The 41759-nt window shown below is 68.8% G+C and carries 45 protein-coding genes, 1 tRNA gene and 1 pseudogene; 34 read left to right on the forward strand and 13 right to left on the reverse strand.

All coding sequences use genetic code 11. From position 1 onward, the window contains the following. Positions 1-113: 113 nt before the first annotated feature. Entirely contained in the window at positions 114-587 is a 474-nt protein-coding gene (gene bcp, locus FNM00_RS09870; protein WP_143913283.1) for a thioredoxin-dependent thiol peroxidase, read from the reverse strand. Between the two features lie 47 nt (positions 588-634). On the opposite strand from bcp, the gene FNM00_RS09875 reads away from it, so the two are divergent. The 11 genes from FNM00_RS09875 to FNM00_RS09925 all read left to right on the forward strand — a co-directional run bounded on the left by FNM00_RS09875 (position 635) and on the right by FNM00_RS09925 (position 9179). Then, entirely contained in the window at positions 635-883 is a 249-nt protein-coding gene (locus FNM00_RS09875) for a DUF3618 domain-containing protein (protein ID WP_221933671.1), read from the forward strand. Positions 884-885: 2 nt separating this feature from the next. Then, positions 886-1209 (forward strand): GroES family chaperonin, encoded by a 324-nt coding sequence (locus tag FNM00_RS09880; RefSeq protein WP_143913285.1) that lies wholly within the window; start codon positions 886-888, stop codon positions 1207-1209. Continuing rightward, on the forward strand, positions 1206-2315 hold the full coding sequence (locus FNM00_RS09885; RefSeq protein ID WP_143913286.1) for an FUSC family protein: 1110 nt from the start codon (positions 1206-1208) through the stop codon (positions 2313-2315). The genes FNM00_RS09880 and FNM00_RS09885 overlap by 4 nt, the downstream gene beginning before the upstream one ends. A gap of 45 nt (positions 2316-2360) precedes the next feature. Next, entirely contained in the window at positions 2361-2849 is a 489-nt protein-coding gene (locus tag FNM00_RS09890) for an ArsR/SmtB family transcription factor (protein ID WP_143913287.1), read from the forward strand. Then, the gene (locus FNM00_RS09895) at positions 2846-3916 is read left to right on the forward strand and encodes a serine hydrolase domain-containing protein (RefSeq protein WP_143913288.1); all 1071 of its coding nucleotides are present in this window, start codon (positions 2846-2848) and stop codon (positions 3914-3916) included. Before FNM00_RS09890 ends, FNM00_RS09895 begins: the two co-directional genes overlap by 4 nt. Then, complete coding sequence (locus FNM00_RS09900; protein WP_143913289.1) at positions 3913-4272, forward strand: hypothetical protein; 360 nt, start codon at positions 3913-3915, stop codon at positions 4270-4272. Before FNM00_RS09895 ends, FNM00_RS09900 begins: the two co-directional genes overlap by 4 nt. A 279-nt stretch (positions 4273-4551) precedes the next feature. Continuing rightward, positions 4552-4827: a hypothetical protein gene (locus FNM00_RS09905; RefSeq protein ID WP_143913290.1), complete on the forward strand. Its 276-nt coding sequence runs from the start codon at positions 4552-4554 to the stop codon at positions 4825-4827. Positions 4828-4901: 74 nt separating this feature from the next. After that, positions 4902-6314, forward strand: a complete 1413-nt coding sequence (locus tag FNM00_RS09910; protein WP_143913291.1) for an ethanolamine ammonia-lyase subunit EutB — start codon at positions 4902-4904, stop codon at positions 6312-6314. Next, the gene (gene eutC, locus FNM00_RS09915; protein WP_246065144.1) at positions 6311-7036 is read left to right on the forward strand and encodes an ethanolamine ammonia-lyase subunit EutC; all 726 of its coding nucleotides are present in this window, start codon (positions 6311-6313) and stop codon (positions 7034-7036) included. The genes FNM00_RS09910 and eutC overlap by 4 nt, the downstream gene beginning before the upstream one ends. Positions 7037-7065: 29 nt before the next feature. Beyond that, complete coding sequence (locus FNM00_RS09920) at positions 7066-7986, forward strand: ABC transporter ATP-binding protein (RefSeq protein ID WP_143913292.1); 921 nt, start codon at positions 7066-7068, stop codon at positions 7984-7986. Further along, entirely contained in the window at positions 7983-9179 is a 1197-nt protein-coding gene (locus FNM00_RS09925) for an ABC transporter permease (RefSeq protein WP_143913293.1), read from the forward strand. Before FNM00_RS09920 ends, FNM00_RS09925 begins: the two co-directional genes overlap by 4 nt. Positions 9180-9275: 96 nt before the next feature. Here the strand turns inward: FNM00_RS09925 and FNM00_RS09930 are convergent. The 6 genes and pseudogenes from FNM00_RS09930 to FNM00_RS09955 form a co-directional block, all read right to left on the reverse strand. Further along, positions 9276-10061, reverse strand: a pseudogene (locus FNM00_RS09930) (HpcH/HpaI aldolase/citrate lyase family protein); the annotation flags it as partial. A 10-nt stretch (positions 10062-10071) separates the two neighbouring features. Then, the gene (locus FNM00_RS09935; protein ID WP_143913294.1) at positions 10072-11136 is read right to left on the reverse strand and encodes an HpcH/HpaI aldolase/citrate lyase family protein; all 1065 of its coding nucleotides are present in this window, start codon (positions 11134-11136) and stop codon (positions 10072-10074) included. 82 nt (positions 11137-11218) lie between these two features. Next, positions 11219-12784 carry an SLC13 family permease gene (locus FNM00_RS09940; RefSeq protein WP_143913295.1) on the reverse strand — a complete coding sequence of 522 codons (1566 nt, stop codon included), beginning with the start codon at positions 12782-12784 and terminating at the stop codon, positions 11219-11221. 60 nt (positions 12785-12844) lie between these two features. Beyond that, on the reverse strand, positions 12845-13165 hold the full coding sequence (locus FNM00_RS09945; protein WP_143913296.1) for a DUF503 domain-containing protein: 321 nt from the start codon (positions 13163-13165) through the stop codon (positions 12845-12847). A gap of 22 nt (positions 13166-13187) precedes the next feature. After that, positions 13188-14504 (reverse strand): alkyl sulfatase dimerization domain-containing protein, encoded by a 1317-nt coding sequence (locus FNM00_RS09950; protein ID WP_143913297.1) that lies wholly within the window; start codon positions 14502-14504, stop codon positions 13188-13190. A gap of 53 nt (positions 14505-14557) precedes the next feature. After that, positions 14558-15805: a PucR family transcriptional regulator gene (locus FNM00_RS09955; RefSeq protein ID WP_143913298.1), complete on the reverse strand. Its 1248-nt coding sequence runs from the start codon at positions 15803-15805 to the stop codon at positions 14558-14560. Between the two features lie 142 nt (positions 15806-15947). On the opposite strand from FNM00_RS09955, the gene FNM00_RS09960 reads away from it, so the two are divergent. The 8 genes from FNM00_RS09960 (at position 15948) to FNM00_RS09995 (ending at position 25019) form a co-directional block, all read left to right on the forward strand. Beyond that, on the forward strand, positions 15948-17132 hold the full coding sequence (locus FNM00_RS09960) for a CaiB/BaiF CoA transferase family protein (RefSeq protein WP_143913299.1): 1185 nt from the start codon (positions 15948-15950) through the stop codon (positions 17130-17132). A gap of 40 nt (positions 17133-17172) precedes the next feature. Continuing rightward, positions 17173-17787, forward strand: coding sequence for a TetR/AcrR family transcriptional regulator (locus FNM00_RS09965; protein WP_185973084.1), 615 nt, complete (start codon positions 17173-17175; stop codon positions 17785-17787). A 123-nt stretch (positions 17788-17910) separates the two neighbouring features. Next, positions 17911-18855: an ABC transporter permease gene (locus FNM00_RS09970; protein ID WP_221933672.1), complete on the forward strand. Its 945-nt coding sequence runs from the start codon at positions 17911-17913 to the stop codon at positions 18853-18855. After that, positions 18836-19729, forward strand: coding sequence for an ABC transporter permease (locus FNM00_RS09975; protein WP_143913302.1), 894 nt, complete (start codon positions 18836-18838; stop codon positions 19727-19729). The genes FNM00_RS09970 and FNM00_RS09975 overlap by 20 nt, the downstream gene beginning before the upstream one ends. Next, complete coding sequence (locus FNM00_RS09980) at positions 19726-20718, forward strand: ABC transporter ATP-binding protein (protein ID WP_143913303.1); 993 nt, start codon at positions 19726-19728, stop codon at positions 20716-20718. Before FNM00_RS09975 ends, FNM00_RS09980 begins: the two co-directional genes overlap by 4 nt. After that, on the forward strand, positions 20715-21743 hold the full coding sequence (locus tag FNM00_RS09985) for an ABC transporter ATP-binding protein (protein ID WP_143913304.1): 1029 nt from the start codon (positions 20715-20717) through the stop codon (positions 21741-21743). Before FNM00_RS09980 ends, FNM00_RS09985 begins: the two co-directional genes overlap by 4 nt. After that, on the forward strand, positions 21740-23464 hold the full coding sequence (locus FNM00_RS09990; protein ID WP_143913305.1) for an alkyl sulfatase dimerization domain-containing protein: 1725 nt from the start codon (positions 21740-21742) through the stop codon (positions 23462-23464). The genes FNM00_RS09985 and FNM00_RS09990 overlap by 4 nt, the downstream gene beginning before the upstream one ends. Further along, complete coding sequence (locus FNM00_RS09995) at positions 23457-25019, forward strand: ABC transporter substrate-binding protein (RefSeq protein ID WP_185973085.1); 1563 nt, start codon at positions 23457-23459, stop codon at positions 25017-25019. The genes FNM00_RS09990 and FNM00_RS09995 overlap by 8 nt, the downstream gene beginning before the upstream one ends. A gap of 6 nt (positions 25020-25025) precedes the next feature. Here the strand turns inward: FNM00_RS09995 and FNM00_RS10000 are convergent, their stop codons facing one another. After that, entirely contained in the window at positions 25026-25880 is an 855-nt protein-coding gene (locus FNM00_RS10000; RefSeq protein ID WP_143913307.1) for an NAD-dependent epimerase/dehydratase family protein, read from the reverse strand. A 29-nt stretch (positions 25881-25909) separates the two neighbouring features. Further along, positions 25910-26440, reverse strand: coding sequence for a TetR/AcrR family transcriptional regulator (locus tag FNM00_RS10005; protein WP_143913308.1), 531 nt, complete (start codon positions 26438-26440; stop codon positions 25910-25912). A gap of 59 nt (positions 26441-26499) precedes the next feature. On the opposite strand from FNM00_RS10005, the gene FNM00_RS10010 reads away from it, so the two are divergent. Beyond that, positions 26500-26949, forward strand: coding sequence for a PaaI family thioesterase (locus FNM00_RS10010; RefSeq protein WP_143913309.1), 450 nt, complete (start codon positions 26500-26502; stop codon positions 26947-26949). A gap of 4 nt (positions 26950-26953) precedes the next feature. On the opposite strand, the gene FNM00_RS19005 is transcribed toward FNM00_RS10010, so the two are convergent. Then, a complete protein-coding gene (locus FNM00_RS19005) occupies positions 26954-28078 on the reverse strand; it encodes an N-acetylmuramoyl-L-alanine amidase (protein WP_221933673.1) in 1125 nt (374 codons plus the stop codon). A 137-nt stretch (positions 28079-28215) separates the two neighbouring features. Between FNM00_RS19005 and FNM00_RS10020 the strand changes: the two genes are divergently transcribed. From FNM00_RS10020 to FNM00_RS10030, 3 genes are all read left to right on the forward strand, one after another. Continuing rightward, positions 28216-28809 carry a cupin domain-containing protein gene (locus tag FNM00_RS10020; RefSeq protein ID WP_143913528.1) on the forward strand — a complete coding sequence of 198 codons (594 nt, stop codon included), beginning with the start codon at positions 28216-28218 and terminating at the stop codon, positions 28807-28809. Between the two features lie 26 nt (positions 28810-28835). After that, positions 28836-29666 (forward strand): EamA family transporter, encoded by an 831-nt coding sequence (locus FNM00_RS10025; protein WP_185973086.1) that lies wholly within the window; start codon positions 28836-28838, stop codon positions 29664-29666. 137 nt (positions 29667-29803) lie between these two features. Next, a complete protein-coding gene (locus FNM00_RS10030) occupies positions 29804-29956 on the forward strand; it encodes an NAD(P)(+) transhydrogenase (Re/Si-specific) subunit beta (RefSeq protein ID WP_143913310.1) in 153 nt (50 codons plus the stop codon). A gap of 6 nt (positions 29957-29962) precedes the next feature. Here FNM00_RS10030 and FNM00_RS10035 read toward each other — a convergent pair whose 3' ends face one another. After that, the gene (locus FNM00_RS10035) at positions 29963-30736 is read right to left on the reverse strand and encodes a DeoR/GlpR family DNA-binding transcription regulator (protein ID WP_143913311.1); all 774 of its coding nucleotides are present in this window, start codon (positions 30734-30736) and stop codon (positions 29963-29965) included. Between the two features lie 143 nt (positions 30737-30879). Between FNM00_RS10035 and FNM00_RS10040 the strand changes: the two genes are divergently transcribed. From FNM00_RS10040 to FNM00_RS10075, 8 genes are read left to right on the forward strand one after another with little or no spacing between them, the layout of a single operon-like run. After that, complete coding sequence (locus FNM00_RS10040) at positions 30880-31905, forward strand: alcohol dehydrogenase catalytic domain-containing protein (RefSeq protein ID WP_143913312.1); 1026 nt, start codon at positions 30880-30882, stop codon at positions 31903-31905. Then, positions 31902-32366 carry a PTS sugar transporter subunit IIA gene (locus tag FNM00_RS10045; RefSeq protein ID WP_143913313.1) on the forward strand — a complete coding sequence of 155 codons (465 nt, stop codon included), beginning with the start codon at positions 31902-31904 and terminating at the stop codon, positions 32364-32366. Before FNM00_RS10040 ends, FNM00_RS10045 begins: the two co-directional genes overlap by 4 nt. Positions 32367-32405: 39 nt before the next feature. Beyond that, positions 32406-32696, forward strand: coding sequence for a PTS sugar transporter subunit IIB (locus FNM00_RS10050; RefSeq protein ID WP_143913314.1), 291 nt, complete (start codon positions 32406-32408; stop codon positions 32694-32696). A gap of 11 nt (positions 32697-32707) precedes the next feature. Further along, positions 32708-34081 carry a PTS galactitol transporter subunit IIC gene (locus tag FNM00_RS10055; protein ID WP_143913315.1) on the forward strand — a complete coding sequence of 458 codons (1374 nt, stop codon included), beginning with the start codon at positions 32708-32710 and terminating at the stop codon, positions 34079-34081. Beyond that, a complete protein-coding gene (locus tag FNM00_RS10060; RefSeq protein ID WP_143913316.1) occupies positions 34062-34262 on the forward strand; it encodes a hypothetical protein in 201 nt (66 codons plus the stop codon). The genes FNM00_RS10055 and FNM00_RS10060 overlap by 20 nt, the downstream gene beginning before the upstream one ends. Beyond that, positions 34259-35071, forward strand: coding sequence for a rhamnulose-1-phosphate aldolase (rhaD, locus tag FNM00_RS10065; RefSeq protein ID WP_143913317.1), 813 nt, complete (start codon positions 34259-34261; stop codon positions 35069-35071). Before FNM00_RS10060 ends, rhaD begins: the two co-directional genes overlap by 4 nt. Before the next feature lie 9 nt (positions 35072-35080). Continuing rightward, positions 35081-36724 carry a dihydroxyacetone kinase subunit DhaK gene (locus tag FNM00_RS10070; RefSeq protein WP_143913318.1) on the forward strand — a complete coding sequence of 548 codons (1644 nt, stop codon included), beginning with the start codon at positions 35081-35083 and terminating at the stop codon, positions 36722-36724. 47 nt (positions 36725-36771) lie between these two features. Further along, a complete protein-coding gene (locus tag FNM00_RS10075; RefSeq protein ID WP_143913319.1) occupies positions 36772-37350 on the forward strand; it encodes a DUF4232 domain-containing protein in 579 nt (192 codons plus the stop codon). Between the two features lie 234 nt (positions 37351-37584). Here FNM00_RS10075 and FNM00_RS10080 read toward each other — a convergent pair. Together FNM00_RS10080 and FNM00_RS10085 are read right to left on the reverse strand one after the other, a co-directional pair. Beyond that, positions 37585-37660 (reverse strand) — tRNA-Lys (locus FNM00_RS10080). 58 nt (positions 37661-37718) lie between these two features. Beyond that, a complete protein-coding gene (locus FNM00_RS10085) occupies positions 37719-38585 on the reverse strand; it encodes an alpha/beta fold hydrolase (RefSeq protein ID WP_246065145.1) in 867 nt (288 codons plus the stop codon). A gap of 37 nt (positions 38586-38622) precedes the next feature. Between FNM00_RS10085 and FNM00_RS10090 the strand changes: the two genes are divergently transcribed. The 3 genes from FNM00_RS10090 to FNM00_RS10100 are packed head-to-tail and all read left to right on the forward strand — an operon-like array spanning position 38623 to position 41636. Then, entirely contained in the window at positions 38623-40350 is a 1728-nt protein-coding gene (locus FNM00_RS10090) for a glycerol-3-phosphate dehydrogenase/oxidase (RefSeq protein ID WP_143913321.1), read from the forward strand. 18 nt (positions 40351-40368) lie between these two features. Further along, complete coding sequence (locus FNM00_RS10095) at positions 40369-41070, forward strand: YwaF family protein (RefSeq protein ID WP_143913322.1); 702 nt, start codon at positions 40369-40371, stop codon at positions 41068-41070. A 29-nt stretch (positions 41071-41099) separates the two neighbouring features. Further along, on the forward strand, positions 41100-41636 hold the full coding sequence (locus tag FNM00_RS10100; protein ID WP_143913323.1) for a nucleosidase: 537 nt from the start codon (positions 41100-41102) through the stop codon (positions 41634-41636). The last annotated feature ends 123 nt before the right edge of the window (positions 41637-41759 follow it).

Raw genomic sequence — 41759 nt, forward strand, 5'->3', positions numbered from 1 at the left:
ACCGCGCGTGGTCCCTCTGCGCCCCTTCTCGCGCGATTCGAGGGCGAATATGCACCACTCGGCGGGATGGGAGACCGGGGAGCGAGGCGGGGGACCGGGGTCGGCGAGCGAGGTCAGTCGGTGAGGCCGAGGTCGCGGCGCAGCTTGGCGACGTGACCGGTCGCCTTGACGTTGTACTGGGCGAGCTCGATCGTTCCATCGGCGTCGATGACGAAGGTCGAGCGGATGACGCCCTCGACGACCTTGCCGTACAGCTTCTTCTCGCCGAACGCACCGTACTCGGTGAGCACCGTCTTGTCCGGGTCCGAGAGGAGCGTGATCGTCAGGCCGTCGCGCTCACGGAACTTCGCCAGCTTCTCGGGCTTGTCCGGGGAGATGCCGAGCACCTCGAAGCCCTCGGAGCGCAGCCGGTCGATGGAGTCGCTGAAGTCACACGCCTGCTTGGTGCATCCCGGAGTCATCGCGGCGGGGTAGAAGTACACGATCACGCGACGACCACGCAGCGACGAGAGTGTGACCTCCTCGCCGGTGTCGGACGGGAGGGTGAAGTCGGGTGCGGTGTCACCGGGCTGCAGACGGGTACTCATGGGCACTATCCTGACTCATGACTGATGGACCGAACGAGAGGCATGACGTGTCCGAGGCCAGCCCCGACCAGCTCGTCGACGAGATCGAGGACATCCGGATCCGACTCGCCGGCACGATCGACGAACTCATCGACCGGTCCAATCCGAAGAACGTCGCGCGCCGCCAGCTCGACAAGGTGAAGGCCCGTTTCGTGACGCCGGACGGGTCGGTGCGCGTCGAGAACGTGGTGCCGGTCGTGGCGATCACCGTGGCGGTCGTCGGCGGCATCGTCGTGGTCCGTCGACTGCTGAGCTGACGATGCCCGACGCCAAGCTTCCCATCCGGATGCTGCACGATCGGCTGCTCGTGGCCCTCGACAACGAGGCCGGCGACAGGCATTCCTCGGGCGGCATCGTCATCCCGGCCACCGCGGCGATGGGTCGCCGGCTGGCGTGGGCTCGTGTCGAGGCCGCCGGATCCCAGGTGCGGGCCGTCGAGGTCGGCGATCGGGTGCTCTTCGATCCGGAGGACCGCGGCGAGGTCGAACTGCGTGGGGAGAGCTTCGTGCTCTTGCGCGAGCGGGACCTGCACGCTGTCGCGGCCGAGCGGCTCGATGAGGGGCAGACTGGACTTTACTTGTGAGAGAGGTGCCGTTCCGGCGCCTGCGGATGCCCCGCCCGCAGACGACCTTCGCCGATCGGGTCCGGTCGTTGCGGCATCAGTGGCGGTTCATCCTGCAGGTCAGCGTGGCCACCGGCGGGGCGTTCGCCTTCGCCACACATGTGCTCGGACACCAGCAGGCCTTCTTCGCGCCGATCGCGGCGGTCCTGGCCATCATGGCCGGACCCGGCCTGCGCGCGCGAGTCACTTTCGAGATCGTCATGGGCGTCGCCGTCGGCGTGCTCGTCGGGGAGCTCCTGATCCTCGGCATCGGGCGAGGGCCGTGGCAGATCACCCTGGTCGCGGCGCTGATGGTCGTCATCTCGACCTTGGTCGGCATCAAGGGCATGGCGATGACCCAGGCCATCAACTCCGGAGTCCTGCTGGCGGCGGTGGTTCCCCTGCCGGGGGCGACCGATCCCGCCCTGACCCGATTCCTGGACTCGCTGGTGGGCGGACTCCTCGGGTTCGCGATGGTGCTGCTCGTGCCGCGCAACCCGGTGCGCGATATCGACGGCGATGTCCAGAAGCTGCTGCGGCGTCTCGGCGGCGTGCTCAGCCGGATCGCCCAGGCGCTGCGCACGGATGACCCGTCGCTGGCCGATCTCGCGCTGGAGGAGGCCCGGGCGACACAGGGCCTGATCGACTCGGTGTCGGAGACCGCGTCGAATGTCGCGGAGATCGCCCGGATGTCGCCGATGCGCTGGCGTCAACGCGGCGATGTCGCCCGCTACGCCGCCTCGGTCACCGATCTCGACAATGCGATGCGCGATGCACGGGTCCTGGCGCGACGGGTCGCGGCGATGCTGCGTCACCACGAGACCGCCCCGCCGGGCCTCGACGATGCCGTCGACCGGCTCGTGGTGGCTGTCGGGACCTTCTCCGATGACCTCGCCCAGGACGCGGACTTCGAGAACGCCCGCGAGGACCTGGTCGAGGCCACCCGCATCGCGATGGCCTCGCTGCCGGAGATCATCACGGTCAATACCGCCTCGATCGTGGCGCAGATCCGGTCGCTGTCGGCCGATCTGATGCTGGCGAGCGGTGCCAACCGGTCCGATCTCGACCGGCGCCTCGATGTCGACTGACGTGTCGGATTTGTGGGAATTACGAAATTACGTCATTCTTGAAGAATGACCTATGAGGAACGCCTGGCCGCGGTCGAACGGCGGCTGGACGAGCTGGAGGCGGGACACGCGGCCTCCCCGGCGCCGTCGAGCGGTGACTTCTGGGTGCTCGACGGATTGCGGCCGGCGGCCGAGGGCAATGAGGGCGTCGTGCTCTGGGCCGGCACCGTGCGGACCGCCGACGGGCCCGTCGACTGGCAGATGGGCCGGATGGCCGATGAGCTGCTGCACGCCGACGACCTCGACGCCGTGGCCGATCGGCTCGCGGCGCTCGGCCACCCGGTGCGCCTGGCGCTCCTGCTGGCGGTCATCCAGGGCACCACCAAGGTCACGGACCTCGCCGAGCATCTCCAGCTCGCCTCGACCGGGCAGGTCTACCACCACATCAAGGCGCTCAGTGCCGGAGGCTGGTTGCGTCAGGCGACGCGCGGCCATGTCGCGGTACCGCCCGAGCGTGTCGTTCCCGTTCTCGTCGCCATGGGAGTCACGACATGAGACGAAGCGTCGTCGTCACGATCGTCACCGCCGCTGCCGTGGGCCTGGTCCTCGGAGCCTGGCTGCGTCCGGGCACAGGGTCCATCGGGACCGGCAGCCCCACGCACGGGGATGAGGGTCTGGCGCGGGACGTCGCCGAGAGGCTGCCGTCGACGGGGGTCCACGCCCTGTCGGTCGCCGTCGTCACGCCGGAGGGCGAACGCACGGCGACGATCGGCGCGCCGTTGGACGGCACCTTCGAGATCGGGTCGATCACCAAGGCGATCACCGGCATGGTCTATGCGGACATGGTCGAGCGCGGGGAGGTCGGGCCCGACACCACGCTCGGCGAGCTGCTCGACATCGGCGACGTCCCCGCAGCCGATATCACCCTCGAGGAGCTCGCGCAGCAGCGCTCGGGACTCCCGCGCCTCGCCGGCGGCGCCGGCATGTTCGTGCGCGCGGCGGTCTCGTCCCTGCTCGCGCGCAATCCCTACCACGACACCGCGGAGGAGACGATCGCCGCGCTCGCCGAGGTCGAGGTCGGTGAGAAGGAGCCTCTGTACTCCAACTTCGGCTTCGCGGTGCTCGGCCACGCGCTGGCCGCAGCGGCGGAGACCACCTATCCCGAGCTGGTGCGCGAGCGCATCGCCGAGCCGCTGGACCTGGGGTCGCTCGCGGTGCCGCCCTCCTCGGACGAGCTGGGCCCCGATGCCGTCCAGGGCCGCGACGCCGCGGGACGAGCGCAGGAGGCATGGGCGGACTCCGGGTCGGCGCCCGCCGGCGGGCTGCGCGCGAGTGCCGCGGACATGGCCCGCTTGGCGACCGCGATCCTCGACGGACAGGCCCCGGGCATGGCGGCCCTCGACCCGGTCGCCGACTTCGGCGGCGGGCAGCGCATCGGCGCCGCCTGGATCACCGAGGAGATCGGAGGACGGACCGTCACCTGGCACAACGGGGCGACGGGCGGCTTCCGCAGTTGGGTCGGTGTCGACCGCGACCGAGGAACGGCCGCCTATATCTCCGGTGCCACCACCGCCGATCTCGATGCGATCGGTCTCGCGCTGCTACGGGAGGCGGACCGGTGACCACCGTCATCGTCGTGGCCCTGAGCCTGTGGTTGATCATCGAGGTGGTGTCGGTGATCAGTGCGGGCCTCGGTGCGCCGCACGCTCCGTCGCGGATGCGGCTCGCCGTCGTCGCCGCGGAGGCCGTCATGGTGGTCGTGGTGACGCGGGCACTCGTCCCCTGGAACCACCTCACCCAGTGGATCTGGGTCGTCGCCGTCGCCGGTGCGACCGTGGGCGTGGCGCTGGCGGTCGTCCGCTGGTCTCAGCTCCCGGCGGTCCAGCCCGGTGTCAGCACCACCAGGACGGCGGCGTCGGCAATCCAGCTGGTGGTGCTCGCCGGTATCGGGTTGCTGGTGGCTTCGACATTCCGGTGATCCTGCTCGACATCGTCGTGCGACATCCGATAGTGTTCGGGAGTTCGCACGGCGCGGACGTACGGATCGAATCGACGGAGGTGAACCCCATGGCGACGTTCTTCACGAACACCGCGGCCCGTAGCCGCCGCTTCGTCACGGCTCACCGCGCCGAGAGGTCCGCCTGTCAACGCCCCTGATCAGCCCTCGCTGATCGAGCGTCATCACAGCCTCTCCGGCCTGGCCGGGGAGGCTTTTTTCATTGTCATCCACCCATTTACGCAGAAAGGAGGCGCGCACATGATCACCCTGAACGACACCGACCAGATGCCCGCAACGAACGATTCTCCCTTACTCGACTCCCTCTCGACTCCGGCGACGCCGGCCACCTCGGCCGCTCGCCACGAGATCCGAGGGGAGGTGAATGCGATGAAGTTCCGGGAACGTCGACGCCGTGAGCGCGACCTCGCCGAGCGTGAGCTGGATCGAGAGATCGTCATGGAGGCGGTGCGCCGCAGCCGGACCGTCCAGCGGTCGGTGTACGAGCAGATCTACCGTGCGCGGTTGATGCGCTGAGGTGAACGACCTCATATCGGCCGGGGGCCGGCGTTTTACCTGACCGTAAAGCGCCGGCCCTAGGCTGGTGCGCCATGTCTCGATATCGGCAGACCCTCGCAGATCACACCTACGAGTTCGATGGACTGGCGGAGGTGATGGCTAAGGCCACTCCGCTGCGCTCGGGTGACGTGCTCGCGGGGTGCGCCGCGCACACCGATGCGGAGCGCGTCGCGGCACAGTGGATCCTGGCCGATATCCCGCTGCGCACCTTCCTGACCGAGCACCTCATCGATCCCGAGGTCGACGAGGTCTCGCGGCTGATCCTCGACGCGCACGATGCGACCGCCTTCGCCGAGATCAGCACTCTCACGGTCGGCGGACTGCGGGACTGGCTGCTGGAATGCGTGACGAGGTCCGACGCCGCCGCGCGGCTGCGGACGGTCGGACCGGGCCTGTCGGCCGAGATGGTCGCGGCGGTCAGCAAACTCATGCGCAACCAGGATCTGATCGCGGTGGCCCGCGCCTGCGAGGTCACCAGCCGCTTCCGCACGACCATCGGGCAGCCGGGCCGGCTGGCGACGCGGCTGCAGCCCAATCATCCGACCGATGACCCGCGAGGGGTCAGCGCCGCGATCCTCGATGGCCTGCTGCTCGGTGCCGGTGACGCGGTCATCGGGATCAATCCGGCCTCGGACTCGGCCCGGGCGACCGGGGATCTGCTGCGCCTCGTCGACGAGATCCGCACACGCTATGAGATCCCCACCCAGTCCTGCGTGCTCAGCCATGTGACGACGACGATCGAGCTGTGCGAGGCGGGCGCGCCGGTCGACCTCGTCTTCCAGTCCATCGCCGGAAGTCAGGCCGCCAACGAGGGATTCGGGGTGAACCTGGCAGTCCTCCAGGAGGGTATGGAGGCTGGCCGCTCGCTCGGCCGGGGCACCATCGGCGATCAGGTGATGTACTTCGAGACCGGGCAGGGGTCCGCCCTCAGCGCCGACGCCCATCGCGGCATCGGTGGCGTGCCGATCGATCAGCAGACCTTGGAGGTCCGTGCCTATGCCGTGGCTCGTGCCTTCGATCCGTTCCTGGTCAACACCGTGGTCGGATTCATCGGACCGGAGTACCTCTATGACGGGAAGCAGATCATGCGCGCCGGCCTGGAGGATCACTTCTGCGCCAAGCTCATGGGGCTGCCCATGGGCATCGATGTCTGCTACACCAATCACGCCGAGGCCGACCAAGACGACATGGATTCGCTGCTGACCCTGCTGGGCGTCGCCGGAGCGGCCTTCGTCATCGCGGTTCCGGGAGCCGATGACGTCATGCTGGGCTATCAGAGCCTGTCCTTCCACGACGTCCTCTACGCGCGGCGGACACTCGGGTTGCGGCCCGCTCCGGAGTTCGAACAGTGGCTGGTCCGGCAGGGGATGTCCGATGCCGACGGCAGGGTCCAGCCGCTGGACATCGACCGCTCGGCGCTGCGAGGGCTGGGGGCGAGCGCGTGAGCACCTGGGACCGGATGAGGGCGGTCACCCCATCACGTATCGGACAGCCACGGGTCGGCGAGACCGTCAGGATCGACGAGGTGCTGCGCTTCCGCGCCGCGCACGCCGCCGCTCGTGACGCCATCCACCTGCCCCTGGACGCTGACACCCTCGCCGAGCAGATCGGTGCCCTGGGCCAGGGCGTCGCCGGCGTGGTGGAGAGCCGGGTGACCGACCGCGCCGAGTTCCTTCGACGCCCGGACCTGGGACGAGAGCCGCGTACGGTGGTCGATATTCCCGCCGACACCGGGGCCGATATCGGCATCGTGGTCGCGGACGGACTGTCGACCACGGCTGTGGCAGCGCACGCGGCACCCATGATCGGTGCGCTCAAGGAGGTGTTCGACGGCCGGCTCGTCATCGCGCCCGTGGTGATCGCGCGCAACGCGCGGATCGCGATCGGCGATGCGATCGGCGACCACCTCGGTGTGACGACGGTGCTCGTGCTCGTCGGGGAGCGGCCAGGTCTGTCGGTCGACGACAGCCTGGGTGTCTACCTGACCCACCGTCCGCGTCCCGGCCGGCGTGACAGCGACCGCAACTGCGTCTCCAACATCCACCCGCCCGGGGGACTCGAGTACCGCGCCGCCGCTCGGACCCTGGCGGCGCTCGTGGACGGTGCTCGCACGCTCGGCGCATCCGGTGTGCGGCTCAAAGACGGCTCGACGTCCCTGTCCTGCTGAAGGCCAGCGTGAGCGATAGCCTGTCAGGCATGCCCAGACTCGACGTCGATTCGCTGTCCAAGTCCTATGGCACGGTGCAGGCCCTGACCGACACCACCTTCTCGGTCGACCCGGGGGAGGTCTTCGGTTTCGTCGGCTCCAATGGATCGGGCAAGACCACCACCATGCGCATCATCCTGGGCGTCCTGACCGCCGATGGTGGCGAGGTGCGCTGGGACGGACAGCCGGTCGACCCCGCGGTGCGCCGCCGGATCGGGTACATGCCCGAGGAGCGCGGCCTGTACCCGAAGATGAAGGTCGGCGACCAGCTCACCTATCTCGCCCGGCTCTACGGACTCAGCAGCGCGGACGCCAAGGACGCGATGACCCGGTGGACCGAACGACTCGGGGTCGCCGAACGGACGGGGGACGAGGTCCAGAAGCTCTCCCTCGGCAATCAGCAGCGCGTGCAGCTCGCCGCGGCGCTGACCCACTCCCCGGACCTCCTCGTCCTCGATGAGCCCTTCTCAGGGCTCGACCCGGTGGCGGTCGAGGTCATGAGCGAGGTCCTGAACGAGGAGTCGGCACGTGGAGCGCCGGTGCTGTTCTCCTCGCACCAGCTCGATCTCGTGGAACGCCTGTGTGACCGGGTCGGCATCATCAAGAACGGTCGCATGGTGGCCGTCGGGACCCTCGATGAGCTGCGGCGCACCGACAAGCCGCAGTGGATCGTCGACGGACCGCCCGATGACGGCTGGCTCTCAGGTGTCGAGCGGGCACGGCTGGTGTCACGCGAGGACACCCGCTCCGTCGTGGAAGTCGACGCTGAGGGAGACGAGCAGGCGGTGCTGGAGGCGGCGCTGCGCGTGGGGCACGTGCGCGAGTTCAGTCCCTCGCGCCCGTCACTGGCAGATCTGTACCGTCACGTCGTCAGCACCGAGGACTCCGAGGACGAGGGAGGGGACCGATGAAGCAGTCGGCCTGGTCGATGATCGCGCTGGTCGCGAGCCGCGAGATCCGCACCCGTATCTACTCCAAGGTGTTCGTGCTGACCTCGGGGCTGTTCGTCCTCGCGATCGTCGGCGGTGGCGCCTTCTTCCACTTCTTCGCACCGGACGGTCAGAACGAGCAGACCGTCGGAGTGACGAGCGAGGTCGCGGCGATCGCCCCCACGCTGGAGACGGTCGGCGACGGCATGGATGCCAGCATCACCACCCGGGAGGTGAGCCGCGACGACGGTGAGTCGCAGGTGGCCGATGGCGACCTCGACGCGCTCATCGACGGCCCGCTCCCGAATGTGGAGGTGGTCGTCGACGACGAGCTTGATTCGACGTTGCGCACCGTCATCACCACCGTCGTGCAGCAGGAGGCGCTGGGCGAGCAGATCAGCGCGCTCGGCGGGGATCCCGCCGAGGTCGCCCAGCAGGTGGCGGGAGCCGAACCCGACGTGATCTCCCTCGACGGCGGCGAGGACCGCGATCCGGCGCAGATCATCGCCGGTTTCGTCTCGGGCATCCTCATCTTCATCGCCCTGATGGGCGGCGGCCAGCGGGTCGCGCAGGGGGTCGTGGAGGAGAAGGCCAGCCGTGTGGTCGAGTTGCTGCTGGCGACGATGCGTCCCTGGCAGCTGATGGCCGGCAAGGTGCTCGGCAATATCGTCGTCGGAGTGCTGGAAGTGGGCATCATCGCCGCGGCGGCGGTGGGCACCGCGTGGGGCTTCGACCTGCTCGACACTAGCTCGCTCGCCGTGGGCACGGTCGCCCTCTGGGTGCTGGTGTGGTTCCTCGTGGGCTTCGTGATGTACGCGCTGGTGCTGGCGAGCCTCGCGGCCCTGGTGTCGCGCCAGGAGGATGTCGGCTCGGTGATCTCGCCGGTCATCGGCATCATGATGGTGCCGTACGTCATCGGCGTCTCGATCGCCCCCTGGGATCCGGAGAGCACGCTGGTGGAGGTGCTGTCCTATATCCCGTTCTGCTCGCCGTTCATCATGCCGATCCGCATCGCGCTCGGCACGGCCTCGACACCCGAGGTGTTGGTCTCGATCGGTTTCTCGGTGGTGCTGATCCCGTTGCTGATCTGGCTGGCCGGGCGGATCTACTCCGGTGCCATCCTGCGCACCGGCGCGCGGGTCTCCCTCCGTCAGGCCCTCAAGTCCGACACCTGACGCGGCCCGCTGGGCGGTGAGGGCCTCGTGGAAGGCGAGGATGCGGCGCGCGTCGCGGATGTGCAGCTCCTCGACCATCTTGCCGTTGTAGGTGACGACACCCTTGCCCGCCGCCTTGGCCTCATCGAAGGTCTCGATCATCTCGCTGGCGCGGGTGACATCCTCCTCCGAGGGCGAGAAGGCCAGGTTGGCCGGCTCGACCTGGCTCGGGTGGATCAGCGTCTTACCGTCGAAGCCCATCTCGCGGCCCTGACGCGCCTCGGCGTCGAAGCCCTCGGCGTCCTTGACGTCGTTGTAGACGCCGTCGACGATCATCTTGCCCGCCGCGCGGACCGCCAGCAGCGTCCACGAGAGAGCCGTGAGCACGAGCGGGTTGCGGCCGGGGACGTGCAGGCCGAAGGTCTCGTTGACGATGTCATTGGTGCCCATGACGATGACGGTCAGGCGCTCGTGGGCCGCGGCGATCTCCTCGGCGTGCAGTAGCGCGACGGGGGTCTCGATCATCGCCCACAGCTGAGTCGACGCGGGCGCGCCCGCGGCATCCATCGCCGCCACGAGCGAGCGGACCTGCTCGGCGGACTCGACCTTGGGCACGAGGATCGCGTCCGGTCCCGCCGCGGCCGCGGCACGGATGTCGTCGTCGTGCCACTGGGTGCCGATCGAGTTGACGCGGATCGCCAGCTCACGGTGCCCGTACTCGCCGGAGCGGACGGCCGCGCACACGTTCTCGCGGCCCTGTTCCTTAGCATCGGGGGAGACGGAGTCCTCCAGGTCGAGGATCAGCGCATCGGCGTCGATCGTCTTGGCCTTCTCCAGGGCGCGCTCGTTGGCGCCGGGCATGTAGAGGACGGAGCGGCGCGGGCGCAGGGTGGTGTCGGTCATCTCAGTCTCCTCAGAGGTCGTAGGCCGCGGCCAGTTCGGGATCTCCGGCGGCCAACTCGCGGGCGAGGTCCAGCATCACGATGCACTGCTTGCAGGAGGCGTCGTCCTCCATCTTGCCGTCGATCATGACTGCTCCGGAGCCGTCGCCCATCGCCTCGACGACCCGCTTGGCGTGCGCGACGTCCTCGGGGCTGGGGGAGAAGACCTTCTTGGCGATGTCGATCTGCACGGGGTGCAGGCTCCACGCGCCGACGCAGCCGAGCAGGAAGGCGTTGCGGAACTGGTCCTCGCAGGCCACGACGTCCTTGATGTCGCCGAAGGGGCCGTAGAAGGGGAGGATGTCGTTCATCGCGCAGGCGTCGACCATGCGCGCGATGGTGTAGTGCCAGAGGTCCTGCTGGTAGGTGGTGCGGCCCTCGGTGAGGTCGTCGCCGGTGGGGTCCTCGCGCACGAGGTAGCCGGGGTGGCCGCCGCCGACGCGGGTGGTCTTCATGCGGCGGCTCGCGGCGAGGTCAGCGGGGCCGAGGCTGATGCCCTGCATGCGCGGGCTGGCAGCCGCGATCTCCTCGACATTGGCGACGCCCTCGGCGGTCTCCAGGATCGCGTGGACGAGGATCTGGCGGTCCAGGCCGGCGCGGGCCTCGAGCTGGGCGAGCAGCCGGTCGACATAGTGGATGTCCTGCGGTCCCTCGACCTTGGGCACCATGATGACGTCGAGCTTATCGCCGACCTCGGTGACCAGGGTGATGAGGTCGTCGAGCACCCAGGGGGAGTCGAGGCTGTTGACGCGGGTCCACAGCTGGGTGTCGCGGCCAGGCCCGAACAGGTCGGCATTCGCCTTCGCGATCTCGACGAGCCCCTGGCGCGCGGCCTCCTTCTTCTCGGTCTTGACCGCATCCTCGAGATTGCCCAGCAGGATGTCGACCTTGGCGGCGATGTCGGGTACCTTGGCCGCCATCTTCTCGTTGCTCGGGTCGAAGAAGTGGATCATCCGGCTCGGCCGGAACGGGACATCGGTGGTGGGAGTCGGGGCACCGACGGCAAGAGGACGGAAGAACGCTCGGGGACTACGCACGTTGGACCCTTCTGGAGACGTCTGATTACCGCTCAGTATGCCCAAGCGACTCCGCGGGCGTGGCCGGTGCCCCTCGAGAGGCTCATCCGATGCCGAGGAGGGTGGCCATTCCCGTCACGCCGGCGACGATGATGACGATCCCGACGAGGTCGAACACCACGCCCGATCGCACCATCTTGGTGATCGGGACCATGCCGGTGCCGTAGACGATGGCATTGGGAGGTGTGGACACCGGCAGCATGAAGCCGAAGGAGGCACCGAATATCGCCGCCAGGACCGGGATCGCGGGGTTGACATCGGTGGCGAGGGCGAGCTGCGCGGCGATCGGCGCGACCACCACCACGCTCGCGGTGTTGCTGGTGGTCTCGCTGATGAGGACGGCGATGACCGTCGCCAGGATGGTGATGCCCAGCAGCTCGCTGGTGCCGAGGAGATCGGACAGCGACGTGCCCATGGTCTCGGCGAGGCCGGTGGAGGAGAGCAGCCCGCCGAGGGTGATCCCGCTGCCGAACAGGATGATGGTGCCCCAGTCGATCTTGGTGGCGTCGTTCCAGGTCAGCGTGAACGAGCGTTCCGACCAGTTCGTGGGAAGCAGGAACAGCAGCGAGGCGGCCACGATGGCGACCGCACCCTCGTCGAGTCGGCTCAGCGTGGCGTCGTAGAAGGAGGACTCGCCTCCGGTCACGAGTCCCACCGCGCCGGGGAAGATCCAGAGGGTGACGGCGACGCCGAAGGCGATGAGGGTGTTCCGTCCTCCCGCGCCCATTCGCCCGAGCTTGTCGCGTTCCTCCTTGATGTAGCCGTCGACGCCCTCGACCCTCTTCACCTCGGGGCGGTTGAGCCGCACCAGCAGCAGGCACAGGACCGCGAACATCACGAGCACCAGCGGGAAGGCGAGCACCATCCACTGGAAGAAGGGCACGACGATGTCGAGCTCCTCCTCCAGGTACGCCCGTCCGATGAGGTTCGGGGGGCTGCCGACGGGAGTGAGCAGACCGCCGATGCTCGCACCGTAGGCGACCATCAGCATGAGAGCAGTGGCGAAGTGGAGCCGCTGGGGATCGACCTCCTCCTCGGCATCGTGGCTGAGCACCGAGGCGAGGAATCCGACGATGCCGGCGGCGATCGGCATCATCATCGCCGCGGTGGCGGTGTTCGACACGAACCCGCTCAGCAGAGCCGTGATGGCACCGAAGGCGATGATGATGCGCGTCGTCGACTGGGCGACGCCGGGCAGGCTGAGGATGCCGAAGGCGAAGCGACGGTCGAGGCCGTGCTTGCGCATCGCCTCGGCGATGATGAACCCGCCGATGAACACGAAGATCGTGCTGTTGCCGAAGGCGCCGAAGACCTCCTCCGCGGCGGCGATGTTCAGCACGATGGTCGCCGCCATGGCCGCCATCGCGGTGACCGGGATGGGAATGGCCTCGCTGATCCAGTAGACGACCACCCAGGCCAGCAGCCCGGCGAGCCGCTGCGCGGGCTCGTCGAGGGGTGCGCACAGCAGATAGGTCACGATGCCGACGACCGGCCCGGCGAACAGGCCGATCGTGCGACGGCCGCGCTCGAAGCGCTGCTCTGCCGGGCTCAAGGTCTCTTTGACCTCGTCGAAGGTGCGGTAGGTCGCTGGACGTTTCGGTTCGGACATGGGGTCCCCCTTGTGGCGTGACGTACATCACACACTAAGGGGTCGGCTGGCCGAGATCGCTCAGCTGAAGGGCAGCTCGTCCTGCTCGTCGTCGTCGCTGGAGGAGAGGTGCCGGTGGGCTGAGAGGAGCTCGATCTCGGGCCGCGCGGCCATGAAGCGCTCGACCGAGTCGAGGACCTCGACCACGTGGCGCCGGTCGATCGAGACGAGGCTGCCGCCGATCCCGGCGCGTCGATAGAGGTCGACGCTGTCGGTCTCGGCGGCAGCCAGCGCGAAACGGCGCTGCAGCTCGGCGACGATCGGCCGGACGATGCTGCGCTTCTCCTTCAGCGAATGGACATCGCCGAGGCGGATGTCGAACTCGATCCAGCCGATCCACATGCCCGGTAGTCTGCCACGTGCGTCAGACCGACCAGCGCATCGTGTCGGCAACCTTGGACTCCAGCTCCGAGATCGTGTCGGTGCCGGCGAGGGCGGCACGAGACTCGACCGTCGCCCAGGCATACACGCCCTTGGCCATGGTCGATGTCGCCGCCTGCTCGAGCTGGGAGAACACGCGGACCCGCGCCTCGTGGACGGCCGGATCGCTCGAGCTGTCCGCCGCGAACTGGGCGAGATGGCCCGCGAGGCGGTGCTCGCCGTTCTCGACGAGCTCGACGGCGCGCCGGGCGAGGACATCGGCCCCGCCGGCGAGCTCGGCGAGCTCCTGGGCCAGCGAGGCACGTGAGGCCGGCTTCAGCTCTGCCGGGTTGCCGTCGTACCAGCCGCCGTACAGCCTCCAGATATTGCGCACGACGAACTCGGGCTCGTCATAGGAGGGCCGCAGGTAGGGCTTCTCCAGCAGGTGCGTGGGAGTGCTGACGTTCTGCAGGATCTGATCGAGGGTCGCCCCGGAGTTCATCAGCTCGAGCGTGCGCCCGTAGATCGCATCGAGCAGCTCGGCCGCCTCCAGCAGGGTGGTCCGCACGCGGTCGACGCCGAGGACCGGCAGCCCGTGCCCGGGCAGCAGGATCTCGGCGCCGAGGGCGGCCATGTGCTTGAGCGCCTGGGACCACTCGTGGGCGTAGCGCTGCACCTTCTGGGGATTGCCGGCATTCGGGCTGGACCAGATGAAGAAGTCGCCGCAGAACAGCGCCTTGCGCTCGGGGATCCACGCGATGGTGGCGTCATCGGTCTCGCCGCGGGCGTGGAAGAGCTCGATCCGCTCGCCGCCGATCGTCAACGTCAGCTGCTCGCCGTAGGTGATATCGGGGTAGCGGTAGCTGGCGGGCCAGGTGAAGCCGGGGGACTGGAACTGCCGGCGGTTGATGGCCTGGTTGTATCCGGCGGTCAGCCGGTAGCGGTCGAAGCGCGGGACGAGGGCTTCCTGCGCGACCACCGTGGGCCGGGTCGGGCCGTCGGCATCGGCCTCGTCGTCGAAGCGGCCCATGCCGAAGATGTGATCGATATGGCCGTGGGAGTACACGGCGGTGTGGATCGGAGCCGAGCTGAGCGCGCGGACGGCCTGATACAGGTCGTCCGCGGTGCGCCGGTCTCCGGTGTCGTAGACGAAGAGACCGTCCTCAGTCGGCAGCACGTACACATTGCCGAACGCGGGCCACATGTAGATGCCGTCGGCGACGGCGTGGAGTCCGCTCTCGCGGAGCGCTCCGCTGTGGTATTCGCGCAGGCTGCGGTCACCGGACCACGCCTGGTCGGCGTATTCGAGGATGTCGGTCATGGCTCTCCTTGGGCGATGGGTGCGTCTCACGCTAAGAGCCGCACCGACGGCCCTCAAGCGTCGGGGAGCACAGGAGACCCTGCTGGAGATTGTGACCAGATCACAGCGTCCTGTCCGTCGCTGTCATCGGAGAGGGCGGCGATGACGAGGGTGACCAGATCGCGGGTGGAGTGCACGTCGAGGCCGGTCAGCGTCTTGATGCGGGCGAGTCGGTTGTCGACCGTGTTGGGGTGGACGAAGAGATCCCGGGCCGTGGCGCGCCGGTCGAGGTCGTGGGCGACGAAGCTGCGCAGGGTCGAGAGCAGCTCCTCGCGTTCGAGCATCCCGCGGCAGCGTTCGAGCAGCAGCGGACGGCTGACACTGTCGTGGGAGAGGTGGTGCTCCACGGCGACATCGGCCATCGTGACCCACTGCCCGCCGCCGCCGTGATGCACCGCGGCGGCCAGCGCTTCGGCGGCGAGAGCCGAGGCTCGCGGCAGGTCGTCGACTCCCGTCGCCGGTTCGGCCGCGATCGTGACCGGTGCGCCGCCGATGCGAGCCATGTCGGCGAGCAGCCGCTCGGGATCGGATGGTGGGGTACGCAGCAGGAGGCGCCCGGACGTGTCGTCGAGATCGATGAGCCACAGGTCGGCGAGCTCACGCACGAGGTGCGCGCGGAGCAGCCGCACCTTGCGCAGGCGCGCGGTCGACCGGGTGAGCGGCGAGGGAGCGTCCTCGCCGGGGGCCGCCCCCACGTGCACGAGCACGACGAGCGGCCGCTCGGGGACCGCGCCGGGATCCTCGAAGGTCCAGCCGGCGCCGGAGAACAGCGCGCGGATGATCTCGGCATCGTGTCCCGAGCTCGCCGCGGCGAGGTCACGGCCGGCGAGATCGTAGGCATCGGCGACGGCGCGGAGCATCGCATCGAAGATGGTGCGGGTCCGCTCGACCACGGGCCAGGCGCGGGTGTCGTCGTCGATCTCGGCGCGGACCACGGCGGCGAAGTGCTCGAAGGCGATGTGCCAGCACCTCAGGTACTCGCCGAGGGGGAGTCCTTCGGCGACGCGGTCCGCGCTGCGCTCGATCACCTCGCGGACGGCGGTCTGCCGTGGTGGATCGGGGTCGGTCATCGCGGCCACGCCGACGCGCAGGATGGTCCGGACGGTGTGTGTGCTCTCCCGGCTGAGGTGCTCGGGCATGCCTGCCTCGGCGAAGCGCGGTGCTCCCGCGGCGTAGTCGTCGATGACCTCGCGGGCCAGCCGGGGGATGGCGTCGCCGACCCGTCGTGCGGCGCGGGCGAGGTCGTCCTCGGCGTGGGTCACGCGGCCCTCCTCTGTGACTCGTCACAAGGCAGCGCCGGCTGCGGTGTGACATCACTCGATGGTATCGCCCGCGGTGCTGGATCACGCTGAGTGAGAGCCGTGGAGGTCCGCGGCTTCAGCGACCATAGGAAGGGGCGGGCACATGCAGGGACACGGCGGGGAACACGCGGGGATGCCGTTGAGCGGCATCACGGTCGTCGACTTCGGTCAGTACATCGCGGCCCCGGGCGCCACCCAGACCCTCGCCGATCTCGGTGCCGAGGTCATCAAAGTCGAGAATCCGGGCGGGGACCAGGCTCGCGCTGTCGGCACCTACGGCCATGCGATCATGCGCGCCTACAACCGCCGCAAGAAGTCGGTGGTCCTGAACCTGCGCTACGAGGAGGGGCTGGCGGCCGCCCGGCGGCTGATCGAGCGCGCCGATGTGGTGGTGCAGAATCTGCGTCCCGGGGCCATGGCCCGCCTCGGCCTCTCCAATGAGGTGATCCGGGGCCTCAATCCCTCGGTGATCACCGCCGCGGTGACCGGCTTTGGCACCGAGGGACCGTCGCGGGATCGCCCGGGACTCGACATTGCCGCCCAGGCGGAGTCCGGACTGATGTCGATCACGGGAGAGCGGGAAGGCCAGCCGCAGCGGGTCGGCGTGCCGATCGTCGACCATGTCGCCTCGATCGTCCTCTCCCAGGCGATCATCACCGCCCTCTTCCACCGTGAGCGCACCGGTCAGGGCGACGATCTCTCGGTATCGCTGCTCGATGTCGGGGTCGACCTGCAGCGCGTCAACTGGGGTGAGTACGCGCTCACCGGTCAGATGCCGATCCGCTGCGGCAACGGACAGCCCGGGGCTGCCCCGGGGGCCGACATCTTCGCGACCGCCGATGGCGACGTGGTCGTCTCGGCGTACACCGACGACAAGTTCGCGACTATCAGCCGGCTGGCGGGGCGTCCCGATCTGCCGGGTGACCCGCGATTCGCCGACAATCCTTCCAGGGTGGCGCACCGACCCGAGCTGCTCGACGCCCTCGCCCCCTATTTCCTCGCACGCTCCACCGACACGGTGATCCAGGAACTCAGCGATGCCGGGATCGTCGTGGGCGATGTGCGCACCTATGATCGTGTGCTCAGCGCGGACGATGTCGTGGCAGGCGGGGTCTTCTCCGACTGCACCGATGCCGATGGCACGCCCTATCGGATGCCGACGCTGCCCTTCGTCTCGCGTCACGTCTCACGCTCTCGCGACGGTGGAACGGTGCCCTCGGCCGGCGAGCACACCCGGCAGGTGCTGGACTCGATGGGGTCGGCGGCCAGCTCGGCGGCCCCTGCATGAGGACGGCGGAGCACCGCGAGAGCGATGGTACTTTCACCGCATGTCACGAGAGGAACGCGGCGCGTCCGCCGCCGGCGCCAACGAGACGGCCCTCAAACTCGAGCGTGCGGCACTGCGCCTGCTCAAGAAGGACGGTGTGCTCGCGGGGCTCAACCTGCGCGAGGTCGCGGACCTCGCCGGGATCAACCGCGGTCTGGTGTACCACTACTTCGGCTCTCGTGGCGAGCTGCTGCGCTCGGCCCTGCGTCGTGGCAGCGACCGGCGGCACGATGCCTACTGGGCCTCCGACGAGAGCGTGGGCTTCGTCGAGCGGATCGGCCGGATGTTCGCGCAGTCGATCAAGAACGCAGAACAGGGACGGCTGGCCGCGATCCTGCTGATCGACGGGCAGACCAAGATCCGCATGATGCCGCGCCGGGAGCAGACCCAGCGTGATCTGAAGGTGGACCAGGAAGCGGGACGGATCTCCTCGGAGATCGACCTCGTCGCCCTGCATGCCTTCATCCAGTCGCTCTCCATGGGCTACGTGGTGGCGCGCAAGCAGCTCGCCGCGGAGTTCGGGATCGGCGTGCGCGATCTGGACGGCCGGATGGCCGACCTGTTGCAGCAGCTGCTCGCCGAGGACCGGAAAGACAGAGCAGAACCGTCAGATTGACGAAACGATAATTCGTGTTGACGTTCTGCTAATTGATGGATAACGTGACGTGGGCCACTGTTTCCAGTGGTCACTTCATGCCGCTCGTTCGTCGAATTGGGACGTACACGAATGCTTCGACTGTTGGGCAGACGCCTACTTCATCTCATCCCGGTCACCATCGGGGTCAGCTTCCTGACCTTCATGCTGCTGAACCTGCTGCCGGGCGACCCCGCGCTGACGGTCCTCGGCGAGGGCGCGACACCCGAGGCCGTGGAGGCGATCACCGAGCAGATGGGCCTCAACGACCCGGTGCTCCTGCGCTACTGGCACTGGTTCGTCGGTGCGCTCGGCGGTGACCTCGGCACGTCGCTGAACTCCGGTGAGTCGGTCACCACGCTGCTGCTGCAACGGGTGCCCACCTCGCTGGAGATCATGCTCCTCGCCCAGATCATCGCGCTCGTGGTCGCCCTGCCCGTCGCGATCGTGTCGGTACGTCGACCCGGTTCGCTCTTCGACCGGTTCGCCGGCCTGACCGCCTTCGCCGGTGTCGCCACGCCGCCGTTCCTGGTGGGCATGCTCCTGGTTCTCGTGGTCGCCATCCCCTTCGGCCTGCCGGCGACCGGCTGGATCCCCTTCACCGAGAATCCGGTGATGAACCTGCGATCGGCCTTCCTGCCGGCGCTGACCCTCGCCGCCGCGCTCTACGCGGTCTACATGCGGGTGCTGCGGGCCGACCTGGTCACGCAGCTGACACAGGAGGAGTACGTGACCACCGCACGGGCCAAGGGGGTCGCGCAGGGCACGATCATCCGGCGTCACGTCCTGCGGAACTCGGTCTTCCCGCTCATCACCGTCATCGGCATCAACATGGGCGCGCTGCTCGGCGGCGCCGTGATCGTCGAGACGCTCTTCGCGGTGCCGGGTCTCGGCAAGCTGATGATCGACGCGATCTACCAGCGCGATGTCGTGGTCGTCCAGGGCGCCGTCGTCGTGATCGCGGTGGCCTTCGTTCTCATCAACTTCGCGGTGGACCTGCTCTACGCCGCACTGGACCCGAGGATCCGTCATGACCGAGCCTCTCACTGACCCCGTCGCGGCGGCACCCGTCGCGAAATCCCGTAGCCGTCGCCGGCGGCCGTCCTTCGAGATCGTCATCCCCGGCACGCTGCTGGCCCTCATCGCGGCCGCCTGCCTGCTGGCGCCGATCCTGCCCGGCCTGCCCGATCCGAACCTGGGCGTCCTCAACGGAGGCGAGGGCGAGTCCCGGATGGGACTGTTCTCGCCCGGTCACCTGCTCGGCACCGATGCTCTCGGCCGCGACCTGCTCTCGCGCTCCCTGCACGGCGGGCAGCTGTCGATCATCGTCGGCCTGGGATCGGTGGCCGTCGGGCTCCTGATCGGCGGAACCCTGGGCATCGTCGCGGGCTATGCCGGCGGTGCCGTGGACACGGTCGTCATGCGGGTGCTCGACGTCTTCCTCGCCTTCCCCTCGCTGGTGCTGGCCCTCGTGGTCGCCACCTACCTCGGCCCCAGCATCCCGAATCTCATCATCGCGATCGCCTTCTTCGCGATCCCGTCCTATGCCCGTATCGCGCGAGCGGGGGCGCTGAGCGTGCGCGAGCGGGACTTCGTGCTGAGCGCCCGGCTGACCGGCGCACGCGCCGGGCACATCCTCATCCGGCACGTCACCCCACGGGTCGTCGGCTCGCTGCTCACCTACGGCCTGCTCATCTGCGGTATCGCCATCATCACCGAGGCCTCGCTGAGCTTCCTGGGCCTCGGCATCTCCCCGCCGACCCCGAGCTGGGGCAGCATGATGGCCGACGGCAAGACCGATCTCAGCACCGCTCCGCAGATCGTCCTGGTCCCGGGCCTCCTGCTGTTCCTCACCGTCGTCTCGCTCAACCTCCTCGCCGACGGCATCCGTCATCGCCTCGACAGCGAAGGGAGCTCACGATGACCACTACTCCTCCTCTGCTCGAGGTCGAGAACCTCCGGGTCGTCTTCGACGGCGTGCTGGGCAGCGTCACGGCCGTCAACGACGTGTCCCTCTCGGTCGATCGCGGCCAGACGATCGCGGTGGTCGGCGAGTCCGGATCGGGCAAGTCCGTCACGGCGCGCACGATCATGGGCCTGTCGACACCCCCGGGCCGGATCGCCGAGGGGTCGATCCGCCTCGCCGGCCGCGAGCTCGTCGGGCTCACCGACCGGCAGTGGCGCGGCGTGCGCGGATCGCAGATCGCGATGGTCTTCCAGGACCCGATGCGATCGCTGAACCCGACGATGAAGGTCGGCACGCAGATCGAAGAGGCGATCCGCCTGCACACCGACCTGTCGAAGAAGCAAGCCCGCGCGCGGGCGGTCGAGCTGCTGGACGCCGTCCGGATCGCCGCTCCCCGCCGCCGCGTCGACGAGTACCCGCATCAGCTGTCCGGGGGCATGCGCCAGCGGGTCATGATCGCGTTGGCGCTGAGCTGCGGTCCCGAGCTGCTGATCGCCGACGAGCCGACGACCGCGCTCGACGTGACGACCCAGCAGCAGATCCTCGATCTCATGGGCGAGCTGCAGGCCGATATGGGGATGGCCGTCATGCTCATCACCCACGACATCGGGATCGCCGCGAGCTATACCGACACCGTCTTCGTGATGTACGCCGGCCAGGTGGTGGAGTCCGCGCCCACGCGGCGGCTCTTCACCGACCCGCGGATGCCGTACACCCGGGCGCTGCTCGACTCGATTCCCTCGCTGGACTCGCCGGCCCATGAACCACTGCCGGCGATCGAGGGATCGCCGCCCGACCTGGCCGAGCTGTCGGCCGGGTGCAGCTTCAGCGCGCGGTGTCCCCGCGCGACGCAGACCTGTCTGACCCAACGACCGGCGCTGATCGAGCACGAGGCCGGACGCGCGTGGGCGTGCTGGCATCCGGTCGAGTCCAAGGAGGCATCATGACGACCGTCCCCCGAGAGCGCGCGACCAGTCGCGAGGTCATCCTCGACGTCCGGGACCTCACGCAGCAGTTCACGGTGCCGGGCAAGGACGGCGGCACCGTGCACGCCGTGGACGGGGTCTCCTTTCGGATCCACGCCGGTGAGACCCTCGGCCTGGTGGGCGAGAGCGGCTGCGGCAAGTCGACGACGGCCCGCGCGATCCTGCAGGCCCCGGCACCGACCTCGGGGAGCGTCGTCTTCCAGGGGAACGATCTCACCGAGCGATCGGGCCGGTCCCTCCGCGAGGCGCGCTCGCAGATGCAGATGGTGTTCCAGGACCCCTTCTCCTCGCTCAACCCGGGCTGGAAGGTCCGCGACATCGTGGCGGAGCCGCTGGCGGTGCACCGCGTCGGCACCGCGAAGGAGCGGGCCGCGCGGGTGAACGAGCTGCTGGACCTGGTTGGCCTGGACCCGCAGCGCTTCGCCGACCGCACCCCGCGACAGATGTCGGGCGGGCAGGCGCAGCGCGTGGGCATCGCTCGCGCACTGGCCCTCGATCCGGCACTGGTGATCTGCGACGAGTCGGTGTCCAGCCTGGATGTCTCCATCCAGGCCCAGATCCTCAACCTCTTCGAACGGCTCGGACGTGAACTGGGGCTGACCTATCTGTTCATCGCCCACGACCTCGCCGTGGTCAAGCACGTGAGCGACCGGGTCGGCGTCATGTACCTGGGGCGCATCGTCGAGCTGGGCTCCTCGGAGAGCCTCTACGCCGCACCCGCTCATCCCTATACGGCGGCCCTACTCGACGCGGTCCCGCGCGTGGACATCGAGAACCGGTCCACCAGCGCACCGCTCAAGGGTGAGATCCCGTCCCCGCTCGACCCGCCCTCGGGGTGTAGCTTCCGCACCCGCTGCCCGCTGGCCACCGATCGCTGTGCGGCGGAGACCCCCGAGCTCCGCGATATCGGTGACGGTCGCCAGGTCGCCTGTCACTACCCGCTCACCGCCCCCGCGGCGGCCGGCACGGAGGGGATCGCCCGATGAACCCGACCGAACGCTATTGCGGAGCCATCGTCGAGACCGCGACCGCCGTCAACGGTGCCATCGCGGCGGCCGAACTGGTCAGCGGCGGCGGCCAACGCCGCGAGCCGCGGGTCCTTACCGTGGCCGACGGCATCCACACCTATGTCGCCGGATCGATCGTCAACCGCACCTTCATCGAGGGCGAGGACGGGGTGATCGTCTACGACACCGGCGACGACCTCGCCGACGGCGAGCAGGCCTATGCCGCGCTTCGCACGATCACGGACAAGCCCATCGCCGCGATCGTCTACAGCCACAACCACTACGCCCACGGCTCGCGGGCCTTCACGACCGGGGACGAGGGCGTGCCCGTCATCGGCCACCCTCATGTCAACCGCAACCTGGCGCGCGGTGCCGATGTGATCGACTTCCCTGAGGCGGCCCCGGTCCTCGGCCAGCGGTTCCGTCGGCAGTTCGCGGCCTACCTGCCCGAGGAAGGGCCGGATGCGCCGGTGGGCGCCACCTATCCGGCCTTCACGCCGCGGGGCACGCTTCCGGTCACCCGGCCGGTCGACCACGGGGAGGAGCTGACGATCGCCGGGGTGCGGATGCAGTTCTTCACCGAGCAGTGGTCGGACTCCGATGACACGCTCACGCTCTGGCTGCCGGATCGGAAGGTCGTGCTCAACAACTTCCTCTGGCCGACGATCCCGAACTTCTATGCCCTGCGGGGCACCGGTTTCCGCGATCCGCGGTCGTGGCGTGACGGCATCCTGTTGATGCGGGACCTGCAGCCCGAGCATCTGCTCGGCACGCACACGCGCCCGATCAGCGGCGCCGAGGAGATCCGGGCGACCCTGGAGGGGTACGCGGACGCCATCTCCTATACCTATGACCAGTCCCTGCGCGGCATCCTGCACGGCATGGGCCCCGATGAGCTCCGCGAGTTCGTGCAGCTGCCGGAGTATCTGGCGGCGCAGCGGCACAATAAAGACGGCTATGGCGAGACGCAGTACCAGCCGCCCTATGTCTATGAGAGGGTCTTCGGCTGGTTCGACGGACGTCCCGAGCACATCAACCCGCCCCCACGTCGGCTGCAGGGCGAACGCATCGTCGAGGGATTCGGTGGTCCGGCCGCCGTACGCGAGGCCGTGCTCACGGCGATGGACGCGCGGGAGATGTCCTGGGCCGCGACCCTGGCCGGATTCCTCGTCGACCACGACCCCGAGGACGCCGAGGCGCGCGCGCTGAAGGCCCGCACACTGCGGGCGCTCGGGCAGCGGGCCGGCGGCTCGATCGCGCGGCACTTCTATCTGAGCTACGCCCTCGAACTGGAGGACCGGGTGGAGATCCCGCCCGCCGTGCCGGCGACGGTCAGCTCGGTGCTGCGCGCACCCGCGAGCATGCACATCGACCACCTGCGGGTTCGGCTCGATCCCGGCAAGAGCGCCGACACCGTGCGCTTCGTCGTCATCGAGCTCACCGACGCGGACACACGCGCCGGCTTGTACGTACGTCGCTCGGTCTGCGAGTTCGTGGCCGATGTCGACCGCCATCCCGATCACCCCGATGCCACGGTGGCGATGCCTCGTCGGGTCTTCGCCGAGCTCATCGTGGGCGAGACCGACTGGGCCTCCGCGATCGCCGATGGACGAGCGGTCGTCGACGGCGACGGCGAAGAAGTGGTCGAGTTCTTCGGGTTCTTCGACCCGCAGCAGGAGGTGCAGTATGCAGGTGTCTAAGCGGACCAGGGTGGCGGCCGTCGCCGCGTTGGGCGCCCTCGTGGTGAGTGCGTGCAGCGCCTCGGTCGTCCCCGACAGCGAGGACGCCGCCCCGCAGCATGGGGGATCGCTCGTGGTGGGACTCGAAGGCAGCTGGGTCTCGCTCGACCCGATGCGCGCGACGACGTACGTCAGCTTCAGTGTGCTGCAGACGATCTACGACCCGCTCTTCGACCTGGACGAGAACGGCGACGTGGTGCCCAATCTCGCCACCGGGTACGAGATGAGCGATGACGGGCTGGTGTACACCGTGGATCTCGAACAGGGCATCTCCTTCCAGGACGGGACCCCGTTCGATGCCGATGCGGTCGTGACCAATTTCGACCGTGTCCGCGACCCGGCGAACGGTTGCTCCTGTCTCGGTGAGCTCGGTGTACTGGACGCGGTCGAGGCGGTCGACGAGTCCACCGTGCGGTTCACGCTCAACCGTCCGCAGGCCGGCTTCCCGGTCATGGTGCTCGGCGGTGCGGCCGGCCTGATGGGATCGCCGCGTGCGATCGAGGAGACGGGCGGCGACCTGGCCAAGGATCCGGTGGGCACCGGTCCCTTCGTGCTCGACCAGGAGGTGCCGGACAACTCGGTGCGGGTCAAGGCCTGGGACGATTACCGCGATCCCGAGCGCCCTTACCTGGACTCGGTGGAGTTCCGGGTGATCGCCGACAGCGACTCGCGGTACTCGAGCCTGACCTCGACCGCGATCGATGTCGCCGACAATGTCTCGGTCACCTGGCTCAACGACGCCGAGCTGAACCCGTCCCTGGAGATCCGCCCCCAGGGTGCCTCGGGGTCGAACTTCGTGATGTTCCAGATGGGCGAGGACAGCCCCTTCCAGGACCCGCGGGCCCGCCAAGCGGCCTGCATGGCGCTCGATCCCGAGCTCATCGACGAGGCCCTGTACGGCGGTATCCGGCTGACCGGCCAGGAGTCCCCCTTCCCGACCGAGAGCCGGTGGGATCTCGGCGAGGTGGACGGCTATTCGAGCTACGACCCGGAGCAGGCCAAGGAGATCGTCGACGAGCTGGGTGGCATCTCCTTCGAGCTGAACTTCACCAACTCACCGGACAACGTCCGGGTCGGACAGGCGCTGGCGGCGCAGTGGGAGGTCGTCGGGATCGACGCGAAGATCCGGCCGATGGATCAGCCGACGCTGGTCGAGAACGCCTTTGGGCACAACTTCGATGCGATGTTCTACCGCTGGCGCGGCGCGATGGATCCCGATGGCAATGTCACCCGCTGGTTCCACAGCTCGCTGGCGACCCCGGACACGCCGAGCTCTAACTACAACCTGGTCAGCGACGAGGAGCTCGACCAGCTGATGACCTCGGCGGCCGAGACGACCGACCAGGACGAGCGCATGGACCGCTACCGGGCGGTGGCCGAGCGGCTCGCGGTGTTGACCCCCTACTGCTACGTCTGGGGCGCCGACTGGAACCGGATCATGCTCACCAATGTGCACGGGATCCCCGACCGGCCCGACAACATCATGATGCTCCGGGACGCCTACGTGGTCGAGTGATCCGCGTCAGCCGGCGCGCGTGAAGGTCGGGTCCTCGACGAGGGGCGGGCGCACGGGGCTCCATCCGAGAGCCTCGCGGGTCCGCGCGGAGCCGGCGACCTGGTCGAGCAGCAGGGCGTCGGCGAAGTCGGCACCCAGCCGGTCGCGGGCTGCGTCCGCGGTCTCGTGGGCGACCGTCTCGCCGAGCGCGGTGCCGAGCTCGCTCACTGTGGGGGAGCCGTCGTCGGTGCCGAGGTAGATCGCCCCCGTCGTACCGGCTTCCAGCGCGAGCCGGTACAGCTCGGCGAGGTCGTCGACGTGGACGGTGGTCCAGTGCTGCTCGCCTCCCGGGACGAGCAGCGCACCGGCGTCGTCGTGGGGACCGTTCGCCAGCAGGGCGGGGATGCCCTGGCCGTGGCCGTAGACGATGCCGGGACGTATCACGATCCCGCGCGCGGCATCCTCGAGGAGCCGGTGTTCCAGGGGCACGCGCCAGCGGGTGAGGGCCGGCGGATCGTCCGCAGAGTCCTCGACGATGGCGGTGTTGTCGCCATAGGTCCAGATGCCTCCGGTGAGGACGAAGGGCTTGTCGGTGCCGGCGAAGGCCTCGACGGCGGCGTCGACGACCGATGTGTTGATCTGCGGGTCGGTGCCGTCACCGGCCGCGGCCGCGTGGACGCCGGCATCCACGCCTCGCAAGGTGGCAGCCAGCCAGGCGGTGTCGCGCAGATCGCCGATCACGCCGGTGGCGCCCTGTTCGTTGACCGCGGTCTCCGACTCCTGCGAGCGGACGATCGCGAGTACCTCGTGGCCGGCGTGACGCAGAGTGCGCAGCACCGCCGAGCCGATGAATCCCGTTCCTCCAGTGAGTAGCACACGCATACGGGGGTCAACGATCGTCCGGTGTGGCGCTATTCCGTCGCCATCAGGCGGCGCATCGCCGTCGCGACATCGCGCAGGGGAGCGGTGCTGTGTTCCAGCCGGGCCTGCATGATGGCTCCCTCGAAGGCGCTGACGAAGACGCTGGCGAGCAGCTCGGCATCCGTGACGCCGTCGAGGCGCAGGGCGGCTGCCAGATCCTCGCGCCAGGTGGCGAACACCTCCCGGGCAGCGGCGGTGCTGGCGGGGGAGCGCGGCCCGGCGAGGGCGGCGGCTGCGATCGGGCATCCGAGGGCGTAGTCGTGCTCGACGAGCGAGCGCTCCCACCAGTCGATCAGGGCCTCGACGTGACCGTGCTGGGCGACCCGGCGCACGTGCTCGCCGGCCGAATGGGTGGCGGCGGCGACCAGTTCGTCCTTGCCGGCGGGGAAATGCTGATAGATCGACTGGCGGGCGACACCGGACTCGCGCAGGACGTCCGCGATACCCGTGCCGTGGACCCCGTGGCGGCACAGCAGATCGATGGTGCTGGACAGCAGGCGTTGGCGAGCCGGCGGGGCCATGGATCCTCCTCTAGACCGATCGGTCTATATTGAGCTCAGCCTAGCTGGGAGGACCATCCATGACCACCACCGATCCGCGCGAGATGTCCGGACTGGAGCTGCTGCGCTATGCCACGGCGCTGCCGATGGACGAGCGCGCGCCGATCATCGGCGACCTGTTCAAGTTCTCGGTCGACGAGCTGGAGGAGGGGCGGGTGGTGTTCTCGCTGCCCTCCGATCCGGCCTTCGCGAATCCTCTGGGATCGCTGCACGGAGGCGCCTGCGCCACCCTGCTCGACTCGGTGATGGGTTGTGCGGTGCACACGACCTTGGAGGCGGGGGTCGGCTATGGGACCTTGGAGCTCAAGGTCAACTACATTCGCACGGTCCCGGTCGACGGTCAGACGCTGACGGGCACGGGAACCACCATTCACGTCGGCCGTCAGGTGGCGACGGCGGAAGGGCAGGTCGTGGACGCGAGCGGCCGGCTCGTGGCGCACGCGACCACGACCTGTTTGATCTACCGGTAGGCCGTCAGGAGAGCGCGCTGTCGATGTCGGCGCGCAGCCCGTCAGCGGCGTCGAGCCACTCCTGGCCGTACTGGCCCGGGCAGGCGGTGGCGAGCCAGTTGCGGTGACCGGAGACGCGGAACTCGGTCTGTCCGTTGAGGGTGAGGTTCTGCAGGGGCCGCAGGCCGTAGTCGTCGAGGCGCCAGCCGATCAGGCGGGTGGTGGCGTCGCGCAGCGCGTCCCACTCGGCGTCGCGGATATTCGAGGTCTCGAAGTTCCCCATCATCGCGACGCCGGTGGTGTTGTCGTTGACCTCGCGGACGCCGGCGTGGGCGCCGCGGACATGGCCGTCGAGGCTGCCGGCGCGGCCCTCGAAGACCTGGCCGTATTTGTCGACGAGGAAGTTGTAGCCGAGATCGCACCAGCCGTTCGTGACGATGTGCATCGTCTGATACGAGCGGACGATGCCGGCAGACTCCTCCTTGGAGTAGGAGTTGGCACCAGCCGTGTGGTGGAGGACGACGCCCTGCATCGAGCCGGTCGTGGCGTCGCAGGATTCGGCGGGCGCGGCGCCCCATGCGCTGCGCGGGATGATGTCGGGCTGACCGGCGGCGTAGGCGGAGAACCCGGCGTCATCGGGGGATTCGCCCGGGTCGACGGTCACGACCCGCAGTCCCTCGGGTGCGGAGTCCGCCGAGTCGACGCGGACGGCGACGGCGTCGGCCTCGTCGCTGGACCAGATCGGCTCGGTCGAGCGAGGGGCATCCGCTCCCTCGGCTCCCTCGGTGCGCTCCAGTGCCTGCCACTCGCCCCATCCGGCGGCGGTCCGGACGCGCAGCTCGAGTGCCGGCGCGGGATCGGCATCGCCCTCCCAGGTCACCGCCGCCATGTGGAAGCCGGCCAGGTCGGTCTGCTCGATCTCGGTGGGCCCGCCTGCATAGGCCGTCATGCCGGAGTCCAGGTCGGTCTGCTCGACCTTCACCCGGTCGCCGAGGCGGGGATCGTCGAGAGCCTCGGCCGCGGGCGGCTCGTCGGGCACCGTGGGCTCGGCCGCCGCCGGGCCGCCGGCGACGAAGTGCGCGGTGAGAGCCACGGCGGAGACGGCGATGGCGAAGCTCGTGAGCGAGCGGCGAGGTCGGGCATATCGCATCTCTTCACTCCACAACGTTCGTCTGCTCCTGTCCACGCGACCGGCGCGACTTCGGCGAGACACGCCTGCGATCGCGGACAGAATTCGCACCGCTACCAAAATGGGAGCATGGTGCCTGAAGAGTGCACTATGATGCACTGGTGACGAAGGCAGAGGATCTGGCGCAGGCGATCGGCGAACGGGTGCGTCGGGAACGCAGGGAGCGGCAGTGGACGCTCGACCGGCTGGCCGCTGCCGCCGGCATCAGCCGGCGGATGGTCGTCAATATCGAGCAAGGAGCCACGAACCCGAGTGTCGGCACGTTGTTGCGGTTGAGTGATGCGCTCGGCATCGGCTTGCCGGCTCTCGTCGAGCCTCCCGCGACGACCCCGGTGAAGCTGATCCGTCAGGGAGAGGGAGCGGTGCTGTGGTCCGGCGAGGCGGGCGGTCGTGGAGTGCTGGTGGCCGGCACGGAATCGCCGGACGTGGTCGAGCTGTGGGACTGGACCCTGTGTCCGGGCGAGCGCCACGCCAGTGAGGCCCATGCGGCCGGGACGCGGGAGCTGTTGCAGGTGATCGAAGGGCGTATCACCGTCGAGGTCGATGGGGAGGTGTACGCGCTGTCCATCGGCGATGCGCTCACTTTCACCGGGGACGTTCCGCACGCTTATGCGAACACTGGTGATGCTCTCGCACGGTTCGGGCTGGCGGTCTTCGAGCCGAGAGTCGGGCTCGCGGCGGTTGAGTCGTGATGCGCGCGCCGGTCCCACCGTGGGTGATGGCAGTCACCGCAATGATGTCGATCCAGCTGAGTTCGGCGCTTTCGGTCGGGCTGATCGAAGAGGCTGGCGCGGGAGGTACGGCGTGGCTGCGGTTGAGCACGGGCGCGCTCCTCCTGGTGTTGGTCGCGCGTCCGCCGCTGCGGTCGATTCGAGCGGAGGATGTCGTCCCGCTGCTCGGACTCGGCGCGACCACAGGGTTGATGACGGTGGCGTTCTTGTCGGCGATCGATCGCATCCCTCTGGGCACGGCGGTGGCGATCGAGTTCCTCGGTCCGTTGACGGTGGCGGCCGTGCGGAGCGGGAGTCTGCGGATGCTCGTATGGCCGGTGCTCGCGCTGGCGGGCGTGGTTCTGCTCACCGAGCCGTGGCAGGGGGGCGCCGATGTCGTCGGCATCGGATTCGCGGTATCGGCGGGTGCTGGCTGGGGCGTCTACATCCTGTTGACGCAGAAGGTCGGTGACCGGTTCTCGGGGATCAGCGCTCTGTCGCTGACCGTGCCGGTGGCGGCCGTGGTAACCGCGGTGGTGGGTGTGCCACAGGCGGCCGGACACCTCGACGGGCGGGTTCTTTTGGTGGCGGCCGGTCTGGCGTTGCTCGCTCCGGTACTGCCGTTCGGACTCGAGATGCTGGCGCTTCGACGCATGACGCCGACCGCATTCGGCACGCTGATGGCGCTCGAGCCGGCGTTCGGCGTACTGCTCGGTCTGATCGTGTTGCACCAGTCGCCGTCAGTCGTGCAGGCGGCGGGCATCGCGCTGGTCGTCCTCGCGGGGGCTGGCGCACAGCGGCGAAGCACGCGGGTCATCGGCGCGGACGTCCCTGCCTGAGTCACTGGGTGAGGAAGTGTCGCCGATGAACCAGTACTGGCGTCGCCGTTGCGACTCCCTTCAGCGCAACCTATGCGAGACCACCGGCGCTATCGACTGCGTCCTCGGCAGGTGTGGATTCCGGTAGGGTGCCCTGCATGATCGGAGCGGGAATCGGGGTCGGCGTCGCCATCGGGGTGGCTCTCTGGCTCATCACGGACAGTGCAGTGTGGATCGGCGCCGGGATCGCCATCGGTGTCGCGATCGGAGCCGGATTCGATCAGCGTTCCTCGAAGGACGGCGAGGACTGAGGATCCTCAGAGGGGGACGACCGTGACGTTGACACCGTGGTCCTGGATGTCGCCGACGTGATCGGCGTCGACTCCCTCGTTCGTGATGACGACATCGACATCGCTCAACGGTGCGACGCGGGCGAACTCCTCGCGACCGAACTTGGATGAGTCGGCGAGCACGACCGCCGAGCGGGCGGCCTGCATGAGCTTGGACTTGACGGCCGCCTCGGCGACATTGTGCGTCGTGATGCCGTGGCGGACGTTGACACCGTCGACGCTCAGGAAGACGGCGTCGAGGGTGAGCTTGTCGATCAGCTCCTCCGTCCACGGCCCGACGGCGGAGCGTGAATTGGCCACCACCTGACCTCCCAGCAGGTGCACGCTGACGTGCGGGTGGCCGGCCAGCATGCCGGCGACGACCAGCGAGTAGGTCACCACCGTCAGGTGGCGATCGGGTCCGATCTGCTCGGCGAGTTTGATCGTGGACGTGCCCGCGTCGATGGCGATCGTGGAGTCCTCCTCGACCAGATCGAGGGCGGCGCGGGCGATGGCAGCCTTCTCGTCGGCGAAGAGATTCTGCCGTCCCGCATCGGTCACCGGCGCCGCGAAGGACGTCCGTTCGACGCGGACCGCTCCACCGTGGGTACGGCGCAGTAGGCCCCGGCGTTCCAGCTCGCTGAGGTCGCGGCGGATCGTCTCGGGGGTGACGTCGAAGGTGGTGGCGAGCTCGTGCACGGTCACGCGGTCGTGCTGCCGGACGGCAGCGGCGATCTCCCGGTGGCGCTCGGTGGCGTACATGGTCCACATCATGCCATATCGGAACCAAACACAGATCTCTATTGACTTGTTTCTGTCCGTACGTGTCTACTTGTGCCCGTTACATTGTCATGTGCGTCACACCGCGGTCCACGACCGCGGCGCACCGAGTGAGGGTGAGGCGAATGAAACAAGCGGTCTACCACGGCATCGAGGATGTCCGGATCACCGAGGTCGAGATCCCGACGCCGGGCCCCGGCGAGGTCGTGGTGCAGAACAAGGTCACGCTGACCTGTGGCACCGACGTCAAGATGTTCATGCGCGGCTACCGGTACGACCCGCCGCACCTCATCGGACACGAGGCCGCCGGCATCGTCCACGCCGTCGGAGAAGGAGTGACCCGGTTCGCGGTGGGCGACCGGGTCGTCGCGCACAACACCGCCCCGTGCCACCAGTGCTACTACTGCAAGAAGGGCAACCACTCCATGTGCGTGGACCTGCCCTCCAACCTCGGCGCCTATGCCGAGTACCAGCTCATCCCCGCCAACATCGTCCGCGAGACGATGTTCCGGTTGCCCGATGACATGCCCTACGAGCAGGCCGCGCTCACCGAGCCGCTCGCCTGTGCGGTCTACGGCACCGCGATGGTCCCGATCGAGCTCGGCGACACCGTCGTGGTCAACGGCTGTGGCCCCATCGGCCTGATGTTCGTCCGCCTCGCGCATCTGCGCGGAGCTCGCGTCATCGCCACCGATGTCAACGAGAAGCGCCTGCAGCTTGCCACCAAGCTCGGCGCACAGCACGTCGTCGCGATCACCGCGGACATCGACCAGGTGGCTGCCGTGCGCGCCTTCACCGAGGACGAGCGGGGCGTCGACATCGCCATCGAGGCGGCCGGCCTCCCGCAGGTCTGGGAGCTGGCCTTCGACATGGTGTGCCCCGGCGGCACCGTGCTGTTCTTCGGTGGCACCAAGAAGGACACGTCGGTGACGCTGGACTGCACGCGTTTCCACTACGACCAGATCACCGCCAAGGGCGTCTTCCACACCACGCCGATCCACGTGCGCGCGGCCTTCGAGCTGCTCAGCATGGGCGCCATCCGGCACGAGGACTTCGTCCAGAACTCCTACGAGCTCGACGATCTCGAGTCGGCGCTGCGCGAGCACGCACGCGGCGATGTCATCAAGAACGTCATCCGGTACGGCTCATGAACGCGACCCGGCTGCTGCACCCGGACTTCGTCCGGACCGGTGTCGTCGCCTCCTCGGCCACCGACCTGCTGCGCTCGATGGCCGAGGAGCTGCGGCAGAGGGGGACCGTCAAGGACAGCTTCGCCGATGCCCTGCTGGCCCGCGAGGAGAAGTTCCCGACCGGCCTGCCGACCGCACCGATCGGCGTGGCCATCCCGCACACCGATGTCGAGCACGTCAACGAGTCCTTCGTCAGCGTCGCTCGGCTGGACCGGCCTATCGCCTTCCACCAGATGGGCGCCAATGAGCAGACCGTCGAGGTGTCCCTCGTCGTGATGCTCGCGCTGGCCGACAGCGCGGCGCAGCTTCCCATGCTCCAGTCGCTCATCGGCATGTTCTCCGATGCGGCGACCATGAACGCCCTCGTCGAGGCGGAGGGGAGCCGCGAGCTCCACGACGTCTTCGCCGCCACCATCTCCTGATCCGACATCTCTCGATCCGAAAGTACGAGGTTCCAACCTATGAAGACCATCATCGTGGCCTGCGGGGGAGGTATCGCCACCTCGCAGACCGTCGCCGTCAAGCTCGGCAATCTGCTCGATGACCGCGGCCTGCGCGGCCAGGTCGCCGTCGAGGCGATCAACATCAACTCGATCCCGAGCTATCTCGACACCGCCGATGCGTATGTGTCGATCGCCCAGTCCGGCGAGACCACCTACGACCTGCCGACGTTCAGCGGCATCCCCTTCCTCACCGGGATGGGCGCCGACGAGGAGTTCGACAAGATCCTGACCGCCCTCGGGCTGGCCTGAGGAGCGCCGCGATGGATGTCATCCGTTCGGTCTTCCAATGGCTGATCGACCTGGGAGCCCCGGTCTTCCTGGCGATCATCCTCACGCTCATCGGCATCGTCTTCCGCATGAAGATCACGCGGGCGATCTCCGCGGGTCTGACGCTCGGGGTGGCGCTCGCCGGCATCACGCTCGTCGTCGACTACATGCTGCAGAACGTCGGCGAGGCGTCGAAGGCCTTCGTGGAGAACACCGGCGTGAGCCTGACCGCCCTCGACATGGGGTGGCCGCCGGCGCTCGGCATGGCCTGGGGATGGCAGTTCGCCTTCCTCATGTTCCCGATCCAGATCGTCGTCAACCTGGTGATGCTGGCCTTGCGCTGGACCAGCTGCCTCAACGTCGATATGTGGAATGTCGGCAACAAGGTGCTCACGGCCTTCCTCGTCACCTATGTCTCCGACATGGTCTGGCTGGGCTTCACCGTGGCCGCCCTGCAGGCGGTCGCCGAGCTCAAGAACGCCGACGTGACGCGCTACCGGCTGCAGAAGCTCACCGGCATCCCGGGTGTCTCGATGCCGCACCCGATGTTCCTCACCGGCATCTGGCTCTACCCCTTCATCAAGGTGATGGACCGGCTGCTGCCCAGCACCTGGAATATCGACGCGCAGAAGCTCCGCGACAAGATCGGCGTCTTCGGTGAGAACCACGTCATGGGCTTCCTCATCGGCTGCGGTATCGGCGCGCTCGGCGGTTACGGGCCGAGTGCTGTGCTGACGCTGGGCATTCAGGCCGCGGCGGCGCTGACCCTGTTCCCGATGGTGGCCAAGCTGTTCACCACGGCACTCACGCCGGTGAGCGAGGCGGCGACCAATTTCACCAAACGGCGATTCAACGACCGCGAGTTCACCATCGGGCTGGACTGGCCGATCATGGCCGGCCGCTCCGAGCACTGGCTGCTGATGATCCTCACGATCCCGGTGCTGCTGCTCTATGCGCTCATCCTGCCCGGGAACATGGTGCTGCCCTTCGGCGGTCTGATGAACATCTGCCTGGTGGTGCCGCTGTTCTTCTTCACGATGGGCAATTTCGTGAAGATGGCGATCGGCACGATCATCGGCATCCCGATGCAGCTGTACGTGGCGACCTTCTTCGCGCCGTACTTCACCTCACTGGCCGAGCGGACCGGAGGCGTGGAGCCGCCCGCGGGCCAGCAGCTGGCGTGGTTCGGCATGGACATCTCCGAGCTGCGCTACATCGTCGTCGACGCCGCCTCGGGCAGCCTGATCGGCATCGCGCTGGCCGTGGTGACCGCCGTGCTCGCCTTCTTCTACTTCCGCGGTATCAAGCGCGACGACCTGGTCTTCAAGGCAGAACTGGAGGGAACGAATGTCGCCCCGAACACGTGAGCTGAGCCTGCGAGTGGCCTTCGGCGCCGGTGTGCTGCTGAGCGTGGTGTTCCTGGTGGTCAGCGTGATCACCTGGAGCCTCCCGCTCGGCGCGTGCGCCCTGGTGCTGGCCGTCCTGCTGACCAAGAACCTGGACGTCATCGGCGTCGACGTGGACCGTAGAAAGGGCACTTCCGCATGATGAACCCTCAGCTCGATCGATTCTTTGAGGCCGTCGTGGACCTGTGCGGCGATCTCTACCGACTCGGCTGGGCGGAGAATCACGCCGGCAACCTCAGCTACCGGCTGAGCGAGGACGAGCGACGACTCTTCGGAGAGGGCGACCAGCGCCGGACCGTGACGCTGGACGAGCCGCTGCCGGCCTTGGCGGGTGAGAGCTTCCTCGTCACCTCGGCCGGCAGCCCCTTCCGGCTGCTGGTCAAGGAGCCGCGCCGGCACACCGGAGTCATCGACATGGCCTCGGACGGTGGCTCCTATGACATCGTCTGGGGACTGATCGGCGACCGGAGGCCGACCAGCGAGCTGCCCGCCCACCTGCGGGGTCACGCGGAACGTGGCGTGGTCGACCCGGAGAACCGGGTGGTGCTGCATTGCCACCCGACACATCTGGTCGCGATGACCCACGTGCACCCGCTCGACGAGGTCGCCTTCACGCGGGCACTCTGGGCGACCAACTCCGAGTCGATCCTGGCGATCCCCGAGGGGATCGGCCTGCTCCCGTGGATGGTGTGCGGCACGGACACGATCGGCATCGAGTCGGCGCGGAAGTTCCGTGAGGTGAGCGTCGTGGTCTGGCCCTATCACGGGGTGCTCGTCGGGGGGCGGTCCTTGCAGGCGGCGATGGGCATGGTCGAGAGTGTCGACAAGGCCGCCGAGACCTGGCTGCTCTCCCGAGGCCCCGAGCAGCACGCGATCGAGGAGGATCAGCTGCGCGAACTCGCCGAGGAGTTCGACATCCACCCACCCGCCCGCTTCCTCTCCCGTTCCTAAGGAGCCGACATGTCCACTCCGTTCTCCCCCGATCAGTCCCCGCACGTGGAGGCACTGCGCGGTCTCGCCCTGACCAGCGATGTCGTCGGCTACTCCGCCGATCCGGTGTTCGCCTGGAATCGCGACCGTGATCCGGCTCGCCGCGTCGTGCTCGCCAGCGGCGGCGGCGCCGGACACGAGCCGATGCATGCGGGATTCCTCGGGCGGGGCGGTCTGGATGTGGCCGTGCCCGGGGAGGTGTTCACCTCGCCGCACAACGGGCAGATCGTCGCCGGGGTGCAGCAGGTCGCCCGATCCGGTGACGAGGTCCTGTTGATCGTCAAGAACTACACGGGCGATGTCATCAACTTCGCCATCGCGGCGGAGCGACTGACCGCCGACGGCTGCCGGGTCGCCACGGTGCTCGTGGAGGACGATCTCGGCAGCGAGGGCGCCGCCGTCGGCCGTCGCGGCACCGGCGCGACGGTGGTGATCGAGAAGATCCTCGGTGCCGCCGCGGACGCCGGGGATGGACTAGAGGAGCTGCAGCGGCTGGGGGAGGCGGTGGCGGAACGGTCCCGGTCGCTGGCGGTGGCGCGTGCCTCCCACACGCGTCCGGGCGGGGGCGCGGGCTTCGAGGTGGGCGACGGTCTGCTCGAGTACGGCGTCGGCATTCACGGCGAGACCGCTGCCGAGACGATCGAGGATCCGGGGCTCGAGGCGCTGGTCGAGCGGATGGTGAACGAGCTGCTGGACGCCCTCGGGGAGGCCGAGCACGGCCATCTGGTGATGGTCAACGGACTCGGCGGCGTCAGCAATCTCGAGCTGGCGCACATCAGCGCTCGCGTCGCCGAGGTCATGGCCGACCGCGATGCTCCGGTGGCGAGCCTGGTGAGCGGCACGTTCATCTCGGCTCTGGACATGCGCGGCTTCTCGATCACGGTCACCGCGGTGGACGATCCCGGGTGGATCGATCACTGGCTGGCCCCGCATGCGACGGCGCTGCCGCGGCCGGTCGCGGCCGGTGTCGTCGAGCCGCATCAGGGTGCGACGGACGAGTCGGCCGGATCCCGCGAGTCCAGCGCGTGGCTGGACGATCTCGCCGAGCAGTTCGCGGCTTTGCGCGATCCGCTCAATGCACTCGATCAGCGCACGGGCGACGGGGACCTGGGAACCAATATCGCCCAGGGCCTTTCTCGCGCCGCGCGTCGCGGTGGCGGCGATCTGGGCAGCGAGCTGGCGTCGATGGCGGGCGCCTTCCTCGACGAGGTGGGCGGCTCGAGCGGACCACTGTTCGGCCTCGTGCTGTCCGAGATCGCCCGGACGGCGGGCGATGGTGCCGGTCCTCGGGATCTCGGCCGCGGGCTGCGATCCGGCGTCGAGGCGGTCCGCCGCGTGGGCGGAGCGGAGCCGGGCGATCGGACCATGGTCGACGCCCTCGCGCCGGCCGCCGAGCGCGAGGCGCTTGACGCCGAGGCCGTCGCGGCGGCCGTGGAGGGTGCCGAGAGCACCCGGACGATGACGGCCCGTCGCGGCCGCGCCAGCTATCTCGGCGAACGTGTCCTCGGGACCCCCGATCCCGGTGCCGTCGCCGCAGCCCTGCTGCTGCGGAGCATCGCGGAACGGTCGGGAGCCGATCTCGGTGATCTCGACACGGCCGCCCTGCTCGACTGAGCGGGCTTGGCTCGCGGACCCCAGGCCCCGGTGGTAGTCCGGTAGACATGCGTGTCTATGCGACCTGCGCCGTGCTGCTCGTCCTCCTCGTGAGCGGATGCGGCGGCGACGGTGATGCCCCCGATCCGTCGGCGTCCTCCTCGGCACCCAGCCCGACGGCATCCTCGGCTCCGGAGGCCGACGAACCGTCGGCAGGTGACGAGGACCAGGTGGCGACCTGCGCTACCGGGGACCTCTCCGTCGTCGTGACGCCCGAGTCCGGTGGGGGAGCCGAGGGGACCCAGTACAGCGATGTCACGCTCACCAACACCGGCGGCGAACCGTGCGCGATGACCGGCTGGCCGGGGGTCTCCTATGTCACCGGGGACGATGGCGAGCAGGTCGGTGCCCCGGCCGACCGCGAAGGCGATCCGGCGGTCATCACGCTGCAGCCTGAGGGGACCGCCACGGCCCGCCTCGCCGAGACGAATGCCGGCGACTACGGCGACGTGTGCCGCACCACCGAGGTGCGCGGGCTGCGCGTCTACCCGCCGAATCAGCAGGATGCGGTGTTCGTGGAACGGCCCGGGGAGGCGTGCGCGTTCACCGAGATCCACCAGCTGACGATCGATCCCGTCACGGGGTGATCGTCGCCGGTCGCCATCGACTGACGATGGTCGGGTGGTCGATGGTGCACCGCGATCCGGTCGCCCACCTTCGCGGTGGCGGGGCAACCATTGCGTTCGCCGGGTCGTTGAGGGTGCACCGGCAACGGGCATGGACGGATAGCGGTGTGCAGCGAACCTTCCATCGTGGCCCTCGACCGGCTCACTGGCCGAGAATTCAGAGAAGCCCCGACCGTGGTCGGGGCTTCTCCGGGGTGGTACACCCCCAGGGACTCGAACCCTGAACCCGCTGATTAAGAGTCAGCTGCTCTGCCAATTGAGCTAGGGGTGCAGTGCGCTGTGCGCGAGATAGAACATTACCGCATCGCGCCAACGCCATGCCAATCGGGTCAGCCGGTGTGAGCCTCCAGCCAGGCGAGGAGGTCGCGGGTCACCTCGTCGCGATTGGTCTCGTTCAGGATCTCGTGTCGCGCCTCGGGGTAGACGATGACGGTGACATCGGTGAGACCCGCTTCCCGGTAGCGCGAGGCCAGCAGTTCGATGAGCTCACCGCCACCAGCCAAGGGGTCGTCCGAGCCAGAGGCGAGGAGCAGCGGCAGGTCCGGCCGGATCCGTCCGAGCACCGCAGGGTCGGAGAGCTGCGCACCGCCGGCGAACAGCGCGGGGGTGGTCGAGGCGGGCAGATCGAAGCCGCACAGCGGGTCCGCCACGTACAGGTCGACCTCCGCGTCGTCGCGGCTCAGCCACTCATAGCCCGTGCGGTGCTCGAAGGCGGCGTTGAAGACGCTGAGGTCGGCGGCCGGGGCGTCGGCCATCCCGGCCGCGATCACGTCGATCGCGGTGGAACCGGACAGGATGACCCCGTCGTACAGGTCCGAGCGTTCGACGAGCACGTGCTGGCCGGCGAAGGACCCCATCGAATGCCCGAAGAGGAAGACCGGGAGCCCCGGATACTCCGCGCGGATACCTTCGCCGAGCTGGACCACGTCGCGCCACAGCCCCTCGAATCCCGCCTCGCCGAAGTCCCCGGGCACGTCCGCGATCGTGCGTCCGTGTCCGCGGTGATCGGAGCCGACCACATGGAAGCCGGCGGCAGTGAGCGCCTCGGCGAAGCGACCGTATCGGGCCACGTGCTCGGCGAGACCATGCGAGATCTGCACCACGCCGCGTGGCCGCTCGGCATCGGAGTTCCAGGTGGTGGTGGCGACCCGCAGGCTGTCCTGGTCGGAGAGGTAGCTGGAGGTCAACGGGCTCACACCGACAAAGTAGCCGATTCCTGGTTCACTGGAAGGCATGCGATCGGTTGCCTTGTCCCCTCAGCAGCGACGTGATGCGATCCAGGCGATGGCCGGCGAGCCGCTCGACGTCCTGGTTATCGGCGGAGGGGTCGTGGGCGGCGGCGCGGCACTCGATGCCGCCACCCGTGGACTCAGCGTCGGACTCGTCGAGGCGCGCGACTTCGCCTCCGGCACCTCGAGCCGTTCCAGCAAGCTCATCCACGGCGGCCTGCGCTACCTGGAGATGCTCGACTTCCGCCTCGTCGCTGAGGCACTCGCGGAGCGAGGACTGCTCATCGAGCGGCTTGCACCGCATCTGGTCAAGCCCGTGCCCTTCATCTACCCGCTCACGCATCACGTGTGGGAGCGGGTGTACGCGGGCACCGGCGTCCTCATGTACGACTCGATGGCCGCGCTGTCGGGCCGCTCGCGGGGCGTGCCGCACCACACCCACCTGACCCGGCGCGGCGCCCGCAAGCGGATGCCCGCGCTGCGCAAGGACGCGCTCGTCGGCGCCCTCCACTATTACGACGGCCAGGTCGACGATGCCCGGCACACCATGTTCCTCTCCCGCACGGCCGCGGCCTACGGGGCACATGTGGCCAGCCGGACCCGCGTGGTCGACCTCGTGCGCGAGGGCGACCGGGTCGTCGGGGCTCACATCAAGGACCTGGAGAGCGGCGAGACGCACGAGGTGCGCGCCAAGCAGGTCATCAACGCGACCGGTGTGTGGACCGACGAGACCCAGGGCATGGCGGGGGAGCGCGGCCAGTTCCACGTCCGAGCGAGCAAGGGCATCCACCTCGTGGTGCCCCGCGACCGCATCCGTGGCGAGTCGGGGCTGATCCTGCGCACAGAGAGCTCGGTGCTCTTCGTGATCCCGTGGGGACGGCACTGGATCATCGGCACCACCGATACCGACTGGGATCTCAGCAAGGACCATCCGGCGGCGAGCGCCAAGGACATCGACTACCTGCTCGAGCACGTCAACCGGGTGCTGGTCGAGCCGCTCACCCATGACGATGTCGAGGGCGTCTACGCGGGCCTGCGCCCGCTGCTGGCCGGCGAGTCCGATGCCACGAGCAAGCTCTCGCGTGAGCATGCGGTGTCGACCGCCACGAAGGGCCTCGTCGTCATCGCGGGCGGCAAGTACACGACCTATCGCGTCATGGCGAAGGATGCCGTCGATGCCGCGGTCGATGCGATGGCGGTGCAACTGGATCGCAAGGTGCCCGCCAGCTGCACCGAGGACGTGCCGCTGCTCGGGGCGGACGGCTATGAGGCGATGTGGAACCAGCGCACGGCACTCGCCGCTCGCCACGGTATCGGTGTCGGACGTATCGAGCATCTGTTGAACCGCTACGGGTCGCTGGCTCTTGAAGTCCTCGACCTGGTCGCCGAACGGTCCGATCTCGGCGAGGCGTTGACCGGAGGCGACGACTATCTACGGGCCGAGGTCGTCTACGGCGTCACCCATGAGGGCGCCCGGCACCTGGATGACATCATCGCGCGCCGCACCCGGCTGTCGATCGAGACCTTCGACCGCGGCACAGGGGTCGCCGAGGAGGTCGCCGAGCTCATGGGCGAGGAACTCGGCTGGAGCGCCGAGCAGCGTGAGCGCGAGGTCGACCACTATGTCAAGCGGGTCGAGGCCGAGCGCGAGAGTCAGACGATGCCCGATGACGAGACCGCCGATGCCGCGCGCAAGGGCGCACCCGACGTCGTCCCCGTCGTGGAGCGCTGACGCGCGGGCTCGACTCTGATGGGAGCCACCGCCCACCGCTTCGAGCCCTTCGGCATCGAGCACCAGTTCGCGCTCGCGCTGTTCCTGATCGGCGCGGTGGTCATCGTCCGGTGCGGTCGGCGATGGCGCGGACGACGCGCCGAGGAGCTCGTGGGCCGCGCGGCGGCGGTGACGATCCTCGTCCTGGGAGTCCCGCTCCAGGTATTGCAGTTCACCCCTGCCGAGTGGGACCTGCAGACCTCGCTGCCGCTCCACCTGTGCGACAGCGGCTGGGTGGTCGCGGTGGTGGCCCTCTGGACGCGGCGCCGGACCTGGGCCGCGATCACCTTCCTGTGGGGCGTCGTGCTCACCACGCAGGCCATGATCACGCCGGATCTGGCGGCACCCTTCCCCGAGCCTCGGTTCCTGATGTTCTGGCTCATGCACTGGCTCGTCGTGTGGGCCGGGCTCTTCCTCGTGCTCGGTCTCGGCATCCGGCCCCGCTGGCGTGACTATGCGATCACGGTGGTGGTGACGATCGCCTGGGCCGTCGTCACCGCGGGTGCCAATGCTGTGCTCGGCACCAATTACGGCTATCTCAATGCCAAGCCGGCAGGCGGCTCGCTGCTGGACCTCCTGGGGCCCTGGCCGTACTACGTGGTGGTCGAGGCCGTCATCATCGCCGGGGTCTGGGCGCTCATGGTCTGGCCCTTCGAGCGCTCCCGGCGAGCGAGGGCGTGACGGGGCGAGCGACCGGCTAACGTGTCGGGGTGACGACTCTCGTGGTGGCTGCTCTCGCGTCCGAGGCGGCCCATGTTCCCCCAGGAATCCCACTCGCCATCACCGGCATCGGCAAGGTCGAAGCGGCCTCGGCCACCGCACGTGCCATCGCTCACCATCGGCCGAGCCGCATCGTCAATATCGGCACGGCCGGGGCATTGCGGACAGGGTTGCACGGGATCTTCCTGCCGTCGCGCGCGATCAACCATGATCTCGACGCACCCTCGATCCGTGCCCTGGGTGCCGAGGCGGTCGATGAGATCGCGATCGAGGACGGTGATGGGACGGTGCTCGCCACGGGCGACCGCTTCGTCTCCGATGCGGCGGTGCGCGATGTGCTCGCCCAGCGGGCTTCCCTGGTGGACATGGAGGGCTTCGCGGTTGCGCGGGCGGCGGGGGCGATGGACGTGCCTGTCCGACTCGTCAAGGTGGTCAGCGATGCGGCCGACGAGAGCGCCCTGGAGTGGCCGCAAGTCGTCGAGCGCTGCGCCCGACAGCTCGGCGACTGGCTGCGCACCCATCTGTGAGGCGCGACGCCCACCTCTCAACGTGAGGGCACCGGGAGCTGAGTCCGCGGAGACGAGACGGGGGGCCGCCCGCCGGGACACAAGAGGGGCGGGGGGGGTGCGCCGCGCGGGGGGGGTGGAGCA

Origin of the sequence: Aeromicrobium piscarium (genome assembly GCF_007421815.1) — a bacterium.
GTDB lineage: Bacteria > Actinomycetota > Actinomycetes > Propionibacteriales > Nocardioidaceae > Aeromicrobium > Aeromicrobium piscarium.

Bases quoted from the DNA above. Each gene is read 5' to 3' on its own strand.
- FNM00_RS09980 (WP_143913303.1), top strand. From the start codon at position 19,726: ATGACCACTACTCCTCCTCTGCTCGAGGTCGAGAACCTCCGGGTCGTC.
- FNM00_RS10060 (WP_143913316.1), top strand. From the start codon at position 34,062: ATGTCGCCCCGAACACGTGAGCTGAGCCTGCGAGTGGCCTTCGGCGCC.
- FNM00_RS09880 (WP_143913285.1), top strand. From the start codon at position 886: ATGCCCGACGCCAAGCTTCCCATCCGGATGCTGCACGATCGGCTGCTC.
- FNM00_RS09960 (WP_143913299.1), top strand. From the start codon at position 15,948: ATGCAGGGACACGGCGGGGAACACGCGGGGATGCCGTTGAGCGGCATC.
- FNM00_RS09945 (WP_143913296.1), bottom strand. From the start codon at position 13,165: ATGTGGATCGGCTGGATCGAGTTCGACATCCGCCTCGGCGATGTCCAT.
- FNM00_RS09975 (WP_143913302.1), top strand. From the start codon at position 18,836: ATGACCGAGCCTCTCACTGACCCCGTCGCGGCGGCACCCGTCGCGAAA.
- FNM00_RS10025 (WP_185973086.1), top strand. From the start codon at position 28,836: ATGGCAGTCACCGCAATGATGTCGATCCAGCTGAGTTCGGCGCTTTCG.
- FNM00_RS10030 (WP_143913310.1), top strand. From the start codon at position 29,804: ATGATCGGAGCGGGAATCGGGGTCGGCGTCGCCATCGGGGTGGCTCTC.
- FNM00_RS10010 (WP_143913309.1), top strand. From the start codon at position 26,500: ATGACCACCACCGATCCGCGCGAGATGTCCGGACTGGAGCTGCTGCGC.
- FNM00_RS09950 (WP_143913297.1), bottom strand. From the start codon at position 14,504: ATGACCGACATCCTCGAATACGCCGACCAGGCGTGGTCCGGTGACCGC.
- FNM00_RS10075 (WP_143913319.1), top strand. From the start codon at position 36,772: ATGCGTGTCTATGCGACCTGCGCCGTGCTGCTCGTCCTCCTCGTGAGC.
- FNM00_RS09985 (WP_143913304.1), top strand. From the start codon at position 20,715: ATGACGACCGTCCCCCGAGAGCGCGCGACCAGTCGCGAGGTCATCCTC.
- rhaD (WP_143913317.1), top strand. From the start codon at position 34,259: ATGATGAACCCTCAGCTCGATCGATTCTTTGAGGCCGTCGTGGACCTG.
- FNM00_RS10050 (WP_143913314.1), top strand. From the start codon at position 32,406: ATGAAGACCATCATCGTGGCCTGCGGGGGAGGTATCGCCACCTCGCAG.
- FNM00_RS09895 (WP_143913288.1), top strand. From the start codon at position 2,846: ATGAGACGAAGCGTCGTCGTCACGATCGTCACCGCCGCTGCCGTGGGC.
- FNM00_RS10035 (WP_143913311.1), bottom strand. From the start codon at position 30,736: ATGTACGCCACCGAGCGCCACCGGGAGATCGCCGCTGCCGTCCGGCAG.
- FNM00_RS10005 (WP_143913308.1), bottom strand. From the start codon at position 26,440: ATGGCCCCGCCGGCTCGCCAACGCCTGCTGTCCAGCACCATCGATCTG.
- FNM00_RS10045 (WP_143913313.1), top strand. From the start codon at position 31,902: ATGAACGCGACCCGGCTGCTGCACCCGGACTTCGTCCGGACCGGTGTC.
- FNM00_RS09920 (WP_143913292.1), top strand. From the start codon at position 7,066: ATGCCCAGACTCGACGTCGATTCGCTGTCCAAGTCCTATGGCACGGTG.
- FNM00_RS09905 (WP_143913290.1), top strand. From the start codon at position 4,552: ATGATCACCCTGAACGACACCGACCAGATGCCCGCAACGAACGATTCT.
- FNM00_RS10090 (WP_143913321.1), top strand. From the start codon at position 38,623: ATGCGATCGGTTGCCTTGTCCCCTCAGCAGCGACGTGATGCGATCCAG.
- FNM00_RS10055 (WP_143913315.1), top strand. From the start codon at position 32,708: ATGGATGTCATCCGTTCGGTCTTCCAATGGCTGATCGACCTGGGAGCC.
- FNM00_RS09925 (WP_143913293.1), top strand. From the start codon at position 7,983: ATGAAGCAGTCGGCCTGGTCGATGATCGCGCTGGTCGCGAGCCGCGAG.
- FNM00_RS09910 (WP_143913291.1), top strand. From the start codon at position 4,902: ATGTCTCGATATCGGCAGACCCTCGCAGATCACACCTACGAGTTCGAT.
- FNM00_RS19005 (WP_221933673.1), bottom strand. From the start codon at position 28,078: ATGCGATATGCCCGACCTCGCCGCTCGCTCACGAGCTTCGCCATCGCC.
- FNM00_RS10000 (WP_143913307.1), bottom strand. From the start codon at position 25,880: ATGCGTGTGCTACTCACTGGAGGAACGGGATTCATCGGCTCGGCGGTG.
- FNM00_RS10095 (WP_143913322.1), top strand. From the start codon at position 40,369: ATGGGAGCCACCGCCCACCGCTTCGAGCCCTTCGGCATCGAGCACCAG.
- FNM00_RS09940 (WP_143913295.1), bottom strand. From the start codon at position 12,784: ATGTCCGAACCGAAACGTCCAGCGACCTACCGCACCTTCGACGAGGTC.
- FNM00_RS10070 (WP_143913318.1), top strand. From the start codon at position 35,081: ATGTCCACTCCGTTCTCCCCCGATCAGTCCCCGCACGTGGAGGCACTG.
- FNM00_RS09890 (WP_143913287.1), top strand. From the start codon at position 2,361: ATGACCTATGAGGAACGCCTGGCCGCGGTCGAACGGCGGCTGGACGAG.
- bcp (WP_143913283.1), bottom strand. From the start codon at position 587: ATGAGTACCCGTCTGCAGCCCGGTGACACCGCACCCGACTTCACCCTC.
- FNM00_RS10040 (WP_143913312.1), top strand. From the start codon at position 30,880: ATGAAACAAGCGGTCTACCACGGCATCGAGGATGTCCGGATCACCGAG.
- FNM00_RS09990 (WP_143913305.1), top strand. From the start codon at position 21,740: ATGAACCCGACCGAACGCTATTGCGGAGCCATCGTCGAGACCGCGACC.
- FNM00_RS09965 (WP_185973084.1), top strand. From the start codon at position 17,173: ATGTCACGAGAGGAACGCGGCGCGTCCGCCGCCGGCGCCAACGAGACG.